This is a genomic window from Streptomyces uncialis, from assembly GCF_036250755.1.
Classification (GTDB): domain Bacteria; phylum Actinomycetota; class Actinomycetes; order Streptomycetales; family Streptomycetaceae; genus Streptomyces; species Streptomyces uncialis.
Map to the genome: position 1 here is coordinate 7,130,422 of NZ_CP109583.1, position 57,671 is coordinate 7,188,092.

General features: G+C 71.3%; 48 protein-coding genes (2 of these 48 only partly in view). 35 read left to right on the forward strand and 13 right to left on the reverse strand.

What is annotated here, in order from left to right; translation table 11 throughout:
• The 7 genes from OG711_RS29830 to aroQ form a co-directional block, all read left to right on the forward strand.
• Positions 1–319, forward strand: the end of a protein-coding gene (locus tag OG711_RS29830; protein ID WP_079184816.1) for an MHYT domain-containing protein. The gene continues 524 nt to the left of window position 1, outside the view; 319 of the gene's 843 nt are visible here — the last part of the coding sequence; the start codon falls outside the window, past its left edge; its stop codon occupies positions 317–319.
• Positions 320–391: 72 nt separating this feature from the next.
• Positions 392–2,521 (forward strand): excinuclease ABC subunit UvrB, encoded by a 2,130-nt coding sequence (uvrB, locus tag OG711_RS29835; RefSeq protein ID WP_073790862.1) that lies wholly within the window; start codon positions 392–394, stop codon positions 2,519–2,521.
• 215 nt (positions 2,522–2,736) lie between these two features.
• Positions 2,737–3,366, forward strand: coding sequence for a TerD family protein (locus tag OG711_RS29840; protein WP_073790859.1), 630 nt, complete (start codon positions 2,737–2,739; stop codon positions 3,364–3,366).
• A gap of 115 nt (positions 3,367–3,481) precedes the next feature.
• Positions 3,482–5,578, forward strand: a complete 2,097-nt coding sequence (locus tag OG711_RS29845; RefSeq protein ID WP_329561586.1) for a TerD family protein — start codon at positions 3,482–3,484, stop codon at positions 5,576–5,578.
• Between the two features lie 310 nt (positions 5,579–5,888).
• On the forward strand, positions 5,889–6,875 hold the full coding sequence (locus tag OG711_RS29850) for a TerC family protein (RefSeq protein WP_073790854.1): 987 nt from the start codon (positions 5,889–5,891) through the stop codon (positions 6,873–6,875).
• A gap of 222 nt (positions 6,876–7,097) precedes the next feature.
• Positions 7,098–8,198 carry a calcium:proton antiporter gene (locus OG711_RS29855; RefSeq protein ID WP_329561589.1) on the forward strand — a complete coding sequence of 367 codons (1,101 nt, stop codon included), beginning with the start codon at positions 7,098–7,100 and terminating at the stop codon, positions 8,196–8,198.
• A 154-nt stretch (positions 8,199–8,352) separates the two neighbouring features.
• Positions 8,353–8,820 carry a type II 3-dehydroquinate dehydratase gene (gene aroQ, locus OG711_RS29860; RefSeq protein ID WP_266514106.1) on the forward strand — a complete coding sequence of 156 codons (468 nt, stop codon included), beginning with the start codon at positions 8,353–8,355 and terminating at the stop codon, positions 8,818–8,820.
• A gap of 7 nt (positions 8,821–8,827) precedes the next feature.
• Here aroQ and OG711_RS29865 read toward each other — a convergent pair whose 3' ends face one another.
• Together OG711_RS29865 and OG711_RS29870 are read right to left on the reverse strand one after the other, a co-directional pair.
• Entirely contained in the window at positions 8,828–9,484 is a 657-nt protein-coding gene (locus tag OG711_RS29865; RefSeq protein WP_073790848.1) for an MBL fold metallo-hydrolase, read from the reverse strand.
• 110 nt (positions 9,485–9,594) lie between these two features.
• Positions 9,595–10,281 (reverse strand): maleylpyruvate isomerase family mycothiol-dependent enzyme, encoded by a 687-nt coding sequence (locus OG711_RS29870; protein ID WP_073790846.1) that lies wholly within the window; start codon positions 10,279–10,281, stop codon positions 9,595–9,597.
• Positions 10,282–10,521: 240 nt separating this feature from the next.
• On the opposite strand from OG711_RS29870, the gene uvrA reads away from it, so the two are divergent.
• Complete coding sequence (gene uvrA / locus OG711_RS29875; protein ID WP_329561592.1) at positions 10,522–13,656, forward strand: excinuclease ABC subunit UvrA; 3,135 nt, start codon at positions 10,522–10,524, stop codon at positions 13,654–13,656.
• Between the two features lie 60 nt (positions 13,657–13,716).
• On the opposite strand, the gene OG711_RS29880 is transcribed toward uvrA, so the two are convergent.
• Entirely contained in the window at positions 13,717–14,646 is a 930-nt protein-coding gene (locus OG711_RS29880; protein ID WP_266514095.1) for a carbohydrate kinase family protein, read from the reverse strand.
• Positions 14,647–14,871: 225 nt separating this feature from the next.
• Between OG711_RS29880 and OG711_RS29885 the strand changes: the two genes are divergently transcribed.
• Positions 14,872–15,303 carry a Rieske (2Fe-2S) protein gene (locus OG711_RS29885; protein ID WP_073790842.1) on the forward strand — a complete coding sequence of 144 codons (432 nt, stop codon included), beginning with the start codon at positions 14,872–14,874 and terminating at the stop codon, positions 15,301–15,303.
• Between the two features lie 44 nt (positions 15,304–15,347).
• Here OG711_RS29885 and OG711_RS29890 read toward each other — a convergent pair whose 3' ends face one another.
• Positions 15,348–16,301, reverse strand: a complete 954-nt coding sequence (locus OG711_RS29890; protein ID WP_073790840.1) for a hypothetical protein — start codon at positions 16,299–16,301, stop codon at positions 15,348–15,350.
• 227 nt (positions 16,302–16,528) lie between these two features.
• On the opposite strand from OG711_RS29890, the gene OG711_RS29895 reads away from it, so the two are divergent.
• The 14 genes from OG711_RS29895 (at position 16,529) to pgi (ending at position 34,590) form a co-directional block, all read left to right on the forward strand.
• A complete protein-coding gene (locus OG711_RS29895; RefSeq protein WP_329561595.1) occupies positions 16,529–17,287 on the forward strand; it encodes a papain-like cysteine protease family protein in 759 nt (252 codons plus the stop codon).
• 5 nt (positions 17,288–17,292) lie between these two features.
• Positions 17,293–18,147: a hypothetical protein gene (locus OG711_RS29900; protein ID WP_329564140.1), complete on the forward strand. Its 855-nt coding sequence runs from the start codon at positions 17,293–17,295 to the stop codon at positions 18,145–18,147.
• 238 nt (positions 18,148–18,385) lie between these two features.
• Positions 18,386–20,671 (forward strand): excinuclease ABC subunit UvrC, encoded by a 2,286-nt coding sequence (gene uvrC / locus OG711_RS29905; protein WP_329561597.1) that lies wholly within the window; start codon positions 18,386–18,388, stop codon positions 20,669–20,671.
• Complete coding sequence (rapZ, locus tag OG711_RS29910) at positions 20,668–21,741, forward strand: RNase adapter RapZ (protein WP_079184815.1); 1,074 nt, start codon at positions 20,668–20,670, stop codon at positions 21,739–21,741. The genes uvrC and rapZ overlap by 4 nt, the downstream gene beginning before the upstream one ends.
• Positions 21,738–22,790, forward strand: a complete 1,053-nt coding sequence (locus OG711_RS29915) for a gluconeogenesis factor YvcK family protein (protein WP_073790832.1) — start codon at positions 21,738–21,740, stop codon at positions 22,788–22,790. The genes rapZ and OG711_RS29915 overlap by 4 nt, the downstream gene beginning before the upstream one ends.
• The gene (gene whiA, locus OG711_RS29920; RefSeq protein WP_073790830.1) at positions 22,781–23,770 is read left to right on the forward strand and encodes a DNA-binding protein WhiA; all 990 of its coding nucleotides are present in this window, start codon (positions 22,781–22,783) and stop codon (positions 23,768–23,770) included. The genes OG711_RS29915 and whiA overlap by 10 nt, the downstream gene beginning before the upstream one ends.
• A 187-nt stretch (positions 23,771–23,957) precedes the next feature.
• On the forward strand, positions 23,958–26,918 hold the full coding sequence (locus tag OG711_RS29925) for a M14 family metallopeptidase (protein WP_266514083.1): 2,961 nt from the start codon (positions 23,958–23,960) through the stop codon (positions 26,916–26,918).
• 290 nt (positions 26,919–27,208) lie between these two features.
• Positions 27,209–28,219 (forward strand): type I glyceraldehyde-3-phosphate dehydrogenase, encoded by a 1,011-nt coding sequence (gene gap, locus OG711_RS29930; RefSeq protein ID WP_073790826.1) that lies wholly within the window; start codon positions 27,209–27,211, stop codon positions 28,217–28,219.
• 183 nt (positions 28,220–28,402) lie between these two features.
• Positions 28,403–29,614 (forward strand): phosphoglycerate kinase, encoded by a 1,212-nt coding sequence (locus tag OG711_RS29935; RefSeq protein ID WP_073790824.1) that lies wholly within the window; start codon positions 28,403–28,405, stop codon positions 29,612–29,614.
• Positions 29,615–29,621: 7 nt separating this feature from the next.
• The gene (gene tpiA, locus OG711_RS29940; protein ID WP_073790822.1) at positions 29,622–30,404 is read left to right on the forward strand and encodes a triose-phosphate isomerase; all 783 of its coding nucleotides are present in this window, start codon (positions 29,622–29,624) and stop codon (positions 30,402–30,404) included.
• A gap of 185 nt (positions 30,405–30,589) precedes the next feature.
• A complete protein-coding gene (gene secG, locus OG711_RS29945; protein WP_178391092.1) occupies positions 30,590–30,826 on the forward strand; it encodes a preprotein translocase subunit SecG in 237 nt (78 codons plus the stop codon).
• Positions 30,827–31,031: 205 nt separating this feature from the next.
• Positions 31,032–31,367, forward strand: a complete 336-nt coding sequence (locus OG711_RS29950; protein WP_073790820.1) for an RNA polymerase-binding protein RbpA — start codon at positions 31,032–31,034, stop codon at positions 31,365–31,367.
• 203 nt (positions 31,368–31,570) lie between these two features.
• Positions 31,571–32,833 carry an MFS transporter gene (locus OG711_RS29955; protein ID WP_329561603.1) on the forward strand — a complete coding sequence of 421 codons (1,263 nt, stop codon included), beginning with the start codon at positions 31,571–31,573 and terminating at the stop codon, positions 32,831–32,833.
• 104 nt (positions 32,834–32,937) lie between these two features.
• Positions 32,938–34,590, forward strand: a complete 1,653-nt coding sequence (gene pgi, locus OG711_RS29960) for a glucose-6-phosphate isomerase (protein ID WP_073790816.1) — start codon at positions 32,938–32,940, stop codon at positions 34,588–34,590.
• A gap of 91 nt (positions 34,591–34,681) precedes the next feature.
• Here pgi and pgl read toward each other — a convergent pair whose 3' ends face one another.
• Genes pgl through tkt form a run of 5 tightly spaced genes read right to left on the reverse strand, consistent with a single transcriptional unit; the run spans position 34,682 to position 41,355 of the window.
• Positions 34,682–35,467 carry a 6-phosphogluconolactonase gene (pgl, locus tag OG711_RS29965; protein ID WP_329561605.1) on the reverse strand — a complete coding sequence of 262 codons (786 nt, stop codon included), beginning with the start codon at positions 35,465–35,467 and terminating at the stop codon, positions 34,682–34,684.
• A complete protein-coding gene (opcA, locus tag OG711_RS29970; protein WP_329561607.1) occupies positions 35,464–36,570 on the reverse strand; it encodes a glucose-6-phosphate dehydrogenase assembly protein OpcA in 1,107 nt (368 codons plus the stop codon). The genes pgl and opcA overlap by 4 nt, the downstream gene beginning before the upstream one ends.
• Positions 36,567–38,099, reverse strand: coding sequence for a glucose-6-phosphate dehydrogenase (gene zwf, locus OG711_RS29975; protein ID WP_073790809.1), 1,533 nt, complete (start codon positions 38,097–38,099; stop codon positions 36,567–36,569). Before zwf ends, opcA begins: the two co-directional genes overlap by 4 nt.
• Positions 38,100–38,103: 4 nt before the next feature.
• Positions 38,104–39,222 carry a transaldolase gene (gene tal / locus OG711_RS29980; RefSeq protein WP_073790807.1) on the reverse strand — a complete coding sequence of 373 codons (1,119 nt, stop codon included), beginning with the start codon at positions 39,220–39,222 and terminating at the stop codon, positions 38,104–38,106.
• 42 nt (positions 39,223–39,264) lie between these two features.
• Entirely contained in the window at positions 39,265–41,355 is a 2,091-nt protein-coding gene (gene tkt, locus OG711_RS29985) for a transketolase (protein ID WP_329561609.1), read from the reverse strand.
• Between the two features lie 634 nt (positions 41,356–41,989).
• Here tkt and OG711_RS29990 point away from each other — a divergent pair.
• The 4 genes from OG711_RS29990 (at position 41,990) to OG711_RS30005 (ending at position 47,429) form a co-directional block, all read left to right on the forward strand.
• A complete protein-coding gene (locus tag OG711_RS29990) occupies positions 41,990–42,931 on the forward strand; it encodes a heme o synthase (RefSeq protein WP_073791633.1) in 942 nt (313 codons plus the stop codon).
• A 1,556-nt stretch (positions 42,932–44,487) separates the two neighbouring features.
• Positions 44,488–44,859 carry a hypothetical protein gene (locus OG711_RS29995; RefSeq protein ID WP_329561611.1) on the forward strand — a complete coding sequence of 124 codons (372 nt, stop codon included), beginning with the start codon at positions 44,488–44,490 and terminating at the stop codon, positions 44,857–44,859.
• Positions 44,860–44,994: 135 nt separating this feature from the next.
• On the forward strand, positions 44,995–46,326 hold the full coding sequence (locus OG711_RS30000; protein ID WP_329561613.1) for a glutamine synthetase family protein: 1,332 nt from the start codon (positions 44,995–44,997) through the stop codon (positions 46,324–46,326).
• The gene (locus tag OG711_RS30005; protein ID WP_073791631.1) at positions 46,326–47,429 is read left to right on the forward strand and encodes an amidohydrolase family protein; all 1,104 of its coding nucleotides are present in this window, start codon (positions 46,326–46,328) and stop codon (positions 47,427–47,429) included. Before OG711_RS30000 ends, OG711_RS30005 begins: the two co-directional genes overlap by 1 nt.
• Positions 47,430–47,438: 9 nt before the next feature.
• Here the strand turns inward: OG711_RS30005 and OG711_RS30010 are convergent, their stop codons facing one another.
• The 3 genes from OG711_RS30010 to OG711_RS30020 form a co-directional block, all read right to left on the reverse strand.
• Entirely contained in the window at positions 47,439–48,443 is a 1,005-nt protein-coding gene (locus OG711_RS30010; RefSeq protein ID WP_329561615.1) for a COX15/CtaA family protein, read from the reverse strand.
• 78 nt (positions 48,444–48,521) lie between these two features.
• Positions 48,522–49,337, reverse strand: coding sequence for an ABC transporter permease (locus tag OG711_RS30015; protein WP_329561617.1), 816 nt, complete (start codon positions 49,335–49,337; stop codon positions 48,522–48,524).
• Positions 49,334–50,266, reverse strand: a complete 933-nt coding sequence (locus OG711_RS30020) for an ABC transporter ATP-binding protein (protein WP_266514055.1) — start codon at positions 50,264–50,266, stop codon at positions 49,334–49,336. The genes OG711_RS30015 and OG711_RS30020 overlap by 4 nt, the downstream gene beginning before the upstream one ends.
• Before the next feature lie 261 nt (positions 50,267–50,527).
• On the opposite strand from OG711_RS30020, the gene OG711_RS30025 reads away from it, so the two are divergent.
• The 8 genes from OG711_RS30025 (at position 50,528) to OG711_RS30060 (ending at position 57,216) form a co-directional block, all read left to right on the forward strand.
• Entirely contained in the window at positions 50,528–51,373 is an 846-nt protein-coding gene (locus tag OG711_RS30025; protein ID WP_073790795.1) for a helix-turn-helix transcriptional regulator, read from the forward strand.
• Positions 51,370–52,791 (forward strand): Fe-S cluster assembly protein SufB, encoded by a 1,422-nt coding sequence (gene sufB / locus OG711_RS30030; protein WP_073790793.1) that lies wholly within the window; start codon positions 51,370–51,372, stop codon positions 52,789–52,791. The genes OG711_RS30025 and sufB overlap by 4 nt, the downstream gene beginning before the upstream one ends.
• An 87-nt stretch (positions 52,792–52,878) precedes the next feature.
• On the forward strand, positions 52,879–54,060 hold the full coding sequence (sufD, locus tag OG711_RS30035; protein ID WP_073790791.1) for a Fe-S cluster assembly protein SufD: 1,182 nt from the start codon (positions 52,879–52,881) through the stop codon (positions 54,058–54,060).
• Positions 54,057–54,374 (forward strand): non-heme iron oxygenase ferredoxin subunit, encoded by a 318-nt coding sequence (locus tag OG711_RS30040; protein ID WP_073790789.1) that lies wholly within the window; start codon positions 54,057–54,059, stop codon positions 54,372–54,374. The genes sufD and OG711_RS30040 overlap by 4 nt, the downstream gene beginning before the upstream one ends.
• Before the next feature lie 7 nt (positions 54,375–54,381).
• Entirely contained in the window at positions 54,382–55,146 is a 765-nt protein-coding gene (gene sufC, locus OG711_RS30045) for a Fe-S cluster assembly ATPase SufC (RefSeq protein ID WP_073790786.1), read from the forward strand.
• The gene (locus tag OG711_RS30050) at positions 55,143–56,411 is read left to right on the forward strand and encodes a cysteine desulfurase (protein ID WP_446749966.1); all 1,269 of its coding nucleotides are present in this window, start codon (positions 55,143–55,145) and stop codon (positions 56,409–56,411) included. The genes sufC and OG711_RS30050 overlap by 4 nt, the downstream gene beginning before the upstream one ends.
• Positions 56,412–56,425: 14 nt before the next feature.
• Positions 56,426–56,884 carry a Fe-S cluster assembly sulfur transfer protein SufU gene (sufU, locus tag OG711_RS30055; RefSeq protein ID WP_329561622.1) on the forward strand — a complete coding sequence of 153 codons (459 nt, stop codon included), beginning with the start codon at positions 56,426–56,428 and terminating at the stop codon, positions 56,882–56,884.
• Complete coding sequence (locus tag OG711_RS30060; RefSeq protein WP_073790780.1) at positions 56,881–57,216, forward strand: metal-sulfur cluster assembly factor; 336 nt, start codon at positions 56,881–56,883, stop codon at positions 57,214–57,216. The genes sufU and OG711_RS30060 overlap by 4 nt, the downstream gene beginning before the upstream one ends.
• Positions 57,217–57,455: 239 nt before the next feature.
• On the opposite strand, the gene OG711_RS30065 is transcribed toward OG711_RS30060, so the two are convergent.
• A protein-coding gene (locus OG711_RS30065; protein WP_329561624.1) for an MFS transporter crosses the window boundary here: on the reverse strand, positions 57,456–57,671 show its 3' portion. The gene runs 1,482 nt beyond the window's last position; only the last 216 of its 1,698 coding nucleotides appear in the window; the start codon falls outside the window, past its right edge — the gene reads right to left on this strand; its stop codon occupies positions 57,456–57,458.

The following is a 57,671-nucleotide window of genomic DNA, read 5'->3' on the forward strand; positions in this document are numbered from 1 at the left end:
CGGCGCCAGTCTGGTGATGGGCGTCGCGGTCACCGGCATGCACTACACCGGGATGGCCGCGCTCAGCGTCGACCTGCACGACTCCACCGGCACGCCCACCGGTGTGTCCTCCGCGGAACTGCTGGCCCCCATGCTGATCGGCCCGCTGGTCTTCCTGATCCTTGCCGGGGTCGTCGTCATGTTCGACCCGCTGCTGGTCATGGGCCGCACCGAGGACGACACCGACCGGCGTTCCGCACCCGTCCAGCCCTCCCTCTTCGGCACCCCCGGCGGCACCCCGCCCGGCCACCACCCCCGGCAGACCCCGCCCGACTGGTGACCCCACCCGCCGCGACAGGGCCCGGACCTGCGAGAACGCCGGTTGTCAGTGGGGGGTCGTACGGTGGATGCCATGCGGCCCGTATCCCAGATCGAACGTTCGGTGGCACCCTTCGAGGTCGTCAGCCCCTTCCAGCCCAGTGGCGACCAGCCCGCGGCCATCGCGGAGCTGGAGCGGCGCGTCGGCGGCGGTGAGAAGGACGTCGTCCTGCTCGGCGCGACCGGCACCGGCAAGTCCGCCACCACGGCGTGGATGATCGAGAAGCTCCAGCGCCCCACCCTGGTGATGGCGCCGAACAAGACCCTGGCCGCCCAGCTGGCGAACGAGTTCCGTGAGCTCCTGCCGAACAACGCCGTCGAGTACTTCGTCTCGTACTACGACTACTACCAGCCCGAGGCGTACGTCCCCCAGTCGGACACGTACATCGAGAAGGACTCCTCGATCAACGAGGAGGTCGAGCGGCTGCGGCACTCCGCGACGAACTCCCTGCTGACGCGTCGCGATGTCGTCGTCGTCGCCTCCGTGTCCTGCATCTACGGCCTGGGCACGCCCCAGGAGTACGTCGACCGGATGGTCTCCCTGAAGGTCGGCGACGAGATCGACAGGGACGAGCTGCTGCGCCGCTTCGTCGACATCCAGTACACCCGCAACGACCTCGCGTTCACCCGTGGCACCTTCCGGGTGCGGGGCGACACCATCGAGATCTTCCCGGTCTACGAGGAGCTCGCCGTCCGGATCGAGATGTTCGGCGACGAGATCGAGGCGCTCTCCACGCTCCACCCGCTCACCGGCGAGATCATCAGCGACGACCAGCGGCTCCATGTCTTCCCCGCCTCGCACTACGTGGCCGGTCCCGAGCGGCTGGAGCGCGCGGTGAACGACATCGAGAAGGAGCTGATCGACCGGCTGGCCGAGCTGGAGAAGCAGGGCAAGCTGCTGGAGGCCCAGCGGCTGCGGATGCGCACCACCTACGACATCGAGATGCTCCGCCAGATCGGCTCGTGCTCCGGCGTGGAGAACTACTCGATGCACTTCGACGGACGCGACCCCGGCTCCCCGCCGAACACCCTGCTGGACTACTTCCCCGACGACTTCCTGCTCGTCATCGACGAATCGCATGTCACCGTCCCCCAGATCGGCGCCATGTACGAGGGCGACGCGTCCCGCAAGCGCACCCTGGTGGACCACGGCTTCCGGCTGCCGTCCGCGCTCGACAACCGCCCGCTGAAGTGGGAGGAGTTCCAGAAGCGCATCGGCCAGACCGTCTATCTGTCCGCCACCCCCGGCGCCTACGAGCTGTCGCGCGGCGACGGCTTCGTCGAGCAGATCATCCGCCCGACCGGCCTGATCGACCCCGAGGTCGTCGTCAAGCCCACCGAGGGCCAGATCGACGACCTGGTGCACGAGATCCGCAAGCGCACCGAGAAGGACGAGCGGGTCCTCGTCACCACCCTCACCAAGAAGATGGCCGAGGACCTCACCGACTACTTCCTCGAACTGGGCATCCAGGTCCGCTATCTGCACAGCGACGTCGACACCCTGCGCCGGGTGGAGCTGCTGCGTGAACTGCGCGCCGGGGAGTACGACGTCCTGGTCGGCATCAACCTCCTGCGGGAAGGGCTCGACCTGCCCGAGGTCTCCCTCGTCGCGATCCTCGACGCCGACAAGGAGGGCTTCCTGCGCTCCGGCACCTCACTGATCCAGACCATCGGCCGTGCCGCCCGTAACGTCTCCGGCCAGGTCCATATGTACGCGGACAGGATCACCCCGGCGATGGAGAAGGCCATCGACGAGACCAACCGCCGCCGGGAGAAGCAGGTCGCGTACAACACGGAACGGGGCATCGACCCGCAGCCGCTGCGCAAGAAGATCAACGACATCGTGGCGACCATCGCGCGCGAGGAGATCGACACCGAGCAGCTGCTCGGCTCCGGCTACCGCCAGTCGAAGGACGGCAAGTCCGCCAAGGCACCCGTCCCGGCGCTGGGCACCGCCGCCAAGGCCAAGGCCAAGGGGAAGTCCAAGGCCGTCGTCCCCACCGACCAGCCGGCCGCCGAACTCGCCCAGCAGATCGAGGAGATGACCGCGCGGATGCGCGCCGCCGCGGCCGATCTCCAGTTCGAGATCGCGGCACGGCTGCGCGACGAGGTGTCGGAGATGAAGAAGGAACTGCGGCAGATGAAGGAGGCCGGACAGGTCTGAGGCGACCGGCCGATCGGCTGCGACCGGCGGTACGCACGGGGCCGCCGCGACGCGTGCGCGGCCCCGTGCGGGGGCTCCTTCCGCCGCCCCCGGACGGTGTGTTGCAAGACCGACACAAACGCGTACCGCGGGACGGCGATGTCGGTGCCCGTGCGTAGGGTGCTGCCACACCGCGTGCACGCGGGAGCAGGGGACAGTCCGAGAGGGGACAGCGCGTGACGGTCAACATGACCAAGGGCCAGGCCATCAGCCTGCACAAGAACGACGGGGGCGCCCTGACCGCGGTGCGTATGGGCCTCGGCTGGCAGGCCGCGCCGCGCCGCGGTCTGTTCGGTACCCGCACCCGTGAGGTCGACCTCGACGCGTCGGCGATCCTCTTCGCCGACAAGCAGCCCGTCGACGTGGTCTTCTTCCGCCATCTCGTCAGCGACGACGGCTCCGTGCGGCACACCGGCGACAACCTCGTCGGCGGCGCCGGACAGGGCGGCGACGACGAGGCCATCGTCGTGGACCTCCAGCGGCTGCCCGTCCATATCGACCAGATCGTGTTCACGGTCAACTCGTTCACCGGCCAGACCTTCTCCGAGGTGCAGAACGCCTTCTGCCGGATCGTCGACGAGACCAACGGCCAGGAGCTCGCCCGCTACTCCCTCGACGGCGGCGAGTCCGGTGGTCCGGTCAAGGTCGACAAGGGCTCGTCGGCCACCACCTGGCAGCGCTCCACCGCGCAGATCATGGCGAAGGTGCACCGCTCGGGCTCCGGCTGGCAGATGACCGCCATCGGGCAGCCCGCCAGCGGCCGCACCTTCCAGGACCTCATCCCGGCGGTCCTGCCGCATCTGTGACCCACCGGGCGGGCACCGCCACCGGCGCCCGCCCCTCGTACACACCCCGGGCGACCGCCCGGTGGCACCAGCCGCCGCGACCCTGTCCGGCGGCCCGACCAGGGGGACAAGGGCGATGACGGCCGAACTGGTCCGGGGGCAGAACCACCCCCTCAACCGGACCCGTCTGGAGATCCGGGTATCGGTCGGCGGACCGGTCGTGGCCGGAGCGACGCTCTGCGACGACGAGGGCGGGGTGCTCGGCACCGAGTGGGTCGCCCACCCCGGCGCCCCCTGTCTGCCCGGTCTGGAGGTCCCCCGGCAGGCCGCCCCCGACCACCGGCTGGCCCTGGACCTGGCGGCGCTGCCCGACCCCGTCGGCCGGGTCCACGTCCTCCTCGCGCTGCCCCCGGGCGCCGACGGACCCGTGCACTTCGGAGCGCTGCCCGCCCCCTTCCTCGCACTCAGCGGCCCGGACGGCACCGAGCTCGCCAGCTACACCGTGACCGGCCTCGACGCCGAGTCCGCCGTCGTCGCGCTGGAGCTGTACCGACGGCAGGGCGTCTGGAAGGTCCGCGCGGTCGGCCAGGGCTACGCGGGCGGCCTCGTCGCCCTCCTCGCCGACCAGGGCCTGCCCCAGGCCGCACAGCTCGCCGCCGCCATCCACGAGGCCGTCGCCCGCCCGGCCGCCCCGGTCCCGCCACACACCTCCGGCGCGGCACGGCTGCGGACCGGGGCCACGGACAACGCCACCGCGCCGCCCGGCCCGGGAGCCGGTCCCGCCGACACACGGCCCGCCACCCCGCGCCCGGGAGCCGGGGCACCCCAGCCACCGGCCGACCCCTCGCCGCCCCCGCCCGTCCGCCGGTCCCGGCCCGAGGCGTCCCGTCCGGAGCCCGCCCGCCCGGAGCCCGCGCCGTCGGAGCAGGTCCGGACCGCCGGACCCACCGACCCGGCGCCCGCCGGTGAACCGCCGCACCCGGCCGCCCGGACGGAGCCACCGGGCGGCGGACCCATCGACTACACCCATCGCGGCCGCACCACCGACATACCCCCGCCCCCCGCGCCGACCGGGCCCCCGGCCCGCCCGGGGGAGCCCGCCGGGCCTGTCGCGGGCGACGCGACCGGCTGGTCCCTGGAGGAGCGGCTCTACAACCAGGTCTGGGGCATGTTCGAGGATCTGGCGCGCAGCGCGTCGGCCTACCGCAGCGCCGTCGACTTCGCCGACTCCCGCCGCGAACAGGAACTCGACAAGGCGCTCTCCGATCCGCGCAGCCGTATCGGCGGCGCGGGCGACAAGGCCCGGGAAGCGGCCCGCGCCAAGTACACGGACCTGGTCGGCCGGGCGCGAGCCGTCCTCGACCGCGATCTCGACCAGCTCACCGCCGAGGCCGCCGTGGTGGAGCCCGCGCTCCCGGCGGCGTGCGCGAGCTGGGACAACCCGGTGTGGCACGCCTACCGCGTCCCCCTGGAGGCCCCGATGGCGCTGCGCCTGGGCGACCTCCATCTGCCCGAGGGCGACCCCCTGCGCATCCCCATGCTCGTCCGGCTCCCGCTGGAACGCGGCCTGTGGATCGACAGCGGGCGCGGCTCCGACGGCGCGGCCACCGTCCCCGACGGCGAGCGGCTGAAGCGGCTCGCCCTGGACTCGGCGGTCGGCCACACCGCCCGGCTGCTCGCCGTCCACCCGCCCGGCGACTTCGCCGTGCACCTCATCGACGCGGCGGGCGCCGGTGCTGCCGCGCTCGCCCCGCTGGCCGACGCCGGGGTCCTCGCCGCACCCGTCGCCCGCGGCGGCACCGGGGTCGCCCGGACCCTCGGCCATCTCACCCGGCGGGTGGACCTGGTCCAGATGGCGCTGCGCAGCGAGGCCGTGGACTCCCTGCCCTCCGACATCGACACCGCGCAGCATTTGCTGATCGTCAACGACTTCCCGCACGGCTTCGACGACCGCGCGGTGACCCAGTTGCGGTATCTCGCGGACGAGGGGCCCGATGTCGGGGTCCATCTGATGATGGTCGCCGACCGTGACGACGCCACCGCGTACGGTCCGCTGCTGGACCCGCTGTGGCGGTCGCTGCTGCGGCTCACCCCCGTCCCCGACGCGCACCTCGCGGACCCGTGGGTGGGACACACCTGGACGTATGAGCCGCCACGGATTCCAGCCGGCAGCGCGATCCTGTCCGAGGTGCTCGCACAGGTCGCCGCGGGCCGCCGCGCCTGGGACCGCTGAGGGACCCCGGTCGCGGCTCCGACCGGCGGTCGGAACGCCTCCGAAGTTGACCTAAATGCGCATCTGACCAGGTGACTTGGCTCTCACTTTACCCTTTTCTTTACCGTCCTTTGGGGGGTCGGGTACTCTGGTGCACGCGGAGGGGAGTACTCCCTAATCTGCGACGTGCCCGTCAATACGGAACCAACTGGTTCCCGGGGCGTCGGCCCGAGGCGGTACGGGACGCACCACGCCCCGCGTCCTTCGGGTGGAAGAGACCTCCGGCAGCGGACGACGCTGGAACCTGCCGTTACGTACTGCCGGAGGCGCAGTGGATGTTTCCTTGACCCTATGGGTCGTCACGATCGCGGGCCTGTGTGCCCTTATCGCGGCCGATTTCTTCATCGGCCGCAAGCCCCACGACGTATCGATCAAAGAAGCCGGCATCTGGACGATCGTCTGGGTCGTGCTCGCCGTCCTCTTCGGTGTCGGTCTGGCGGTCTTCGGCGGTGGCCAGCCCGCGAGTGAGTTCTTCGCGGGATACATCACCGAGAAGTCGCTGAGCGTCGACAACCTCTTCGTCTTCGTCCTGATCATGGCGAAGTTCGCGGTCCCGACGCAGTACCAGCAGCGGGTCCTGCTCATCGGTGTGCTGATCGCACTCGTGCTCCGCGCGGGCTTCATCGCCGCCGGTGCCGCGATCATCACCAACTTCTCCTGGGTCTTCTACATCTTCGGTGCCTTCCTCATCTACACCGCCTGGAAGCTGATCCAGGAGGCCCGCGCGGGCCAGGAGGACGACGACTTCGAAGAGGACCGCCTGATCAAGGCGCTGGAGAAGCGTTTCGGTGTCGCCGACCGCTACCACGGCACCAAGCTGTGGATCGTGGAGAACGGCAAGAAGGTCATGACGCCGATGCTGGTCGTCATGCTGGCCATCGGCACCACGGACATCCTGTTCGCGCTGGACTCCATCCCCGCGATCTTCGGCCTCACCCAGGACCCGTACATCGTGTTCACGGCGAACGCGTTCGCGCTGATGGGTCTGCGCCAGCTGTACTTCCTCATCGGCGGACTGCTCAAGAAGCTGGTCCACCTGAGCTACGGCCTGTCGGTCATCCTCGGCTTCATCGGCATCAAGCTCGTGCTGCACGCGCTGCACGAGTCGGGTGTCCATGTACCGCAGATCTCCATCCCGGTCTCGCTCGGCGTGATCTGCGGTGTCCTCGTCATCACGACGATCACCAGCCTGATCGCCTCGAAGAAGCAGGCACAGGCCGAGGCCGAGGCCTCGGACCACCAGGGCGTCGACCTCTGATCCCCTGGCCGGTGGGCCCCGCCCACCGGCCGCCGCGGACCAGGACCCCCCGACAGGCCACCGACCCTCCCGGTCGGTGGCCTGTCGGCCGTTCCGGGGCCCGCCACCGGTCCCGCGGAGCGCCGCGCCGACCCCGGACCGGGGCGCCCGCACCCCGCCGGGAAGCGGGCGCGCCCGTCGGCCGGCATGCGCGCCGACGACCCCTCTGGAACCATCGGAGCCATGATCGTTCGGCTCGGGGCCCTCGCAGCACGCTGGACGGCGGTCGTGCCCGTCCTGTCCGTGGTCCTCCTCGCCCTCACCTGGGGACGCGACATGCCCAGCGGCATCGTCGCCCTCGTCACCGTCGTCCTGGCCCTGGCCGTCCTCGCCGCCGTCCACCATGCGGAGGTCGTCGCCCACCGGGTCGGGGAACCCCTCGGCTCCCTCGTCCTGGCCGTCGCCGTCACCATCATCGAGGTCGCGCTGATCGTGACCCTGATGGCCGACGGCGGGGACAAGAGCGCCACGCTCGCCCGGGACACCGTCTTCGCCGCCGTGATGATCACCTGTAACGGCGTCGTGGGCGTCAGCCTGCTCGCCGCCTCGCTGCGCCACCGGGTGGCCGTGTTCAACCCCGAGGGCACCGGCGCGGCCCTGGCCACCGTCGCCACCATCGCCACGCTCAGCCTGGTCCTGCCGACGTTCACCACCAGCAAGCCCGGCCCCGAGTTCTCCACCTCGCAGCTCACCTTCGCCGCCGTGGCCTCGCTGACCCTGTACGGGCTCTTCGTCGCGACGCAGACCGTACGGCACCGGTCCTATTTCCTGCCGATCACCCGCAACGGTGAGGTCATCGACGCCGAGGACGCCATCGACCGCCCCAGCACACGCACCACCCGGATCAGTCTCCTGATGCTCGCCCTGGCCCTGATCGGGGTCGTCGGCCTCGCCAAAGGGGTCTCCCCGACCATCGAGTCGGGCGTCGACGCGGCCGGGCTGCCGCACGCCGTCGTCGGCGTCATCATCGCGCTGCTGGTCCTGCTGCCCGAGACGATCGCCGCGCTGCGCGCCGCCCGCAGGGACCGGGTCCAGATCAGCCTCAACCTCGCCCTCGGCTCCGCGATGGCCAGCATCGGACTCACGATCCCCGCCGTGGCCGTCGCCTCCCTGTGGCTGTCCGGGCCCCTGGTCCTCGGGCTGAGCGCGACCCATATGGTGCTGCTCGCGCTGACCGTCGCGGTCGGCACCCTCACGGTGGTGCCGGGCCGCGCGACCCCGTTGCAGGGCGGCGTCCATCTGGTGCTGTTCGCCGCGTACCTCGTACTCGCGATCAATCCCTAGCGGACAGCGGCGGGCCGGATCTGTCCGCTAGGGCCGGGCGCGCCGCAGGCAGGACCGGGAGAGCGTCCCAGGGTGGTGGCAACCGCCTCCGCCGCGCCCCGGGGCACCGTGATAGACCTCCCCTGACGCGCCCGTACCGACCGGAGGCCCCGCCATGACCAGCCCCGCCCGTTCCCTCGCCACCGCGCCGATCATGGTCCTGAACGGGCCCAATCTGAACCTGCTCGGTCAGCGTCAGCCGGAGATCTACGGCAGCGCCACCCTGGCCGATGTCGAGGCCCTGTGCGCGCGGACGGCGGCGGCCCACGGGGGCACCGTCGACTTCCGGCAGTCCAACCACGAGGGGGAACTGGTGGACTGGATCCACGAGGCCCGGCAGCGGCACACCGGCATCGTGATCAACCCGGCCGCGTACTCCCACACCTCCGTCGCCCTGCTGGACGCGCTGAACACCTGTGACGGTCTGCCCGTGGTGGAGGTGCACATCTCGAACATCCATCAGCGCGAGCAGTTCCGGCACCACTCCTATGTGTCGCTGCGCGCCGACGGGGTCATCGCGGGCTGCGGGGTGCAGGGGTACGCCTTCGCGGTCGAACGGGTCGTGACCCTGGCCGCCGGATAGCCGGTCCCTACCAGCCGCGCGCCCGCCACTGGGGCAGCTGCGGACGCTCGGCGCCCAGGGTGGTGTCCTTGCCGTGCCCCGGGTAGACCCAGGTCTCGTCGGGCAGGGTGTCGAAGATCTTGGTCTCGACGTCGTGCAGGAGGCTCGCGAACGCCTCCGGGTCCTTGCGGGTGTTGCCGACACCGCCGGGGAAGAGGCAGTCGCCGGTGAACACGTGCGGGTGCCCGTGCGGGTCGTCGTACACCAGGGCGATCGAGCCGGGTGTGTGGCCCTTCAGATGCGCGGCACGCAGTTCCACCTGTCCCACGCGCAGGGTGTCACCGTCCGCCACAGGGACATCGGTGGGCACCGGGATGCCCTCGGTGTCGTAGCGGCCCGCGTAGGTGCGCGCGCCGGTCGCGGCGACGACCTCGGCGAGCGCCTGCCAGTGGTCGGCGTGCCGGTGCGTGGTCACCACGGCGGTGATCCCGTCCGCGCCGATCAGTGTCAGCAGGGTTCGGGCGTCGGCGGCGGCGTCGATCAGCAACTGCTCGTCCGTCGCGCGGCAGCGCAGCAGATACGCGTTGTTCTCCATGGGTCCTACCGCGACCTTGGAGATCATCAGGTTCCGCAGTTCGTGCACATCCGCAGGTCCGCCGACCTTGACCACTCCGCTGTACGTCATGGGGGCCAGCCTACTCAGCGGCCCCCGGCTCCGGGAGGGCGCCGGAGCTGCTGTGGAGCGGCCGGGACCGGGTGGTCGGCGCTCCGGGTGCCCGGCGCCCTCGGAGCGTGTCAGAGGGGCGGCAGAAGCGGCAGAGGGCCGCCCGTGACGGTCAGGGCGGCGCCGTCGCGGCGGCCCGCGAGCCAGCCGACCAGGTCGGCCTGCCGGCCGGTCACGGTGAGCGGGGTGCCGCCCTGGTGCCCGGTGCGGACCAGCCGTCCGTCGTCCTGCCGGATCAGGACCGCCGGTACGGATTCGAGGCCCCGGAAGCGTTCCGCGAGGAAGTTGATCTCCTGCTGGACGAATCCGGCGGGCAGGTCCTCCAGCTCGTAGCCGATACCGAGGTCCACATGGTGCAGTTCCACCTCCACCAGACGCCGGAAGGGGAGGCGGGAGGCGCTGTCCGTGACGCCGTTGCGCAGTTCCACCGTGCGGGACCAGTCCGCCGGGATCTGGGCCGCCACCGCCAGACGGGTGGAGCTCTCCCGGACGTCCTTGAGGTGGGTCCCCAGGTCGCGGTCGGCGTCCCGCTCGATGTCGGAGTCCCTGGCCCCGGCGCTCGGGTACATCGGATGGCCCCCGAGGACGTTCACCAGTGCGTCGGCGTTGCGGGCCAGGTGGGCGAGGACGTGGCCCCTGCTCCAGCCCGGCAACCGTGACGGCTCGGCCAGCGACGCGTTGTCCAGACCGTTGGCCGCGCTGAGCAGCCGTTCGGTCGCTTCACGTACAGCTGCCAGGTCGCGTACATGATCATTCATGGTCGTCACGATATCCCCGCCACTCGATCGGGTGAAGGTGGCACACCTGGGCCGTAAATCGAATGCACGTGCTATAAGCTCGGTTCAGGCATCGGGCATGCTTGGTAGTCGGGGACCACGGCGCAGCCGGTCCCGCCCAGCAGAAGCAGAACCCGCCCATCGCTGACGGCGGCCCTCATGAGTCCGGGAAGGACGGGGGCGCCGCTCCTGTCGCTTCACTCTAGAAAGGTGCGGACCGGCGTGGCCGACCGTCTCATCGTCCGTGGTGCCCGCGAGCACAATCTGAGGAATGTCTCGCTCGATCTGCCACGCGACTCGCTCATCGTCTTCACGGGTCTGTCGGGCTCGGGCAAGTCCTCGCTCGCCTTCGACACGATCTTCGCCGAGGGCCAGCGGCGCTACGTCGAGTCGCTGTCCTCGTACGCCCGGCAGTTCCTCGGCCAGATGGACAAGCCCGACGTCGACTTCATCGAGGGCCTGTCCCCGGCGGTCTCGATCGACCAGAAGTCCACCTCGCGCAACCCGCGCTCCACGGTCGGCACGATCACCGAGGTGTACGACTACCTCCGGCTGCTCTTCGCGCGGATCGGCAAGCCGCACTGCCCCGAGTGCGGGCGGCCGATCTCCCGGCAGTCCCCGCAGGCGATCGTGGACAGGGTCCTGGAGCTGCCCGAGGGCAGCCGCTTCCAGGTGCTGTCGCCGCTCGTGCGGGAGCGCAAGGGCGAGTTCGTGGAGCTGTTCGCGGACCTCCAGACCAAGGGCTACAGCCGCGCGCGGGTCGACGGCGCGACGATCCAGCTCTCGGAGCCGCCCACCCTGAAGAAGCAGGAGAAGCACACCATCGAGGTGGTCGTCGACCGCCTCACCGTCAAGGACAGCGCCAAGCGGCGGCTCACGGACTCCGTGGAGACCGCGCTGGGGCTCTCCGGCGGCATGGTCGTGCTGGACTTCGTGGATCTCCCCGAGGACGACCCCGAGCGCGAGCGCATGTACTCGGAGCACCTCTACTGCGCCTACGACGACCTGTCGTTCGAGGAGATGGAGCCCCGTTCCTTCTCGTTCAACTCGCCCTTCGGCGCCTGCCCCGATTGCAGCGGCATCGGCACCCGTATGGAGGTCGACCCGGAGCTGATCGTCCCCGACGAGGACAAGTCGCTCGACGAGGGCGCGATCCACCCCTGGTCGCACGGCCACACCAAGGACTACTTCGCGCGGCTGGTCAACGCCCTGGCGGACGCCCTGGGCTTCCGTACGGACATCCCCTTCGCGGGGCTGCCGCAGCGCGCCAGGAAGGCCCTGCTCAACGGCCACCGCACCCAGATCGAGGTCCGCTACCGCAACCGCTACGGCCGTGAGCGGGCCTATACGACCGCCTTCGAGGGCGCCGTGCCGTTCGTGAAGCGGCGGCACAGCGAGGCGGAGAGCGACACCAGCAGGGAGCGCTTCGAGGGCTATATGCGCGAGGTGCCCTGCCCGACCTGCGAGGGCACCCGTCTCAAGCCGATCGTGCTGGCCGTCACCGTCATGGACAAGTCGATCGCCGACGTGGCCGCGATGTCGATCAGCGACTGCGCGGAGTTCCTCGGCGGGATGAAGCTCAACGCCCGGGACAAGCAGATCGCCGAGCGTGTCCTCAAGGAGGTCAACGAACGGCTCCGGTTCCTGGTCGACGTCGGGCTGGACTATCTGTCGCTGAACCGCGCGGCGGGCACCCTGTCCGGCGGTGAGGCCCAGCGCATCCGGCTGGCGACCCAGATCGGCTCCGGCCTGGTGGGTGTGCTGTACGTGCTGGACGAGCCGTCCATCGGGCTGCACCAGCGTGACAACCACCGGCTGATCGAGACACTGGTGCGGCTGCGGGACATGGGCAACACCCTGATCGTGGTGGAGCACGACGAGGACACCATCAAGGTCGCGGACTGGGTGGTGGACATCGGCCCCGGCGCGGGTGAGCACGGTGGCAATGTCGTGCACAGCGGCCCCCTGGCCGATCTGCTCACCAACAGCGAGTCGATCACGGGCACGTATCTGTCCGGGAAGAAGTCCATCCCGCTGCCCGATGTGCGCCGCCCGGTGGACCCCACCCGCCGGCTCACGGTCCACGGCGCCCGTGAGAACAACCTGCGCGACATCGACGTGTCGTTCCCGCTGGGTGTGCTCACCGCTGTCACCGGTGTGTCGGGCTCGGGCAAGTCGACCCTGGTCAACGACATCCTGTACACGCATCTGGCGCGCGAGCTGAACGGCGCCCGAAGCGTCCCCGGGCGGCACACGCGCGTGGAGGGCGACGACCTGGTCGACAAGGTCGTGCATGTCGACCAGTCCCCGATCGGCCGTACCCCTCGCTCCAACCCGGCCACGTACACCGGTGTCTTCGACCATGTGCGCAGACTCTTCGCGGAGACCACGGAGGCGAAGGTGCGCGGCTACCAGCCGGGCCGCTTCTCCTTCAACGTCAAGGGCGGTCGCTGCGAGAACTGCTCCGGCGACGGCACCATCAAGATCGAGATGAACTTCCTGCCCGATGTGTACGTCCCGTGCGAGGTCTGCCACGGAGCGCGTTACAACCGGGAGACGCTGGACGTCCACTACAAGGGCAAGTCCATCGCCGAGGTGCTGGACATGCCCATCGAGGAGGCCCTCGGCTTCTTCGAGGCCGTTCCCGGTATCGCCCGCCACCTGCGGACGCTGTTCGAGGTCGGCCTCGGGTACGTCCGTCTCGGTCAGCCCGCGCCGACCCTGTCCGGTGGTGAGGCGCAGCGGGTGAAGCTCGCCAGCGAGCTCCAGAAGCGGTCGACGGGCCGTACGGTGTACGTCCTCGACGAGCCGACCACAGGTCTGCACTTCGAGGACATCAGCAAGCTGATCACCGTACTGTCCGGGCTGGTCGACAAGGGCAACACGGTCATCGTCATCGAGCACAACCTCGATGTCATCAAGACGGCCGACTGGGTCGTGGACATGGGCCCCGAGGGCGGCAACGGCGGCGGACTCGTCGTCGCCGAGGGCACCCCCGAGGAGGTCGCCGGGGTACCGGCCAGCCACACGGGCAAGTTCCTCCAGGGTGTCCTCGTCCCGCAGGAGCTCACGCCCCCGGCCCGCAAGCGCACGGCGAAGACCCCGGCGGCGAAGACCCCGGCCGTGAAGGCGTCCGCGGCGAAGCGGACGGCCACGAAGCAGACCGCGGCGAAGACGACCGCCAAGGCGACCGCCAAGGCCACCGCCACCAGGACGACCGCCGCGAAGACGACGGCGGCGAAGCCGGCCACCGCCAAGAAGGCCCCGGCGGCGAAGAGCACGGCCGCCAAGAAGGCGACGGCCGTCAAGAAGGCCCCCGCGAAGCGGGGTTCGACCGCGGCGGCCCGTAAGAGCTGACCCGGTACGACGCCCGGGTGGTGACACCCGTGAAGCCCCGCATCGCACCGGTGCGGGGCTTCACGCGGTCCCGGAGCCGGGCCCGTCGTCCAGTTCCCGGGCCCACGGGGGCTGCGCGCCCGGCCGGGAGCAGGTGATCGCGGCGGCCCGCGCCGTACGCGTGAGGACATCCCGCCACCGCCGCGCCGACAACGCCGCGACACCGGCGGCGGACAGCGCGTCATGGGCCGCCAGCAGATGCAGCAGGGCGGCACCCGCGGTGTCCCCCGCGCCGATCGTGTCGACCACGTCCACCGGGTGGGACGGCACACTCAGCTCACCACCGTCCCGGGTGTGCACCGTCAGCCCCGCCGCGCCCCGGGTCAGGACCACCGCGCGGGGCCCCGCCGCGAGCCATTCCCGTGGAGTGCCCCCCAGCCAGTCGGCGTCCTCCACGGACAGCTTGAGCACCGTCACGGACGGCAGCCAGGACCGGAAACGCGCGCGGTACGCGTCGGCGTCCGGGACGAGGGCCGCCCGGATGTTGGGGTCCAGCAGCGTGAGGAGCCCGCGCGCGTGAGCCCGCCGCAGCAGCGCCTCGTACGCGCTCGCGCCCGGCTCCAGCACCAGGGAGCAGGTGCCGAAGGCCACCGCTCGCGTCCCGTCCGGCAGCGCCTCGGGCGCCGTGAACAGCCGGTCGGCCGTGCCGTCCACGTAGAAGGTGTACGAGGCGGAGCCGTCCTCACCCACGGACGCGAGCGCCAGGGGTGTCGGCTCCGGGCCCCGCTGGACGGACGACACGTCCACGCCCGCCTCCCGCAGCCCCTTGAGCAGCGCTTCGCCGTAGCCGTCCGTGGCGACCCGCGACAGGAACGCGGTGGGGGAGCCGAGCCGTCCCAGCGCCACGGCGGTGTTGTACGGCCCGCCGCCGGGCCGGGGCAGCAGCGGCGCCAGCGCGTCGGGCCGCTCCGGTACGAGGTCGATGAGGGCTTCTCCGGCGACGACGATCACTGTGGTCCCTTCCGCCGCTCCCGGGTGACGGGTCCCCCTCCCGTCCGGACGGCACGATGTGTGCGGGGTGGCGACCCCGACCGCAGGGTACGTGGGCCCGCCGGCCGCCGGGTTCCCTCCCCGTCACCCCCGCCGGACGGGCCGGGTCGGGGCCGGTAGGGTCGTCCCCGATATCGTCCGGCCGGGTGGAATCCGGCCTGACCAGCACGAACCCATGGAGACGCCATGTCAGCGCACCCGACGCCGAGCCGCCGCGCCCTGCTCCAGGGAGCCGCGGCCATCCCGGTGGTCGGACTCGGTCTCGCCGCCTGCTCCACCGAGGGGAGCGGCCGCGCGGCCACGGCCACCCCGACGGCGCCCGTCGACCTGGGCCCCGAAGGGCAGGTCGCGAAGGGCACGACCAGGCTGTTCAAGGACCAGAAGGTGGTCGTCACGCGCGCGCGTGACGGTGCCCTCACCGCGTACGGCAGTGTGTGCACGCACGCCGCGTGCCCGATCAACAAGATGGAGGGCACCACCTTGATCTGCCCGTGCCACGGCAGCCGTTTCGACGCCACCTCGGGTGAGGTGCTGAAGAGCCCGGCCACGGTGCCGCTGCCCCAGGTGCCGGTCCGGGTCGAGAACGGACGACTGGTCGCCGGGCCCACCGAGGCCTGACGGCGACGGCGGCGACAACGGCCGACCGGGGCCCGACCGACCGGTCAGTCCCAGTCCCAGTCGATGCCCAGCAACCCGGCCCGTACCTGCGGCTCCACGAAGTGCACACAGCGGTGGCGGCCGTTCAGGTCCAGCTCGTGGCGGGCCTGGCGCGGGGCCGCCGCCGAGTGCTGGACGAACCGGTGGGAGCGCACCGGCAGCGCCTCCTCCGCGAACCGCACCTGGAGCAGGTACTGGCCGCCCGCGAAGCTGAAACCCCGCACGTACTCCTGGGAGGCGCCCGCGGTGCCGTCCTCGAAGGCGTAGCGGAACACATGGGTGTCACCCGCGCGCAGCCGGGTGTCGAACAGGAACTCGGCCACCAGGACGCCGGTGGCGCCGTGCCAGCGGACCCGGCCCGTACGGCAGTTCTCCAGCGCGCCGACCGTCACCCGCTCCGGCGCGCAGCCCGGGTCGCCGTGATGGATGGCGACATAGCGGTCGACGCCGTCCTTGTGCGCGCGCACCACATGGTGGGACTCCCGGCCGAGGAGTTCGCGCCGGGCGCCGATGCTGACCCGCTCGTGGTGCCCGATCGTGTGCAGCCCCCCGTCGAGCGGGGACCCCAGCTCGCCGAGCAGCCGCTCCAGCACGCCCGACGCCTCCACCAGGGACCGGTAGGTGCGGGCCGCCGGGCGCCGCGGTCCGCCGACGCCCCCGGGCTGCGCCAGCAGCCGGATCAGGGACTCCTCGGGCAGTTCGAGGATCTCCTCCAGGGCGCGGACCGCGCGCAGCGACTCCGGGCGCTGCGGGCGGCGGGCGCCCTGCTGCCAGTAACTCAGGCTCGTCACCCCGACCTTGACGCCCTGGCGCGCGAGATGGTGCTGGACCCGCTGGAGCGACAGGCTGCGCGCGGCGATCGCGGCCCGCAGGGCGGCGTGGAAGGGCCCCGCCCGCAGCGCGGCGTCCAGTTCCTGTTCCTCGGCGGGAGCGTTCGACGGGGGTGTGCCGTGCCGCATCAGGAGGGCCTCTCTGTGAATGTCCACAACGGCTCCACGGGCCGTTGACGCTGGTGCCGGGGGTGGCCTGGTCGCCGTCCCTGGCTTGTTCACATCGGTGTGCCCCCGTTCACGGACTCACGTCATCCCGCATTGAATCGTGTTGACCTGCACCGGACAACACTTGATGCTCATCCCAGCGTCCGGACGCGCTCCTCCAGTCACCCCACCCCCACGGGAGGATCGCGATGCGCCACAGACATCCCCGTACCCACCGAACCCGACGGCCCGCGCTGCTCGCGGCGACGGCCGCCGCGGCGGCCCTGGCCGCCCTCACCGCGCCCATGGCCTCCGCGGCACCCGTCCCGGGCCCGTCCGCGGTCTCCTGGCAGCAGGCGGGCCCCACGGCCCCGCTCGGCACCGCCGGGACCCCCATGGCCCCCTCCCATGCCCTGACGGCCCCGTCCGAGGTCGGCGTCCCCGGCACCCGGCCGGGACCGGCCGGCCCCGGTGACGTCTCCGCACTCGCCACCAAGCGGCTGAACATCACCATGCAGGCCCAGCAGAAGACCAACTGGTGCTGGGCGGCGGCGGGCAACACCATCGCCGCCTGGTACGGCCGCACCTACTCGCAGAACCAGTTCTGCAACGCCGCCTTCGGCCGGTCGCAGAACAGCACGTGCCCCAACTCGCAGGCCACCCTGGGTGATGTCCAGACCGGACTGCGCTGGACCGGCGTCAGTCCCGGCTCCTATGTGAACGGCTGGCTCCGCTACCCGGCCCTCCAGACCGAGATCAACGCCGACCGGCCCGTCGAGACCCGCATCCAGTGGTCCGCCGGCGGCGGCCATATGCACGTCCTGTACGGCTACGACGACTCGGGCAGCTGGGTGTACTGGGGCGACCCGTGGCCCAGCAGCAACCGCTACAGCTGGGCGTCGCACTCCTGGTACGTCAACAACAACACCTTCAGCTGGACCCACTCCCTCTACCGGATCGGGGCGTGAGAAGCGTGCGACCCACGACACGACACCTGACCCCGGCCCGCACCCTGTCGCGCGCCGCCCTCACCGTCACCGCCGCCGCCCTGCTCACGGGGCTCGCGGCGCCCACGGCAGGCGCCGACCCCGACCCCTCGGCGGCGAGCCGGGCGGCCGCGGACAAGGCGGCCACCGCACCGGCCGCCATGGAGACCCTCACCCGCTTCTTCGACCGGGACGGCACCCGCGCGCGGGTGGCCGGTGAACCGCGTGTCGACGGACAGGCGGTACCCGTGTACCACCTGTCCCGGGACTTCGCCGCGGGCAAGCGGGGCGCGCCGATCGCGGTACCCGTCCACCACGCGAGCCGCGCGGTGTCCGCCGACGGCCGTACGGCGTCCCTGTGGACGGCCCGTCACGAGGGCGTGTGGCAGGTGGTGAACATCGCCACCGGTGACGACGAGACGCGCTACACGGCTCTGGGCGAACGGAGGCTGCCCGGGGGGACCGTGTTCCAGGAGCCGCAGATAGGCGCCTGGTTCGTGCAGCGCGACGCGCGCGTGGTGCCTCTCGACAAGGAGGCGCGCACCGCGGTGGGCACCGACGGCACCAGTCTGAACGCCTACCGTGACCGGGTGCGGCGTGCGTACGGCGACAAGCTGCCGGGCTCCGCCTACGCCAAGTCCGGCAAGGCGGGCGGCTACGGACCGGTCCAGCAGGACACCCGCCCGGACGCCGGTGCCGGGGCACCCGCGCGGGCGGCGGCCCCGGACGACCCGCTGAACGTCTCCGTCGCGGTGGCCTCGGGCGCGGCGGGCGTGGGTCTGCTCGCCACGCTGCTGTGGGCGGGTGCCGCGCTGCGGCGGCGCGTGCCGCCCGGCCGCTGACCGGCGTCCCGGGGCGTGGATGAGGCCCGCCCCCTCCACGCCCCGGGACGGCACGCTGCCGGGGCCCCCGTGGGAACCACACACCGCCCGCGGGGGCCCCGGCCGGGCGCCACGGGCCCCGGGCGGGCCGGTGCGGCACCGGAGGACCCCGGTGCCGCACCGGCCCGTACCCGTGCCCGCACCCCGGGGCAGGGCCGTCGGGGCACGGCTGTCGGTGGCCGCAAGTAGGGTGTGAGACATGGCCGACCCCTCCAGCTATCGCCCCAAGCCGGGACAGATCCCCGACTCGCCGGGGGTCTACAAGTTCCGTGACGAGCACCGCCGGGTGATCTACGTCGGCAAGGCGAAGAGCCTGCGCCAGCGGCTCGCGAGCTACTTCCAGGACCTCGCGGGTCTGCATCCGCGTACCCGCACGATGGTCACCACGGCCGCGTCCGTGGAGTGGACGGTGGTGTCCACCGAGGTCGAGGCCCTCCAGCTCGAATACTCCTGGATCAAGGAGTTCGACCCCCGGTTCAACGTCAAGTACCGCGACGACAAGAGCTACCCCTACCTCGCGGTGACGATGAACGAGGAGTTCCCCCGCGTCCAGGTGATGCGCGGTCAGAAACGCAAGGGCGTACGGTACTTCGGGCCGTACGGGCACGCCTGGGCGATCCGGGACACGGTCGATCTGCTGCTGCGGGTCTTCCCGGTACGGACCTGCTCGGCGGGCGTCTTCAAGAACGCCGCGCGCACCGGCCGCCCCTGTCTCCTCGGCTACATCGGCAAGTGTTCCGCGCCCTGTGTCGGCCGGATCAGCCCCGAGGACCACCGCGAACTGGCCGACGAGTTCAGCGACTTCATGGCCGGACGCACCGGCACGTACATCCGCCGCCTCGAACAGAGCATGACCGACGCCGCCGAGGAGATGGAGTACGAGCGGGCCGCCCGGCTGCGCGACGACATCGGGGCGCTGCGCAAGGCGATGGAGAAGAGCGCGGTCGTCCTCGCGGACGCCACCGACGCGGATCTGATCGCCCTCGCGGAGGACGAGCTGGAAGCGGCCGTGCAGATCTTCCATGTGCGCGGCGGCCGGGTGCGCGGCCAGCGTGGCTGGGTCACCGACAAGGTCGAGGCGGTCACCACGGGTGACCTGGTGGAGCACGCCATCCAGCAGCTCTACGGCGAGGAGAGCGGTGACGCCGTGCCCCGCGAGGTCCTCGTCCCCGCGCTGCCCGACCCGGCGGAGCCCGTCCAGGAGTGGCTGACCGGCCGCCGCGGGGCGAACGTCTCGCTGCGGGTGCCGCAGCGCGGCGACAAGAAGGCCCTCATGGAGACCGTCGCGCGCAACGCCCAGCAGTCCCTCGTGCTGCACAAGACCAAGCGCGCCTCCGACCTCACCACCCGCTCGCGCGCGCTGGAGGAGATCGCCGTCGCCCTGGAGCTGGACAGCGCCCCGCTGCGTATCGAGTGCTACGACATCTCGCACTTCCAGGGTGACGACGTGGTCGCCTCGATGGTCGTCTTCGAGGACGGTCTCGCCCGCAAGAGCGAGTACCGGCGGTTCCAGATCAAGGGCCGCGCGGGGGACACCCAGCTCTGGCACGGCGAGGGCCAGGACGACGTCCGCTCCATGCACGAGGTGATCACCCGACGTTTCCGGCGCTATCTCCAGGAGAAGGAGCGCACGGGGGAGTGGACCCAGCCGCCCGACCCCGCCGACACGGAAGCCCCCGTGCCCGCCGACCCGACCGCGCCCGGCGGCCTCCCTGTGTCCGACGGCCCGGCCGCGCCCGGTGACCTCACCGCGCCGACCCCGTCCGCCGACCTGACCAAGCCCGCCGTGCCCACGGCCCCTGCCGAGGCCACCATCCCCACGACCCCCGCCGCCCCGACGGCCCCCGCCCCCGCCGAGGACGCCCCGCCCGTCGTCCTGCGGGCCGACGGCACGCCCGAGGCGCCCCTCGGCCCCACCGACGACGACGGGCGGCCCAAGCGCTTCGCGTACCCGCCCCAGCTCGTGGTGGTCGACGGCGGACAGCCGCAGGTCGCCGCCGCCCGGCGCGCGCTGGACGAGCTGGGCATCGACGACATCGCCGTCTGCGGGCTCGCCAAGCGCCTCGAAGAGGTGTGGGTGCCCGGCGAGGACGACCCCGTGATCCTGCCCCGCACCAGTGAGGGCCTGTATCTGCTCCAGCGGGTGCGGGACGAGGCCCACCGCTTCGCGATCACCTATCAGCGGGCCAAGCGCGCCAAACGCTTCCGCGCGGGCCCGCTGGACGACGTCCCCGGCCTGGGGGATGCCCGCAAGCAGGCCCTGATCAAGCATTTCGGTTCGGTGAAGAGGCTCCGGTCGGCCACAATCGACGAGATCTGCGAGGTGCCCGGCATAGGCCGCAAGACGGCCCTGACGATCGCCGCGGCCCTCGCGGAAGCGGCTCCGGCCGCGCCCGCCGTGAACACGGCGACCGGAGAGATCATCGAAGACGAGGAACCCGTGTCCGCGGGCACCTCGGACAACCGACGGGGGCAGGAGCCATGACCGATCGACACGCACACGACGCCACGGGTGACACGGACGCCACAGGTGACGGGGCGGACACCACGTCCGCCCCGGGTGACGGCGGCGAGCGGGGCACCACCGACGGCCCCGCGGCCCAGGGCGAGCACGGCGAGCACACAGAACCGGACAAAGACGGAGCACAGGTGAGTACGGGCGCGACGATCGACACTCCCGGGGTCCCCGAGGCGGCCATTCCCGAGCTGGTGATCATCTCGGGGATGTCCGGCGCGGGCCGCTCCACCGCGGCGAAGTGTCTGGAGGACCTCGGCTGGTTCGTGGTCGACAACCTCCCGCCCGCGCTGATCCCCACCATGGTGGAGCTCGGCGCCCGCTCCCAGGGCAACGTCGCCCGGATCGCCGTCGTCGTGGACGTCCGCGGCCGGCGCTTCTTCGACAACCTCCGCGAGTCCCTCGCCGACCTGGAGTCCAAGCACGTCACCCGGCGCATCGTCTTCCTGGAGTCCTCCGACGACGCCCTGGTCCGCCGCTTCGAGGGCGTGCGCCGCCCGCACCCCCTCCAGGGCGACGGCCGGATCGTCGACGGCATCGCCGCCGAACGCGAACTCCTGCGCGAGCTGCGCGGTGACGCCGACCTGGTGATCGACACCTCCAGCCTGAACGTCCACGAGCTGCGCGCCAAGATGGACGCCCAGTTCGCGGGCGAGGAGGAGCCCGAGCTGCGGGCCACCGTGATGTCGTTCGGCTTCAAGTACGGGCTGCCCGTCGACGCGGACCTCGTCGTCGACATGCGCTTCCTGCCCAATCCGCACTGGGTCCCCGAGCTGCGTCCCTTCACCGGGCTCAACGAGGAGGTCTCGGCCTACATCTTCAACCAGCCCGGTGCCAAGGAGTTCCTGGACCGCTACGCCGAGCTGCTGCGGCTCATCGCCGCCGGGTACCGCCGCGAGGGCAAGCGCTATGTGACCATCGCCGTCGGCTGCACCGGCGGCAAGCACCGCTCCGTCGCCATGTCGGAGAAGCTCGCCGCACGGCTGGCCGCCGAGGGCGTCGAGACCGTCGTCGTCCACCGGGACATGGGACGCGAATGACCGGGCGCACACTCCGGTTGCGCCGCTTGGGCCGCACCACCCCCCTCCGTCCGGGTGAAAAGCCCGAGCGGGTCCGCCGCCGCGGCGCACAGCCCAAGGTCGTCGCCCTCGGCGGCGGCATGGGCCTGTCCGCGTCCCTCGCCGGACTGCGCCGGATCACCGGCGATCTCACCGCCGTCGTCACCGTCGCGGACGACGGCGGCTCCAGCGGCCGTCTCCGCGATGAGCTGGGCGTTCTTCCCCCTGGGGACCTCCGCAAGGCGCTCGCCGCGCTGTGCGGGGACGACGACTGGGGGCAGACCTGGGCCCGGGTGATCCAGCACCGTTTCCAGTCCGGTGGCGAGATGCACGGACACGCCGTCGGCAATCTGCTGATCGTCGCCCTGTGGGAGCAGCTCGGCGATCATGTGCTCGCGCTGGACCTGGTGGGCAAGCTGCTGGGCGCGCAGGGCCGTGTTCTGCCCATGTCGGCGGTGCCGCTGGAGCTGGAAGCCCTGGTCAGAGGGCATGACCCGGATCGTCCCGATGACGTGGACACGGTCCGTGGACAGGCCACCGTGGCGCTCACCCCCGGTGAGGTGCAGTCGGTGCACCTGGTGCCCAACGATCCGCCCGCCGTACCGGAGGCCGTGGGGGCCGTCCTGGACGCCGACTGGGTGGTCCTGGGGCCCGGTTCATGGTTCTCGTCGGTGATCCCGCACCTCCTGGTGCCGGAGCTGAGGGACGCCCTGACCGAGACGAAGGCGCGCCGGGTGCTCGCGCTGAACCTCGCCCCCCAACCCGGAGAAACCGAGGGGTTCTCCCCGCAGCGTCATTTGGAGGTTTTGGGACGACACGCCCCTAAACTCGCCCTGGACGTGGTGCTCGCCGACGAGGCCGCCGTGCCGGACCGTGATTCGCTCGCCGAAGCCGCCCAGGGCTTCGGGGCCACGGTCGAACTGGCCCCGGTCGCCCGGACCGACGGCAGCCCCAGGCACGATCCGGAGCTGTTGGCCGCCGCGTACGACCGTATTTTTCGGATGCATGGAAGGATCGGCCCATGGCGATGACGGCAGCGGTGAAGGATGAGATTTCCCGGCTTCCCGTCACCCGGACCTGCTGCAGAAAGGCGGAGGTCTCGTCGATCCTGCGGTTCGCGGGCGGGCTGCACCTGGTCAGCGGACGCATCGTGATCGAGGCGGAGCTGGACACCGCGATGGCGGCCCGCCGGCTCAAGCGGGACATCCTGGAGATCTTCGGGCACAGCTCGGAGCTGATCGTGATGGCGCCCGGCGGGCTGCGCCGCGGCTCGCGGTTCGTGGTCCGCGTCGTCGCGGGCGGTGACCAGCTCGCCCGGCAGACGGGCCTCGTGGACGGCCGCGGCCGTCCCATCCGGGGGCTGCCGCCGCAGGTGGTCTCCGGGGCCACCTGTGACGCCGAGGCGGCCTGGCGCGGGGCGTTCCTGGCGCACGGCTCGCTCACCGAGCCCGGCCGCTCCTCGTCGCTGGAGGTGACCTGCCCCGGACCGGAGGCGGCGCTGGCGCTGGTCGGGGCGGCCCGCCGGCTCCAGATCGGCGCGAAGGCCCGTGAGGTGCGCGGGGTGGACCGGGTCGTCGTCCGGGACGGGGACGCGATCGGCGCCCTGCTGACCCGTCTCGGTGCCCATGAGTCGGTCCTGGCGTGGGAGGAGCGGCGGATGCGGCGCGAGGTGCGCGCCACCGCGAACCGCCTCGCCAACTTCGACGACGCCAATCTGCGGCGGTCCGCGCGGGCCGCGGTGGCGGCGGGCGCGCGGGTGCAGCGGGCGCTGGAGATCCTCGCGGACGAGGTGCCCGAGCATCTGGCGGCGGCCGGCCGGCTGCGGATGGAGCACAAGCAGGCGTCGCTGGAGGAGCTGGGCGCGCTCGCCGACCCGCCGCTGACCAAGGACGCGGTGGCCGGGCGTATCCGGCGGCTGCTGGCGATGGCCGACAAGCGCGCGTCCGACCTGGGCATCCCGGGGACGGAGTCCAATCTCACCGAGGACATGGCCGACAACCTGGTCGGCTGAGCAGCCGTTTCTCTTCCCTGAGCCCGGCGGGGTGCCGGGGAGCCGCGTGACCGTACGTGGCTCCCGTGCCCCCGCCGGGCTCTCGCTTGCCGTGAGAAAGGCTGAAAACACTCCATTGACATGATCATGAAGGGCGGTGAGCCTGGCACGCGCCCACAAAAGTGCAGGACCACCACCAGGGGTACAGATGAGACGAAGAGCGAGAGCGATCCTCGCGACGGGCGCGTTGTTCCTCGGCGGACTCACCGCCGCACCTCTCGGCCAGGCCGGGGCGCTGGAGCGGACCGCGCCGGCCGTGACGGACGACGCGGAGGCCGTCAAGGTCTTCGAGGCGGACGTCACCCGCGAGCAGATACCGCTCCTCCTGAAGGCCGGCCAGGACGCCCACGAGCTCTCCGAACGGGCACCCGAGCGCGGCACCGCGCGCGTCGAGCTGTACCTCACCGACCGCCAGGCCCGGAATCTGGAGGGCCAGGGCGTCGACGTCACCGAGCGCCAGGTCTCCGCCGCCGCGGAGCGACGCGTCGCCGCGGCGGGCGACGGGGTGTACCGCCCGTACAGCGGACCGGGCGGGCTCAAGGAGGAGATCGTCCGCACCGGGCAGGCCCACCCGGGGCTCACCAAGGTCGTGTCCATCGGGAAGTCCCAGGGCGGCCAGGACATCCTCGCGGTGAAGGTCAGCAAGGGCGCCCGCACCACCAAGGACGGCGCCCGGCCCGCGACCCTGTACATGTCGAACCAGCACGCCCGGGAATGGATCACCCCGGAGATGACCCGGCGGCTGCTGCACCACTACCTCGACAACTACCGCAGCGACAAGCGGATCAAGAAGCTGGTGGACACCACCGAACTGTGGTTCGTGCTGTCCGCCAACCCCGACGGCTACGACTTCACCCACGCCGCCGACGGTGAGCGCCAGTGGCGCAAGAACCTGCGCGACATCGACGGCGACGGCCGGATCACCGCGGGCGACGGCGTCGACCTCAACCGCAACTTCCCCTACAAGTGGGGCTACGACGACGAGGGCTCGTCCCCCGCGCCCTCCTCGGAGACCTACCGCGGCGCGAGCCCCGGCTCCGAGCCCGAGACCCGGGCCATCGACCGCTTCCAGAAGCGCATCGGCTTCGAGTACGGCGTCAACTACCACTCCGCCGCCGAACTGATCCTCTACGGCGTCGGCTGGCAGGTGGCCACCAACACCCCCGACGACGTGTTGTACAAGGCCCTCGCCGGCACCCCCGAGAAGCCCGCGATACCCGGCTACCGCCCCCAGGTCTCCTCCGAGCTGTACACGACCAACGGCGAGGCCGACGGCCACGCGGGCAACGTGAACGGCATCGCGATGTTCACCCCCGAGATGTCGACCTGCCAGACCATCTCGCAGCGCTACCCCGACGACGCCTGGAACGCCCAGGACTGCGCCTCCGTCTTCACCTTCCCGGACGACGAGAAGCTGATCCAGGAGGAGTTCACCGCCAACCTGCCCTTCGCGCTCGCCGTGGCGGAGACCGCGTCCCGCCCCGACCGTCCCGTGTCCGTCACCGGGATCGACGCCCCCGACTTCACCCCGCACCCCTTCACCACGTCCTACGCGCGCGGGGCCGACCAGGAGGTCGCCGTCACCGCCCGCAAGTCCGTGCGGGACAAGGAGCTCAACTACCGGATCAACGGCGGCCGGACGCACGACGAGGACCTGCGCGGCTGGAAGGGCGGCGAGACCTTCGGCGGCGAGGACAACCTGTACTTCGACGAGTACCGCGCGCGGATCGAGGACGCCCGCCCCGGTGACCGGGTCGAGGTCTGGTTCACCGGCCGCACCCGTTCCGGCAAGGTCGCGAGCGAACCCTTCACGTACACGGTCGCCGAGCGCCCCAGGGCCTCGGTCCTCGTGGTCGCCGAGGAAGGCGCCGCCGCCACCCAGACGGCCTCCTACGTCGCCGCGCTCCAGGCCAACGGCCGATCCGCCGCCGTCTGGGACGTCGCCACCCAGGGCGTCCCGCACGCCCTCGGTGTGCTGGCGCACTTCCCGTCCGTCGTGCACTACACCGGCGCCGTCACCCCCGGCGCGCCCACCCAGCTCGCGCTGCGCGCCTACCTCAACGAGGGCGGCAAGCTGATCGAGTCCGGCGAACGCGCGGGCGGCAACGTCAACCTGGGACGCGCCTCCTCCAACGACTTCGCCCAGTACTACCTCGGGGCGTACGAGCGGCTGACGGCGCCCGGGGTCACCTCGTTCACCGGTGAGGGCGCGCTCAGCGGCACCGGGACCCCGCTCGCCGGGGCCGCGGGCAACCCGCTGGACGCCCCCAGCCGCTATCTCGTCACGTCCGACTCGCTGCCCGCGGCGCAGTTCCCGCAGTTCCGCAGCGCTCCGGCGGGCGGCTACCCGGGGCTCGTCAACCCGTACGCGCCGCAGACCGGCCAGGGCATGGCCTCGGCCGTCCACGACGACCGGGACTGGAAGCGGCTGACCCGCACCGTCGACCTCACCGGGGTCTCCGCCGCCGACGCCCCCGAACTGCGGACGGCGCTCAACTGGAACGTCGAGAACCGCTACGACCATGTGCTGCTGGAGGCGCACACCGAGGGCGCCGACGACTGGACGACGCTCCCCGACAGGAACGGCGCCAGTTCCACGGACGCGCCCGTCGAGTGCGAGGCCGGGTACTTCGTCAACGGGCATCCGTTCCTGCGGCACTACCTGACCCTGGGGGCCGGTGCCTGCGCGAACACCGGCACCACGGGCTCGTGGAACAGCTTCACCGGCTCGTCCGGCGGCTGGAAGCAGGTCGCGTTCGACCTCAGCGCCTACGCGGGCAAGAAGGTCGAGCTGTCGCTGAGCTATGTCACCGACCCGGGCAGCGGTGAGCGCGGCGTCTTCGCCGACCAGGCGCAGCTCGTCGTCGGCGGCATCGCGCGGGACACCGAGGGCTTCGAGACGTCGCTCGGCACCTGGAGCGTCGCCCCGGCCCCGGCCGGCAGCCCCACGGTGACCGGCGACTGGGCCCGCACCGGTGAGCTGTACCGCTCGTACGCGGCCGTCACCGCGCGTGACAGCGTGCTGCTGGGCTTCGGCTTCGAGCATGTGCCCGGCGCGGCCGAGCGGGCCGCCCTGATGGGCAAGGCGCTGGCCTCCCTGCGGCGCTGACCGCCCCCGGGAGACCCGGGGCCGACCGTCGGCCTCCCGGGCCGCCCGGAACGCCTCCCAGGCCCCTCACGGACCCGTCACGGGCCCGTGAGGGGCCTTCGTGTGCGCCGCGGGCCCCGGCGGCCCACGGCGGACCGTCCCGCTACCCGCCGGTACGGCCCGCCGCGCCGCGAACCGGTAGCTCGATGTCACCCCGGGGAGCGGGGAGAGGTAGGGTCGGAGTTGGTCGGGGACATCCCATACAACTGCCGGGCGTCGAACCCCGGCGCACCTAACGAGGAGATCGGTTCGTGACGATCCGCGTAGGCATCAACGGCTTTGGCCGCATCGGTCGTAACTACTTCCGCGCGCTGCTGGAGCAGGGTGCAGACATCGAGATCGTGGCTGTCAACGACCTGGGTGACACCGCGACCACCGCTCACCTGCTGAAGTACGACACCATTCTCGGCCGTCTCAAGGCCGACGTGTCGCACACCGCCGACACCATCACCGTCGACGGCCGCACCGTCAAGGTTCTCTCCGAGCGCAACCCGGCCGACATCCCCTGGGGTGAGCTGGGCGTCGACGTCGTCATCGAGTCGACCGGCATCTTCACCAAGAAGGCCGACGCCGCGAAGCACATCGCCGGTGGCGCGAAGAAGGTCCTCATCTCGGCTCCGGCCAGCGACGAGGACATCACCATCGTGATGGGCGTCAACCAGGACAAGTACGACCCGGCGGCGCACCACGTCATCTCGAACGCGTCCTGCACCACCAACTGTGTGGCGCCGATGGCCAAGGTTCTCGACGAGAACTTCGGCATCGTCAAGGGCCTGATGACCACGGTCCACGCGTACACCAACGACCAGCGCATCCTGGACTTCCCGCACAAGGACCTGCGCCGCGCCCGCGCCGCCGCCGAGAACATCATCCCGACGACGACCGGCGCCGCCAAGGCCACCGCCCTGGTGCTCCCGCAGCTCAAGGGCAAGCTGGACGGCATCGCGATGCGCGTTCCGGTCCCCACCGGCTCCGCCACGGACCTGGTCGTCACGCTCCAGCGCGAGACCACCAAGGACGAGGTCAACGCCGCGTTCAAGAAGGCCTCCGAGGACGGCGCCCTCAAGGGCTTCCTGGCCTACACCGAGGACGCGATCGTGTCCTCGGACATCGTCGGCGACCCGGCGTCCTGCATCTTCGACTCCTCCCTGACCATGGTCCAGGAGGGCAACACGGTGAAGATCCTCGGCTGGTACGACAACGAGTGGGGCTACTCCAACCGTCTCGTCGACCTCACGGTCTTCGTCGGCGAACAGCTCTGAACCCGTTCCCGCCACGGCAGGCACCCCGATGTGAGTGACAGGGCTCGGGCGGCGCGAGGAAGCGCCGCCCGAGCCCTGTCACGTCCACACGCCCCGAGCGGAGCCGGTACGGGCTCCGCAGCGACTCCCGGGGCCGCGCAGAGCCCCGAGAGCCTTGAGAGCCCTTTTTCTAGGAGTCCACTCATGAAGACGATCGACGAACTCCTCGCCGAAGGCGTCGACAACAAGCGTGTCTTCGTCCGCGCCGATCTGAACGTGCCGCTCGCCGAAGGTGTCATCACCGACGACGGCCGCATCCGCGCCGTCCTGCCGACGATCCAGGCCCTCGTCGGAGCCGGTGCCAAGGTCGTCGTCGCGTCCCACCTGGGCCGCCCCAAGGGCGCCCCGGACCCCGCCTTCTCGCTGCTGCCCGCCGCCGAACGCCTCGGGGAGCTGCTCGGCGCGCCCGTCGCCTTCGCGCAGGACACCGTCGGCCCCGCCGCGCACGGCGCCGTGGACGGCCTCCAGCCCGGCCAGGTCGCCGTCATCGAGAACCTGCGCTTCAACCCCGGCGAGACCAGCAAGGACGACACCGAGCGCGGCGAGTTCGCCGACCGTCTCGCCGCCCTCGCCGATGTCTACGTGGGCGACGGCTTCGGCGCGGTCCACCGCGGCCACGCCTCCGTCCTGGACCTCCCGGCCCGGCTGCCGCATTACGCGGGCTACCTCATCGCCACCGAGGTCGGCGTCCTGAGGAAGCTCACCGACGAGGTCCAGCGGCCCTACGCGGTCGTCCTCGGCGGCGCCAAGGTCTCCGACAAGCTCGGGGTGATCGACCACCTCCTGGAGAAGGCCGACCGCATCCTGATCGGCGGCGGCATGGTGTACACCTTCCTCAAGGCCCAGGGCCACGAGGTCGGCACCTCGCTGCTCCAGGAGGACCAGGTCCCGGCCGTCCAGGACTACCTCAAGCGGGCCGAGGCCAACGGCGTGGAGTTCGTGCTCCCCGTCGACGTCGTGGTCGCCCCCGCGTTCCCCGACCTCAAGGCCAAGGCCCCGACCCACCCGGCCACCGTCACCGTGGACGCGATCCCGGCCGACCAGCAGGGCCTGGACATCGGCCCGAGGACGGCCGCGCTCTACGCGGAGAAGCTCGCCGACACGGCCACCGTCTTCTGGAACGGCCCCATGGGTGTCTTCGAGCACCCCGACTACGCCGAGGGCACCAAAGTGGTCGCCCAGGCCCTGCTCGACTCACCGGCCTTCACGGTCGTCGGCGGCGGCGACTCCGCCGCGGCCGTACGCATCCTGGGCTTCGACGAGCAGGCATTCGGACACATCTCGACCGGTGGCGGCGCCTCCCTCGAATACCTTGAGGGCAAGACGCTCCCCGGCCTCGCCGCACTGGAGAACTGAACCTTCCATGACGAACCAGACCCGTACGCCCCTGATGGCGGGCAACTGGAAGATGAACCTCAACCACCTTGAGGCCATCGCCCATGTCCAGAAACTCGCCTTCGCCCTCGCCGACAAGGACTACGACGCGGTGGAGGTCGCGGTCCTGCCGCCCTTCACCGACCTGCGGTCCGTGCAGACCCTCGTCGACGGCGACAAGCTGAAGATCAAGTACGGCGCCCAGGACATCTCGGCGCACGACTCCGGCGCCTACACCGGCGAGATCTCCGGCCTCATGCTGGCCAAGCTGAAGTGCTCGTACGTCACCGTCGGCCACTCCGAGCGCCGCCAGTACCACGCCGAGACCGACGAGGTGTGCAACGCCAAGGTCAAGGCCGCCTACCGGCACGGGCTCACCCCGATCCTCTGCGTCGGTGAGGGCCTCGACATCCGCAAGGCCGGCCAGCAGGTCGAGTACACGCTCGCCCAGCTCGACGGCGGGTTGAAGGACCTCCCGGCCGAGCACGCCGAGTCGATCGTGATCGCCTACGAGCCCGTCTGGGCGATCGGCACCGGCGAGGTCGCCACGCCCGAGGACGCCCAGGAGGTGTGCGGCGCGATCCGCGGCCGGCTCGCCGAGCTGTACTCCCAGGACCTCGCGGACAAGGTGCGCATCCAGTACGGCGGCTCCGTCAAGGGCGGGAACGTCGCCGCGATCATGGCGCAGCCCGATGTCGACGGCGCTCTCGTCGGAGGGGCCGCGCTCGACTCCGACGAGTTCGTCAAGATCGTCCGCTTCCGCGACCAGTGAGTATGCGCTAGCGGCGATCCGTCGTACTCTTGCGGGGGCCGACGGCCTGGAAAGTGAGCATGGCGTCCGGCACCGGGCACCGGGAAACAGCCCGGGAACCGGCCGCGACGGCGCTCACCAGGTACGCTTCGGCCCTCGCGTCGTCCATCAAGATCCGAGGGAAGACCCCGGAAAGGGAGTTCGCTGTGGTTTTGGGGTTCTCGATCGCCCTGATCGTCTTCAGCCTGCTGATGATGCTGCTGGTGCTGATGCACAAGGGCAAGGGCGGCGGTCTGTCGGACATGTTCGGTGGCGGCATGCAGTCGTCGGTCGGCGGCTCCTCGGTCGCCGAGCGCAACCTTGACCGCATCACCGTTGTGGTCGGCCTGCTGTGGTTCGCGTGCATCGTCGCGCTCGGCATCATGATGAAGCTCAACAACTGAGCCTCGTAGCCTTTCGTACACAGCGCACGTCGAGCCCCATGTAGGGTCCGCGTCCTCGGACGCGGCCTATCATGGGGCTTGCGTCTAGGCGTGGGGTGCAACTCCCCTCACTGGACGCGCGTTGGGCCTTACGTAGACTGAGGCGCCCGCGGCGAAGCGTTACGCCGACTCGCTTCGCGGCACCATCACGCAGGGAGTTACGACCGTGGCAAGTGGCAACGCGATCCGAGGAAGCCGGGTCGGTGCGGGGCCGATGGGCGAGGCCGAGCGCGGCGAGTCCGCGCCACGGCTGCGCATCTCCTTCTGGTGCTCGAACGGGCACGAGACGCAGCCGAGCTTCGCCAGTGACGCGCAGGTCCCCGACAACTGGGACTGCCCGCGGTGCGGCTTTCCGGCCGGACAGGACCGGGACAACCCACCGGCTCCACCGCGGACCGAGCCGTACAAGACCCATCTCGCCTATGTCCGTGAGCGACGCAGCGACGCGGACGGCGAGGCGATCCTCGCCGAGGCGCTCGCCAAACTCCGCGGCGAGATCTAGCAGTTGGCGATCCGGCCGGACACCCTCGGGTGTCCGGCCGGACCGCGTTTCCCCAGCCGCGCACCACCGCCGCCCGTCCCCGCCCGCATCAGCGCACCGGCCCCCGTACTCCCGGGGGCCGTTCGCGTTCCCGCAGGTCAAGGGCGTTGTCAGTGGCGGGGGTTAGCGTGGGAAACCGGTGATCGACGTATCGGGGGGCAGGGGTGGCGGCGGTACAGGCGGTGGCGGCGGACGGGAGCGTCGTCGGATGGCGCGGCGGCTTCGGACGGCTGTGGACGGCCGCGGTGCTCTCCAAGTTCGGGGACGCGCTGCGCGCCGCCGCGCTGCCGCTGCTCGCCGCCGGCCTCACCGACGAGCCGCTGCTCGTCGCCGCGGTCACCGCCTGCGGCTATCTGCCGTGGCTGGTGTTCGGGCTGCTCGGCGGCGCCCTCGCCGACCGGGTGGACCAGCGGCGCGCCATGGCGTGGGCCGATGCCCTGCGCGCGCTGCTGATGGCGGCGTTCGCGGTCGCCGTCGCCCTGGGACATGCCTCGATCGGGTTGCTGATCGCCCTCGCCTTCACCCTCACCACCCTCCAGACCCTCTTCGACAACGCGGCGACCGCCCTGCTGCCCTCCCTCGTCGGTCCACGCGGACTCGCCGGCGCCAACGCCCGTCTGATGACCGGTCAGCAGCTCGCGGGCGGCCTCGTCGCCACCCCGCTCGTGCCGCTGCTGCTGACCTTCGGCGCCGCCGCGCCCTACGCCGCCGACGCCGTGACCTACCTGGTGGGCGCGGTACTGCTCGCGACCCTGCGGGTGCCCCGGCCCGCCGCTCCGCCCCGTCCCTCGGGCAGCACCCTGCGCGAGGAGATCGCCGAGGGCCTGCGCACCCTGTGGCGGGACAAGGCGCTGCGCTTCCTGTGCGCGTCGACCGCTTTGAGCAACATCGGTATGGGCGCCCTCGTCGCCACCCTGGTCCTCCACGCGACCGGCTGGCTGGGCACCGGCGAGGGGGGCTACGCGGCGGCGATGACCGGGTACGCGGCGGGCAGCTTCGCCGGCGGGTTCCTCGCCCGCCGGATCGGCGACCGGTTCGGCCGGATACGCGCGGTCCTGCTCGCCGGGACCGCGCAGGTCCTCGCGCTCGTCGTGGCGGGTACGGTGCGCAGCCTCGTCGCGCTGGTCGCCGCCCTCGCGGTGCTCGGCCTGATGGGCATGGTCTGGAACGTCAACCAGGTGACGCTCACCCAGGAGCGGACCCCGCGCGGCGCCCTCGGCCGGGTCAGCGCCGCGTTCCGCACGGTGAGCATCGGCGTGGCCCCGGCCGGTGCGCTGCTCGGCGGGGTGATCGCCTCCGCCTGGGGGCTCAACACCCCCGCCCTGCTGGCGGCGGCGGTGTTCGCGGCGGCCGTCCTGCTGCTCGTCCCGGTCGCCCGGGCCGCGCCCGCCGGGCCTGCCGACACCGCCCCGGCCGGTGGCGGCTGAGCGCCGTCCGCCGGCGTCCCTGATCAATTAGGTTGGAGGAGGCCCGCGCGGCGTCGGCGCGTCACGCACCCCAGGCGATGGCAGAGAGAAGGACGAAGTCCGAGATGAACGCAGAAAGCCGTACCAGGCTCGACCGGACACCCGAGTGGACCGCTCTGGTCAAGCACCGGGAGGAACAGGACGGAGTGGGTCTGCGCGAGCTGTTCGCGGCGGACCCGGAGCGCGCCGCCCGCTACACCCTCCAGGTCGGTGACCTCCATGTCGACCACTCCAAGCACCTGGTCACGGACGAGACCCTGAGACTGCTGCGCGACCTCGCCCGGGCGACGGACGTCGAGGGCCTGCGCGACGCCATGTTCCGCGGCGACAGGATCAACACGACCGAGGACCGCGCCGTGCTGCACACCGCGCTGCGGGCGCCCCGGGGCACGGTCGTCGAGACCGGCGGGGAGGATGTCGTCCCCGGGGTGCACGCCGTCCTCGACCGGATGGCCGCGTTCTCCGCGAAGGTCCGTTCGGGGGAGTGGACCGGGCACACCGGCAAACGCCTCACGAACATCGTCAACATCGGTATCGGAGGCTCCGACCTCGGGCCCGCGATGGCGTACGAGGTGCTGCGCTCGTTCACCGACCGCGAGCTGACCGTCCGGTTCGTCTCCAACGTCGACGGCGCCGATCTGCACGAGGCCGTCCGGGACCTGGACCCGGAGCGGACGCTGTTCATCGTCGCGTCCAAGACGTTCACCACGATCGAGACCATCACCAACGCGACCTCGGCCCGTGACTGGCTCCTCACCGGGCTGAACGCCGGTCAGGAAGCCGTCGCCCGGCACTTCGTGGCGCTGTCGACCAACGCCGGGAAGGTCGAGGACTTCGGTATCGACACGGCGAACATGTTCGAGTTCTGGGACTGGGTCGGCGGGCGCTACTCCTTCGACTCCGCGATCGGGCTGTCCCTGATGATCGCGATCGGCCCGGAGCGCTTCCAGGAGATGCTCGACGGCTTCCACACCGTCGACCGGCACTTCCGTGAGGCCCCGGCCGAGGAGAACGTCCCGCTGCTGCTCGGGCTGCTCGGCGTCTGGTACGGCAACTTCCACGACGCCCAGTCGCACGCGGTGCTGCCGTACTCGCACTATCTGGCGAAGTTCACCGCGTACCTCCAGCAGCTGGACATGGAGTCCAACGGCAAGTCGGTCGACCGGGACGGTGAACCGGTGAGCTGGCAGACCGGTCCGGTGGTGTGGGGCACACCGGGGACGAACGGGCAGCACGCGTACTACCAGTTGATCCACCAGGGCACCAAGCTGATCCCGGCGGACTTCATCGGCTTCGCGGAGCCGGTCGCCGACCTCGCGCCGGGTCTCGCCGCCCAGCACGACCTGCTGATGGCCAACTTCTTCGCCCAGACCCAGGCCCTCGCCTTCGGCAGGACGCCCGACGAGGTCCGTGCCGAGGGCGTGCCGGAGGAGCTGGTCCCGCACAAGACGTTCCGGGGCGACCACCCGACCACGACGATCCTCGCGAAGGAGCTCACGCCGTCGGTGCTCGGCCAGCTCATCGCGCTGTACGAGCACAAGGTGTTCGTCCAGGGCGCCGTGTGGAACATCGACTCGTTCGACCAGTGGGGTGTCGAGCTGGGCAAGGTGCTCGCCAAGCGGGTCGAGCCCGCGCTCACCGACGGCGCCGAGGTCCCCGGGCTGGACGCCTCCAGCAAGGCGCTGGTCGCCAAGTACCGCGAGCTGCGCGGACGTTGACACGGCTGTGCCGGGCGCCCGTGGGACGGGCGCCCGGCACAGAAGCGTGACCCGGGTACGGGGCGAGGCGCCCCGTACCCGGTCCGCCGGCCTACGGGGAGGCGGGCGGGTACAGCTCGCGGGGCAGTCGCGAGGCGGCGGCCGAGTCCAGCAGCCACAGCGTCCGCGCCCGGCCCCGGGCCCCGGCGGCCGGGGCCTGGATCTCCCCCGCGCCGGACAGGGCGATGGCCGCGGCCTCCGCCTTGTCCTCGCCCGCCGCCAGCAGCCACACCTCACGGGCGGCCCGGATCGCGGGCAGGGTCAGGGAGATCCGGGTGGGCGGCGGCTTGGGCGCCCCGTGCACCCCGACCACGGTCCGTGTCGTCTCCCGTACCCCGGGCAGCTCCGGGAAGAGCGAGGCCACATGGGTGTCCGGTCCGACGCCCAGCATCAGCACATCGAAGGCCGGCACCGGACCGTGGTCCTCGGGTCCCGCCGCGGCGGCCAGTTCGGCGGCGTACTCGGCCGCCGCCGCGTCCGCCCCGTCGGCGCCATGGGGGCCGTCCGACGCGGGCATCGGGTGCACCCGCTTCGGGTCGAGCGGCACCGCGTCCAGCAGGGCCGCCCGGGCCTGGGTGGCATTGCGCTCGGGGTCGCCCTCGGGCAGATAGCGTTCGTCGCCCCACCACAGGTCCAGCCGGGACCAGTCGACGGCGTCCCGGGCGGGCGCGGCGGCCAGCGCGGCCAGCACGCCGTTGCCGTTGCGTCCGCCGGTCAGCACGACCGACGCGGAGCCGCGCGCGGACTGGGCGTCCACGATCCGCGTGATCAGCCGGGCCGCGGCGGCCTGCGCCATCAGCCCCTTGTCGCGGTGGACGACGAGCTGGGGTGTGCTCATGTGTCCGTCGCCTTCTTGGCCGGGGCCGCCTTCTTCGTGGCGGAGCCCGGGGCCTTCGCGGACGGCTGACGACCGCTCGCGGCCTTCTTCGCGGAGCCGCCCTCACCGGCCGGTCCCCCGGAGGCCGCCTTGGCGGGGCCCGCGGCGGACCCGGAGGCACGCTCACCGGCCACGCCTGAGTCCGCGAGCCGGTCGACCCCGAACCGCAGCGCGGACTCGTAGGTGTCGTCCGGGTCGAGCCGCCGCAGTTCCTCCGCGATCAGCTCGGCCGTCTCCCGCCGCTTCAGCGCCACCGCGCGGTCCGGCTGCCCGTCGATGGACAGCGTGGCGAGCGAGCCGTCCGGACGGTCCAGCCCGATCGGCCCGCGATCGGTCATCAGCCGTACGGCGGTCAGCCCCGGGCCGTTGGAGTGGGAGCGGGTCACGGGCGCGTCCAGCCGGTCCGCGAGCCACATCGCCAGCAGCTCCACGCTCGGGTTGAACTCCTCGCCCTCGACCTCGGCGCCCGTCACATCGCAGGCGACCTGGTCGAGCGCGGCGGCCAGCATCGACCGCCACGGGGTGATCCGGGTCCAGGACAGGTCCGTGTCCCCGGGGGCGTAGGTCTCGGCGCGGGCCGCGAGCTCCTGGATCGGGCGCTCGGTGGCGTACGCGTCGGTGATCCGGCGCTGGGCCAGCGAGCCCAGCGGATCGCGCGCCGGGTCGGAGGGCGCGTTGATCGGCCACCACACCACGACGGGCGCGTCCGGCAGCAGCAGCGGCAGGACGACCGACTGGGCGTGTCCGACCACCTCGCCGTACAGCCGCAGGACCACCGTCTCGGCGGTGGCCGCCTCCGCGCCCACCCGGACCTCGGCGTCCAGCCGGGAGGTGGTGCGGTCCCGCGGGGACCGCGACACCCGGCGGATGACCACCAGGGTGCGCGAGGGGTGCTCGCGGGACGCCTCGCTGGCCGACCGCAGCGCGTCGTAGGCGTTCTCCTCGTCGGTGACGATGACGAGGGTGAGCACCATGCCGACGGCGGGGGAGCCGATCGCGCGGCGTCCCTCGATCAGGGCCTTGTTGATCTGGCTGGCCGTGGTGTCCGTGAGATCGATTTTCATGGCCGACGCCAGCTCCGTCCGTCTCGTGCGAGCATTTCGTCCGCCTCGGCGGGCCCCCAGGTACCGGAGAGGTACTGCGCGGGAGTGCCGTGCGCGTCCCAGTACTGCTCGATCGGGTCGAGGATGCGCCAGGACAGCTCGACCTCCTCCGTACGGGGGAAGAGGTTCGAGTCGCCGAGCAGGACGTCGAGGATCAGCCGCTCGTACGCCTCCGGGCTCGACTCCGTGAACGACTCGCCGTAGGCGAAGTCCATGGAGACGTCCCGGACCTCCATCGAGGTACCCGGCACCTTGGAGCCGAAGCGCATGGTGACGCCCTCGTCCGGCTGGACGCGGATGACCAGCGCGTTGTGGCCCAGCTCCTCCGTCGCGGTCTGGTCGAAGGGGGAGTGCGGGGCGCGCTGGAAGACCACGGCGATCTCCGTGACCCGGCGGCCGAGCCGCTTGCCGGTGCGCAGATAGAAGGGGACCCCCGCCCAGCGGCGGTTGTCGATCTCCAGCTTCACCGCGGCGAAGGTGTCGGTCTTCGACCTGGGGTCGATCCCGTCCTCCTGGAGATAGCCGATCACCTTCTCCCCGCCCTGCCAGCCCGCCGCGTACTGTCCGCGGACCGTGTCGGCGCCGAGGTCCTGGGGCAGCTTCACCGCGCTGAGGACCTTGGTCTTCTCGGCGGCGAGCGCGTCCGCGTCGAAGGAGGAGGGCTCCTCCATCGCGGTGAGCGCCAGCAGCTGGAGCAGATGGTTCTGGATGACGTCCCGCGCGGCGCCGATGCCGTCGTAGTACCCGGCCCGGCCGCCGATCCCGATGTCCTCGGCCATGGTGATCTGTACATGGTCGACGTACGACCGGTTCCAGACGGGCTCGAAGAGGGTGTTGGCGAAGCGGAGCGCCAGGATGTTCTGGACGGTCTCCTTGCCGAGGTAGTGGTCGATCCGGAAGACCTGCTCCGGGTCGAAGACCTCGTGGACGAGCGCGTTGAGTTCCTTCGCGGACGTCAGGTCGTGACCGAACGGCTTCTCGATCACCGCCCGCCGCCAGGACCCCTCCTGCGGATCGGCCAGCCCGTGCTTCTTGAGCTGCTTGACGACCTTGGGGAAGAACTTGGGCGGCACCGACAGATAGAAGGCGAAGTTGCCTCCGGTGCCCTGCTCCTTGTCCAGCTCCGCGATGGTGGCGCGCAGCTGGTCGAAGGCGTCGTCGTCGTCGAAGTTTCCCTGCACGAAGCGCATCCCCTGGATGAGCTGCTGCCAGACCTCCTCACGGAAGGGGGTGCGGGCGTGCTGCTTGACGGCGTCGTGGACCTCCTGGGCGAAGTCCTCGTCCTGCCACTCGCGGCGGGCGAACCCGACCAGCGAGAAGCCCGGTGGCAGCAGCCCCCGGTTGGCGAGGTCATAGACGGCAGGCATCAGCTTTTTCCGGGACAAATCGCCCGTAACGCCGAAGATCACCAGGCCCGACGGCCCCGCGATACGCGGGAGCCGTCGGTCCGCGGCGTCACGAAGCGGATTGGCTCCGTGTGCGGGTGTCAAGGTTTCAGCCCTCCGAAGGGGCGAGGCGCTTGAGCTCTGCCTCGGTCGACTTGAGCAGATCGTTCCAGGACGCCTCGAACTTCTCGACGCCCTCTTCCTCCAGCAGGTTCACCACGTCGTCGTACGCGATCCCGAGCTTCTCGACCGCGTCGATCTCGGCGCGCGACTGCTCGTAGGTCCCGGCGATGGTGTTCCCGGTGATGGAACCATGGTCGGCGGTGGCCTCCAGGGTCGCCTCCGGCATGGTGTTCACGGTCCCCGGGGCGACCAGGTCGTCGACGTACAGGGTGTCCTTGTACGCCGGGTCCTTGACGCCCGTCGAGGCCCACAGCGGACGCTGCTTGTGCGCGCCCGCCCTGTCCAGGGCCTGCCAGCGGTCCGAGGAGAAGACCTCCTCGTACGCCTCGTAGGCCAGCCGCGCGTTGGCCAGGCCCGCCTTGCCGCGGGCCGCCTTCGCCTCGGGGGTGCCCAGCGCGTCCAGCCGCTTGTCGATCTCGGTGTCCACCCGGGACACGAAGAACGACGCCACCGAACGGATCTTGCTCAGGTCCAGGCCCGCGGCCTTCGCCTTCTCCAGACCCGCCAGGTACGCGTCCATCACCTCGCGGTAGCGCTCCAGCGAGAAGATCAGCGTGACATTGACGCTGATCCCGAGGCCGATGACCTCGGTGATCGCGGGCAGGCCCGCCTTCGTCGCCGGGATCTTGATCAGCGTGTTCGGCCGGTCCACCAGCCACGCGAGCTGCTTCGCCTCGGCGATCGTCGCGCGGGTGTGGTGCGCGAGACGCGGGTCGACCTCGATCGACACCCGGCCGTCCTGGCCGCCCGTCGCGTCGAACACCGGACGCAGCACATCGGCCGCGTTCCGGACATCCGCCGTGGTGATCATCCGTACGGCCTCGTCCACGGTCAGCTTGCGCGCCGCGAGATCGCTGAGCTGCGCCTCGTAGCCGTCGCCGCCCGAAATGGCCTTCTGGAAGATCGACGGGTTGGTCGTGACGCCCACGACGTGCTGCTGGTCGAGCAGCTCGGCGAGGTTGCCGGACGTGATCCGCTTGCGCGACAGGTCGTCCAGCCAGATCGCGACGCCTTCGTCGGAGAGGCGCTTGAGTGCGTCCGTCATGGAAATTGCATCTCCTACTTGATCATTGTTCGTCTGTGTGCGTCAGCGCTGGGCGTCGGCCAGGGATTCCCGCGCCGCGGCCTCGATCGCCTCGGGGGTGAAACCGAACTCGCGGAAGAGGACCTTGCCGTCCGCCGAGGCACCGAAGTGCTCCAGCGAGACGATCCGGCCCGCGTCACCGACGAAGCGGTGCCAGGTCAGCCCGATACCCGCCTCGACCGCGACCCGCGCCTTCACGGACGGCGGCAGCACCGCGTCCCGGTACGACCGGTCCTGCTCCTCGAACCACTCCACGCACGGCATCGACACCACACGGGTCGGCACCCCGGCGGCCTGGAGCCGCGTCCGCGCCTCCACCGCCAGATGCACCTCGGAGCCCGTACCGATCAGCACGACCTCCGGGGCGCCGCCCTCGGCGTCGAAGAGGACATAGCCGCCCTTGGCGGTGTCCTCGTTCGACTCGTACGTCGGCACGCCCTGGCGGGTGAGCGCCAGACCGTGCGGGGCGCCCACACCGAACTCCTTGGTGTACCGGCGCAGGATCTCCCGCCACGCGAGCGCGGTCTCGTTGGCGTCGGCCGGCCGGACCACGTTCAGTCCGGGGATCGCCCGCAGCGAGGCCAGGTGCTCGACCGGCTGGTGCGTCGGGCCGTCCTCGCCGAGACCGACGGAGTCGTGCGTCCACACATAGGTCACCGGCAGATGCATCAGCGCGGACAGCCGCACCGCGTTGCGCATGTAGTCGGAGAACACCAGGAACGTCCCGGCGTAGATCCGGGTGTTGCCGTGCAGCGCGATGCCGTTCATCTCCGCGGCCATGGAGTGCTCACGGATACCGAAGTGGATCGTCCGGCCGTACGGGTGCGCCTCGGGGAGCGGGTTGCCCTCCGGGAGGAACGACGAGTTCTTGTCGATCGTCGTGTTGTTCGACCCGGCCAGGTCGGCGGAGCCGCCCCACAGCTCGGGGATCACCGCGCCGAGCGACTGGAGCACCTTGCCGGACGCGGCGCGGGTGGCGACACCCTTGCCCGTCTCGAACACCGGGAGTTTGTCCTCCCAGCCCGCGGGCAGCTCACCGGCGGCGATCCGGTCGAAGTCGGCGGCCCGCTCGGGGGAGGCGGTGCGCCAGGCGGCGAAGCCCTTCTCCCACTCGGCCTTGGCCTCGCGGCCCCGGTCCAGGGCGCCACGGGTGTGCGCGAGGACCTCGTCGGCGACCTCGAAGGTCTGCTCCGGGTCGAAGCCGAGCACCCGCTTGGTCGCGGCGATCTCCTCGTCACCGAGCGCCGAGCCGTGAGCCGCCTCGGTGTTCTGCGCGTTCGGCGCGGGCCACGCGATGATCGAGCGCATCGCGATGAACGACGGACGCTCCGTCTCCGCCTTCGCGGCCTGGATCGCCGTGTACAGCGCCCGCGGGTCGAGGTCGCCGTCCGCCTTCGGCTCGACGCGCTGGACATGCCAGCCGTACGCCTCGTAACGCCCGAGGGTGTCCTCGGAGACCGCGGTCTCCGTGTCGCCCTCGATCGAGATGTGGTTGTCGTCCCACAGCATGACCAGGTTGCCGAGCTTCTGGTGCCCGGCCAGCGAGGACGCCTCGGCGGAGATGCCCTCCTGGAGGCAGCCGTCACCGGCGATCACGAAGATGTGGTGATCGAAGGGCGAGGCGCCCGGGGCGGCCTCGGGGTCGAACAGGCCACGCTCGTAGCGGGCGGCCATCGCCATGCCCACGGCGTTGGCGACACCCTGGCCGAGCGGCCCGGTCGTCGTCTCCACGCCGACCGTGTGGCCGTACTCCGGGTGCCCCGGGGTCTTCGAGCCCCAGGTGCGGAACGCCTTGAGGTCATCCAGCTCCAGACCGAAACCGGCCAGGTACAGCTGGGTGTAAAGGGTCAGGGACGAGTGCCCCGCGGAGAGGACGAACCGGTCGCGGCCGGTCCAGTCGGCGTCGGCCGGGTCGTGCCGCATCACCTTCTGGAAGAGGGTGTACGCGGCCGGGGCAAGGCTCATCGCCGTACCCGGATGGCCGTTGCCGACCTTCTGTACGGCGTCGGCGGCCAGGACACGGGCGGTGTCCACCGCACGCTGGTCCAGTTCGGTCCAGTCCAGTTCGGTGGTGGTGGTCGGCTTGGTGCTCACCCTGGGTCAGGGCTCCTTCCGAGAATTCAGGAACATGAAGACATGTCTGGCATTTCTTGCGTATCGCGGATATCTGGATACCCGCGACGACGCTGATGCCGGTGTGTCCGAGCGCTCACCGGCCGCTGTCGAGCCTACCGCTGTAGATGACGTGCACTTATTCGAGTCATTTCCAGACTGCCGGGGCCCGACGCGCTTCGCCTGTCGGGGCGCCCCCCGAGTGCACCCGGCCGATCGGCGGGGGGCGGCGGTCCGCCCGCGAGCCCCCCGTCCGGAGCGCGCGCGGACGGGCGCCGCTCTGCTCGGGTGAGCGCCCCCGCGCCTCCCCGGACAGCACCCGATCCGGCCGTCCGGCGCGGGACCGGCATGACGCGACGGACGATCCTCGCCCCTTCCCGCGACCGTCCCCGAAAGGCCGCGCCGGGCGCTCCCACGGCTGTCCCCCGGTCGGCCCCGGACGCCCTTGCGAAGGGTGAACCCCGAGGTCGGAGAGGTCCTCCGGAGCACTCCCCAACACGGCCCACCCCCGCGAAGGGCGAGGTAAGGCCAACGTCTACAGTGGCGTGGTACGCGTGAGCCTTTACCGGGACTTCACACCCGGTGGCTTGCTTTGATGTCTCTGTCAGGGGTGTACGTGACGGCCGTTGAATCCCGTCCGGCGGGACTGCTCGGTACGAGCCGGGGTCACCGGCCGCTGCGAGCCCGGGTCATGGCTTTCGTGGCGCTGACCAAGCCGCGGATCATCGAACTGCTGCTGATCACCACGATCCCCGTGATGTTCCTGGCCCAGCAGGGTGTGCCCGATCTGAAGCTCGTACTGCTGACGACGCTCGGCGGCTATCTCTCCGCGGGCGGCGCCAACGCGCTCAACATGTACATCGACCGTGACATCGACGCCCTCATGGAGCGGACGGCCCAGCGGCCCCTGGTCACCGGAATGGTCTCGCCCCGCGAGACGCTCGTCTTCGGCCTCACCCTCACCGTCGTCTCGACCCTGTGGTTCGGCTTCTTCGTCAACTGGCTCTCCGCGTGGCTCGCCCTCGGAGCCCTGCTCTTCTACGTCGTCGTCTACACGATGATCCTCAAGCGGCGTACCTCCCAGAACATCGTCTGGGGCGGGATCGCCGGATGCATGCCGGTCCTGATCGGCTGGTCCGCCGTCACCAACTCGCTGTCCTGGGCCTCCGTCGTCCTGTTCCTGGTCATCTTCTTCTGGACGCCGCCGCACTACTGGCCGCTGTCGATGAAGGTCAAGGACGACTACGCGCGCGTCGGTGTGCCGATGCTGCCCGTGATCGCGTCCAACAGGGTCGTCGCCCGGCAGATCGTGCTCTACAGCTGGGTGATGGTCGGGGTCTCGCTGCTGCTCACCCCTCTCGGGTACACCGGGTGGTTCTACACCTCGGTCGCGCTCGCCGCGGGCGGATGGTGGCTGTGGGAGGCCCACGCGTTGTTCGCCCGGGCGAAGAGCGGGGTCACCGGCGGGAAGCTCAAGGAGATGCGGCTGTTCCACTGGTCGATCACCTATGTGTCCCTGCTCTTCGTCGCGGTCGCGGTGGACCCCTTCCTCCGCTGAACCCTTTCCGGGTGGGCCGCAGCAAAACCCCCCGGAGCCCCCCTCGTACGCGCCGCCTCCGGCCGCGCCCCGGGGTCCCCTGTGCTGGACGTACTTGTTCCCGTGCGGGCCGTTCGTGGGGTGCGCAGTTCCCCCGCGGGTCGCCTTCGCTCGCGCTTCCCAGGTCCGTCCGGCGGGGCGCACTTCGTTCCTGTGCCGTCGCTCGGTGGGTGCGCAGTTCCCCGCAGGTCGCCTTCGCTCGCGCCGCCGAGGTCTCCTGTGCCGGGCGCATTTGTCCCTGTGCCGTCGCTCGGTGGGTGCGCAGTTCCCCGCGCCCCTGGATGCTGCCCTCTTGCGGTCGCTCTTCGGGTGCGGGCCCGCCCTCGTCTGTGCGCAGTTCCCCGCGGGTCGCCTTCGCTTGCGCTTCCCAGGTCCGTCCGGCTGGGCGCATTTGTCCCTGTGCCGTCGCTCGGTGGGTGCGCAGTTCCCCGCGCCCCTGGATGCTGCCCTCTTGCGGTCGCTGTTCGGGTGCGGGCCCGCCCTCGTCTGTGCGCAGTTCCCCGCGGGTCGCCTTCGCTCGCGCCGCCGAGGTCTCCTGTGCCGGGCGCATTTGTTCCTGTGCCGTCGCTCGGTGGGTGCGCAGTTCCCCGCGCCCCTGGATGCCGCCCTCTTGCGGTCGCTGTTCGGGTGCGGGTCCGCCCTCGTCTGTGCGCAGTTCCCCGCGGGTCGCCTTCGCTTGCGCCGCCGAGGTCTGTCCGGCGGGGCGTACTTCGTTCCTGTGCCGTCGCTCGTGGGTTTCGCGCAGTTCCCCGCGCCCCTGGATGCTGCCCCCTTGCGGTCGCTCTTCGGGTGCGGGTCCGCCCTCGTCTGTGCGCAGTTCCCCGCGGGTCGCCTTCGCTCGCGCTTCCGAGGTCTGTCCGGCGGGGCGCACTTCGTTCCTGTGCCGTCGCTCGGTGGGTGCGCAGTTCCCCGCGCCCCTGGGGTCGCGCCACTTGCGGTAGCCGTTCGGGTGCGGCTGGCCCTTGGTTGCTCGCGCAGTTCCCCGCGCCCCTTTGGGGGCGCCACCTGGGGCTGTTCTCCGTCTGCGGGGACGGGGTTGAACCATCCTCCTCGTGCAGGCGCTCGGCTGCGGGAGGGGGTGGGCGGGAATCTCTGCTCGCAGACTCCGATGCTCTTCAGTAGGACCACACGTACGTCGTACCGAGCGTGTCGGATCGAGGACGGAGAATCCCGACCGGCCCCGACCCGAAGAACAAGCAGAACGCGCCCCAAAGGGGCGCGGGGAACTGCGCGAAGACGAGAACCGGCCCGCACCCGACGAGCGACAGCAAGAGGCAGCATCCAGGGGCGCGGGGAACTGCGCACCCACCGAGCGACGGGCGAGGAACGAAGTGCGTCCCGCCGGACAGACCCGGGAAGCGCAAGCGAAGGCGACCCGCGGGGAACTGCGCGAAACCCACGGGCGACGGCACAGGAACGAAGGGCGTCCCGTCGGACGGACCTGGGAGGCGCAAGCGAAGGCGGCCCGTGGGGAAGGCCACGTTCCCCCCGCCCCTACCCGTCGGTAGGCTCGGCTCATGGCAGAGACGCAGCCCACCCCGGCCCCCGCCCCCGCGGCACCGTCCCCCTCCGGTCCGGCCGACAGGCCACCCCGGCGGACGGCACGCCTCGTCAAGGAGATCCGTGCCTTCGCCGAGGCGCACGGCGGAGCCGGGGCCCAGATCGCCTACCTCGGCCGCAAGGGCGCCCGTATCGTCCTCGTCGGTGACGACGGCCGATGGGGCGATCTCGTCGCCCCGTCCATGACGGTCGCGGAGGATGCCGTACGCCGGTCGGGTGTCACCGTCCACGAATCCTTCGACGGCGACTTCGCCGCCAAGGTCCGCACCGGCCCCTACGAGTGGTCCCGCATGGCCGGAATCCAGCTGGGCGGCCCGCGGAACACATGACTCCCGGCCACCCGGCCCCGCACTCCCGGCCAACCCCGCCCCGCCGGCCCACCGGCCCCGCACAACTCCCTCGCGTCGCCCGCGTTAAGTGGGAGAAGGTGGCAGAGGTCAACGCGTGAGGCGAGGAGTCGGGTCATGGGTGCCAGCGACAGGCGGACGGCGGCGGACGGGGAAGCGGAGGCCAGGGCGGCGCAACTCGCGGCCCGCGGTGTCGAGATGGTCGCCATGACCATCGTCGACAACGCGGGGATCTGCCGGGCCAAGACCTTCCCGCTGGCCCGGCTCCCCCAGGTGGCCGAACGGGGCGTCGGCATGGCCCCCTGCTTCGATGTGTACACCTCCGCCGACCGGATGGTCACCTCGCCGCATCTGGGCGGCCCGGACGGCGACCTGCGGCTCTTCCCCGACCTGGACCGGCTCGTCCCGCTCACCGCGCAGCCCGGCTGGGCCTGGTCGCCCGCCGACCGCTACGAGCAGGACGGCCGGGTCTACGCCTCCTGCCAGCGGCTGTTCGCCCGCCGGATGGCGGACCGCGCCGCCGCCCTCGGACTGCGGCTGTCGATGGGCTACGAGACGGAGTGGACCCTGCGGCGGCCCGACGGCAGCTGCCCCACCACCGGCCCCGCGTACGGGATGAGCCGGGTCGTGGAGCTGTCCGACTACGGCCGTGACCTCGTCCGCGCCCTCGACGAACAGGGCGTGCGCGTCCTCCAGTTCCACCCCGAGTACTCGCCCGGGCAGTTCGAGGTCTCCACCGCCCCCGCCGACGGCCCGGTCGCGGCGGCCGACGACGTGGTCCTCGTCCGGGAGACGATCCGCGGGGTCAGCGCACGGCACGGACTGCGCGCCTCCTTCGCCCCCACGTTCCTCGCGGGCGGCGTCGGCAACGGGTGCCATCTGCACCTCAGCCTGCACCGCGGCACCACCGCGCTGCACCGCGACCCCACCGCCCCGTACGGGCTCGCCCCCGACGCGGCGGCGTTCCTCGCCGGCGTCCTGGAGCGGCTGCCCGCGCTGGTCGCCGTCGGCGCGGGCACCCCGGCGAGCGGGCTGCGTCTCGAACCCTCGCGCTGGGCGGGCGCCTACCGCTGCTGGGGCGTCGAGAACCGCGAGGCCGCGCTGCGGCTCGTGCCCGGCGACGGACACGCCGAGCTGAAGTGCTTCGACGCCACCGCCAACCCGTACCTCCTCGCCGGGAGCGTCATCGCCGCCGGACTCGCGGGCGTCGCGGAGGACGCGAAGCTCCCCGAACCGGTCGTCGGCGACCCGGCCACGCTCACCGGCGTACCCCGGCTCCCGCTCTCGCCGGACGAGGCGATCGGGCAGCTGGAGGCGTCCGATGTGCTGCGCGAGGCCATGGGGGAGGTGCTGTACGAGGCGGTGCTCGCCGTGCGCCGCGCCGAGTCGGAGGACTTCGCGGGCCGCGCCCCGGACGAGATCGCCGCCGGGACCCGGTGGCGGTACTGATGCTGGAGCTGCCGCCGCTGGTCGACCACCACTGCCACGGGGTGCTGCGCGGCGACCTCGGCATCGGCTCGTTCGAGGCGTTCCTGTCCGAGTCCGACGCGCCCGCCGCGCCCGGCACCAGCTTCTTCGACACCCAGACCGGCTTCGCCGTCCGCCGCTGGTGCCCCCCGCTGCTCGGCCTCGACCCGCACGCGCCGCCCGCCCGCTATCTCGCCCGGCGCCGTGAACTCGGCGCGTACGAGGCGGGCCGCAGACTCCTCGGGGACACCGGCATCGGGATGTTCCTCGTCGACACCGGGCTGCCCGGCGATCTCACCGGACCCGAGGAACTCGCCCGTACCGCGGGCGGCCGGTCCCGGGAGATCGTCCGGCTGGAACATCTCGCCGAGCGGGTGGCGGACACCTCCGGCGGCGCGGCGTCGTTCGTCACCGATCTCGCACAGGCGCTGCACGGTGCCGCGCGGACCGCCGCCGGGTTCAAGTCGGTCGCCGCCTACCGGTACGGCCTCGGGCTGGCCCCCGAACCGCCGACCGCCCCCGAGGTGCTGCGGGCCGCCGGACAGTGGCTCACCGGCCGCCGCCCGGCCGGCCGGCTCACCCACCCCGTGCTGCTGCGGCATCTGCTGTGGAGCGCGGTCACCACCGGACTGCCCCTGCAACTGCACACCGGCTTCGGCGACCCCGATCTGCGGCTGGACCGCGCGGACCCGCTGCTGCTCACCGACTTCGTGAAGGCCACCGCCGGACGCGGCTGCGACCTGGTGCTGCTGCACGGCTACCCGTACCACCGGGGCGCGGGATATCTCGCGGCCGTGTTCCCGCACGTCTACGCGGACATGGGCCTCGCCCTCACCCACACCGGCGCCCGCGCGCGGGACGTCCTCGCGGAGATGCTGGAGCTCACCCCGTTCGGCAAGCTCCTCTTCTCCACCGACGGCTACGGTCTGCCGGAGCTGTACGTCGTGGGGACCCGGCTCTTCCGCACGGCGCTCGGCGAACTGCTGGGCGCCTGGGTGCGTGAGGGTGCCTGGTCCCGCGCCGACGCGCGGCGGGTCGCGGGACTGATCGCCGCCGGGAACGCCCGGCGCGTGTACGACCTGTGAGTCCTGGCGTCAGACGGCCGTGAACTCGGGATCGGCCTGGGCGGGCACCCGTACCGTCTCCTCGGGCCGCTCCCGCAGGGCCAGCAGCACCCGCAGGGTGGCGATCCACACCAGGCACGAGCCGAGCATATGGGCGCCGACCAGCACCTCGGGCAGATCGGTGAAGTACTGGACGTACCCGATGGCGCCCTGGGCCATCAGCACCACGAACAGCTCCCGGGTGCGCGCCAGCGGGCCCTTCGGCGCGTCGACCGCCTTCAGCACGAACCACAGCGCGAACGTCAGCGACACCACGACCCACGCGAGGACCGCGTGCAGCGTGGTGACCATCTCCCAGTCGACGTCCATCCGGGGCACATCGCTGGAGTCGCCCGCGTGCGGTCCCGCACCGGTCACCACCGTGCCGACGGCGATCAGCAGTCCGGTCACCACGACCATCACCCAGACGAGCTGCTGGACGGCCTTGCCGACCAGCGGACGCGGGACGCCGTCGCCCTCATGGGTGCGCTGCCACATCACCGTGGCCACCGCGATCAGCGCGGTCGACAACAGGAAGTGCGCGGCGACGGTGTACGGGTTGAGGCCGACGAGGACAACGATGCCACCGAGCACGGCGTTGCCCATGACCAGCCAGAACTGCGCCCAGCCCAGCCGGGTGAGGCTGCGGCGCCACGGCTTCTGCGAGCGGGCGGCGACGATCGCCCAGCCGACCGCCGCGCACAGCACGTACGTGAGCAGCCGGTTGCCGAACTCGATGTATCCGTGCAGACCCATCTCGCTGGTCGCGGTCAGGGAGTCGTCGGTGCACTTGGGCCAGGTCGGGCAGCCGAGGCCGGAGCCCGTGAGCCGGACGGCACCGCCCGTGACCACGATCACGACCATCATCACCAGCGACGAGAGGGCGGCGCGCCGGACCGTCGCGGTGGTGGGGGTCCAGCGTGCGGCGATGTAGGCCAGCGGGTTGCGCGCGGCTTGAGCGAGCTCGGCTCGGGTCACTTTTGGCACGCGCACCATCGTAAGCGGCAGCTTGTGCACGGCTTCACGAGGGGGACGGTCCGGCCTGGCGGGTCTTGTTCCCGGCCTGTTCCCGGCTCATTCCCAGCGGAAGAACCGTGCCGCCGCCCCGAGTCCGAGGACGGCCCAGACGGTGAGTGTCCCGAGATCGGCCCAGGGCATCCCGGCCCCGTCCCGCAGGACGTCCCGCAGCCCGTCGGACAGTGCCGCGATCGGCAGCAGTTCCAGCACCGCGCGGGAGGCCTCCGGGAAGCGGTCCAGCGGGACCACCACCCCGCCGCCGACCAGCAGCAGCAGGAACACCAGGTTCGCGGCGGCCAGCGTCGCCTCCGCCTTGAGGGTGCCGGCCATCAGCAGTCCGAGGCCCGAGAACGCGGCGGTGCCGAGCACGAGCAGCAGCAGCACGGTCAGCGGACTGCCCTCGGGCGACCAGCCGAGGCCGAACGCGATGGCGGTGAGCAGCGCCACCTGGAGCACCTCGACCACCAGGACGGACAGCGTCTTCGCGGTCATCAGGCCCCAGCGCGGCAGCGGGGACACGGCCAGCCGCTTGAGCACCCCGTAGCGCCGTTCGAAGCCGGTGGCGATGGCCTGGCCGGTGAACGCCGTCGACATCACCGCGAGTGCCAGTACCCCGGGCGCGAGGAAGTCGACGGGTTCGCCCGCGCCGGTGTCCACGATGTCGACCGAGCTGAACAGGGCGAGCAGCAGCGCCGGGATGATCACCGTGAGCAGCAGCTGTTCGCCGTTGCGCAGCAGCATCCTGGTCTCCAGGGCGGCCTGCGAGGCGATCATGCGGGCCAGCGGGGCGCTGCCCGGACGGGGGGTGTGGGTGCCGCGGCCGACCGGGGCGCCGACGGGCACCCCGGGGGTGGTGTTGGTCCGGGCGGTCATGAGCGCAGCTCCCTGCCGGTCAGTTCCAGGAAGACGTCTTCCAGGGTGTGCCGCTCCACCGAGATCCGGTCGGGCATCACCCCGTGCTGGGCGCACCACGAGGTGACGGTGGCGAGCAGATGCGGGTCGATGTCGCCGGTCACGCGGTACGCCCCCGGGCTCAGCTCGTCGGCCCGGCTCCCGACGGGGAGCGCCTTCAGCAGGGAGACGAGGTCGAGTCCGGCGCGTCCGGAGAAGCGCAGGGTGTTCTCGGCGCCGCCCCGGCACAGCTCGTCGGGCGAGCCGTGGGCGATGACCTTGCCCGCGTCGATGACCGCGACATCGTCGGCGAGCTGCTCGGCCTCGTCCATGTGGTGGGTGGTGAGGACGACGGAGACCCCGTCGGCGCGCAGTTCGCGCACCAGGTCCCAGGTCGCGCGGCGGGCCTGCGGGTCGAGTCCGGCGGTGGGCTCGTCGAGGAAGACCAGCTCCGGGCGGCCCACGACGGCCATGGCGAGGGCGAGGCGCTGCTGCTGGCCGCCGGACAGCCGCCGGTAGGTGGTCCGGCCGCAGCCGCCGAGGCCGAGCCGGTCGATCAGGGCGGGGACGTCGAGGGGGTGCGCGTGGAGCCCCGCGACATGCCGCAGCATCTCTTCGGCGCGGGCGCCGGAGTACACACCACCCGACTGGAGCATCACCCCGATCCGGGTCCGCAGGTCCGCGGCCTGGCGGACCGGGTCGAGCCCGAGGACCCGTACGGTTCCCGCGTCCGGGCGGCGGTAGCCCTCGCAGATCTCCACGGTGGTGGTCTTCCCGGCGCCGTTGGGTCCGAGCACGGCGGTGATCCCGGCCTCGGCGACCAGGTCGAGCCCGTCGACGGCGGCCCTGGGGGATTTCTTTCCGTACCGTTTCACCAGTCCGTGGACCTGGAGGACGGGCTCGCTTCGCATGGGTCGGAAGTCTAGGGAGCGGCCAGGGGTGCCGGGGCCACCGGGGTGACCCGCCGGGGCCGGTACGCCGCGCCCGGCCCGGTTCCGGACCCGGGCGGCGGGGGGCGGCGGGGGAGCGGGGGCCGGGGAGCGCGGGGCCGGTGGCGTGGCGGGTCCTTTAGCAGACCGACCCCGGTTAGGTAACCCTTAGTGACCAAGGCCACCGTGCCCGCTGACCTGGGTTGCTTGTCCGGGCTCGGGGATTTACGCAACAATGGCGTTGTGAAATACGTCGGCGAGGCCCGGGTGACTCCGCAGGGAGGCCCTCAGGAGGAGTCCGCGACCGGTGAGCGTTCCACACGCAACCGGGTCGCGCGCTCCATCCTGGACCACGGCCCGTCGACCGTGGCCGACCTCGCGGGCCGCCTCGGCCTCACCCAGGCCGCCGTCCGCCGCCACCTCGACGCACTCGTCACCGACGATGTCGTCGCGGCGCGCGACCAGCGGGTCTACGGGGCCCGTACCCGGGGCCGGCCCGCCAAGGTGTTCGCCCTGACCGAATGCGGCCGGGACGCCTTCGACCAGTCGTACGACGAGCTCGCCTCCGAGGCGCTGCGCTGGATCGCGCGGGCCGCCGGTGGCGGAGCCGCCGGTGAGGCCGCGGTCGCCGCGTTCGCGCGGGACCGGATCGAGTCCCTCGCCGAGACGTACCGGGCCGCGGTCGAGGCCGCGCCCCCGGACAAGCGTACGGAGGCCCTGGCGAAGGCCCTGACCGCCGACGGGTACGCTGCTACGGCGCGAAGCGCGCCCGGTCGGCAGCGCGGCGAGCAGTTGTGCCAGCACCACTGCCCGGTCGTCCATGTCGCGGAACAGTTCCCGCAGCTCTGCGAGGCCGAGACCGAGATCTTCTCGCGGCTGCTCGGGACCCATGTCCAGCGACTGGCGACCATCGCCCACGGCGACGGCGTCTGCACCACGTACATCCCGAACGTGCCGGCCGCCCCCGAGGGGCCGGACGGGACGGAACCGCGGGAACCACCGCGGGCGCCGCACCAGGCATCACCCAAGACAGCGCCCCGAACAGCGCGAGACCCATCAGCAAGCACGGCCGGGAGGAACCCCGCATGACTCTCCCCACGGAGACCGCCCACCCCGAACTCGATGGCCTTGGCACGTACGAATACGGCTGGGCCGACTCCGACGAGGCCGGTGCCGCGGCGAAGCGCGGTCTCAACGAGGACGTCGTCCTGGACATCTCCGGCAAGAAGAGCGAGCCGGAGTGGATGACCAAGCTCCGCCTCAAGGGGCTGCGGCTGTTCGAGAAGAAGCCCATGCCCAGCTGGGGCTCGGACCTGTCCGGGATCGACTTCGACAACATCAAGTACTTCGTGCGTTCCACGGAGAAGCAGGCGGAGTCCTGGGAGGACCTGCCCGAGGACATCAAGAACACGTACGACAGGCTCGGCATCCCCGAGGCGGAGAAGCAGCGCCTGGTCGCCGGTGTCGCCGCGCAGTACGAGTCCGAGGTCGTCTACCACCAGATCCGTGAGGACCTGGAGGAGCAGGGCGTCATCTTCCTCGACACCGACACCGCCCTCAAGCAGCACCCGGAGCTCTTCAAGGAGTACTTCGGCACGGTCATCCCCGTAGGCGACAACAAGTTCGCGTCGCTGAACACGGCCGTGTGGTCCGGCGGCTCGTTCATCTACGTCCCCAAGGGCGTGCATGTCGAGATCCCGCTCCAGGCCTACTTCCGGATCAACACCGAGAACATGGGCCAGTTCGAGCGGACGCTGATCATCGTCGACGAGGACGCCTACGTCCACTACGTCGAGGGCTGTACCGCGCCGATCTACAAGTCGGACTCCCTGCACTCCGCGGTGGTCGAGATCATCGTGAAGAAGGGCGCCCGCTGCCGTTACACGACCATCCAGAACTGGTCGAACAACGTCTACAACCTGGTCACCAAGCGCGCCGTGGCCTACGAGGGCGCGACCATGGAGTGGGTCGACGGCAACATCGGCTCCAAGGTCACCATGAAGTACCCGGCCGTCTACCTGATGGGCGAGCACGCCAAGGGCGAGACGCTGTCCATCGCCTTCGCGGGCGAGGGCCAGCACCAGGACGCGGGCGCCAAGATGGTCCACATGGCCCCCAACACCTCCTCGAACATCGTCTCCAAGTCGGTGGCCCGGGGCGGTGGCCGCACCTCCTACCGCGGTCTGATCGAGATCGGTGAGGGCGCGCCCGGCTCCAAGTCGAACGTCCTGTGCGACGCGCTGCTCGTCGACACGATCTCCCGTTCCGACACCTACCCCTACGTCGACGTCCGCGAGGACGACGTCTCCATGGGGCACGAGGCGACCGTCTCCAAGGTCTCCGAGGACCAGCTCTTCTATCTGATGAGCCGCGGCCTCACCGAGTTCGAGGCCATGGCGATGATCGTGCGCGGCTTCGTGGAGCCGATCGCCAAGGAGCTCCCCATGGAGTACGCCCTTGAGCTGAACCGGCTGATCGAGCTCCAGATGGAGGGCGCGGTCGGCTGACCCCGGCCGCCCCGCCGTCCCGGGGGTCCGGCCCCCGGACCCCCGCAGCGTCACGTCTTATCCCAGAAAGCGAGCACTACGACAGCCATGGCTGAGGCTCAGAATCTCCCGGTGGGGTCCACCACCGCCGGCGCCATCGCGGTGGCGGCCGAGTCGACCGTCGCCACCCGCATGAGCGCGCCCCCGTCCTTCGACGTGGCGGACTTCCCCGTGCCCCACGGCCGTGAGGAGGAGTGGCGGTTCACGCCGCTCGACCGGCTGCGCGGACTGCACGACGGCACCGCCGTCGCGACCGGCTCCGTCAAGGTCACCGTCGAGGCCCCCGAGGGTGTCGTCGTCGAGACCGTCGGCCGTGACGACGCGCGCCTCGGCCGGGCCGGCACGCCCGTCGACCGGGTCGCCGCGCAGGCGTACTCGTCCTTCGAGACGGCGTCCGTGATCACCGTCCCCAAGGACACCGTCCTCACCGAGCCGGTGCGGATCGCGGTCCACGGCGAGAGCGGTACCGCGTTCGGCCACCAGGTCGTCGAGCTGGGCGCCTTCGCCGAGGCCGTGGTCGTCGTCGACCACACCGGTGACGCCGTCCTCGCCACGAACGTCGACTACGTCCTCGGTGACGGGGCCAAGCTCACCGTCGTCTCCGTGCAGGACTGGGACGACGAGGCCGTCCACGTCGCCCAGCACAACGCGCTGATCGGCCGGGACGCCCTGTTCAAGTCGGTCGTCGTCACCTTCGGCGGGGACCTCGTACGTCTCCACCCCCGGGTCGCCTACGCGGGCACCGGTGGTGAGGCCGAGCTGTTCGGTCTGTACTTCACCGACCGGGGCCAGCACCAGGAGCACCGTCTCCTGGTCGACCACAACACCCCGCACTGCAAGTCCAACGTCGTCTACAAGGGCGCGCTCCAGGGCGACGGCGCGCACGCGGTGTGGATCGGTGACGTGCTGATCGAGGCCAGGGCCGAGGGCACCGACACCTACGAGATGAACCGGAACCTCGTCCTCACCGACGGTGCCCGGGTCGACTCCGTGCCGAACCTGGAGATCGAGACCGGTGAGATCGTCGGCGCCGGACACGCCTCCGCCACCGGCCGCTTCGACGACGAGCAGCTCTTCTACCTGATGGCCCGCGGCATCCCCCAGCAGGAGGCCCGCCGTCTCGTGGTGCGCGGCTTCTTCGCCGAGCTGGTCCAGCAGATCGGCCTGCCCGACGTCGAGGAGCGGCTGATCACCCGGATCGAAGAGGAGCTGGAGGCGTCGGTCGCATGACGTTCGTACGCGCCTGCGGAGTGAGCGAGCTGGAGGACGACACCCCGAAGAGGGTGGAGCTCGACGGCACGCCGGTCTCGGTCGTCCGTACCGAGGGCGAGGTGTTCGCCATCCACGACATCTGTTCGCACGCGAACGTCTCCCTCTCCGAGGGCGAGGTGGAGGACTGTCAGATCGAGTGCTGGCTGCACGGCTCCAGCTTCGACCTCCGCACCGGCAAGCCGTCCGGCCTTCCCGCGACGCGCCCTGTTCCCGTATACCCCGTAAAGATCGAAGGGGACGACGTGCTCGTCTCCCTTTCCCAGGAGTCCTGAGGCACCCATGGCAACGCTTGAAATCCGAGACCTGCACGTCACCGTCGAGGCCGACAACGCCACGAAGGAGATCCTCAAGGGCGTCGACCTGACCGTGAAGCAGGGCGAGACGCACGCCATCATGGGCCCCAACGGCTCCGGCAAGTCGACCCTCGCCTACTCGCTGGCCGGTCACCCCAAGTACCAGATCACCGGGGGCACCGTCACCCTCGACGGCGAGGACGTCCTGGAGATGTCCGTCGACGAGCGGGCCCGCGCCGGCCTGTTCCTCGCGATGCAGTACCCCGTCGAGATCCCCGGCGTCTCCGTCTCCAACTTCCTGCGCACCTCCGCCACCGCCATCCGCGGTGAGGCCCCCAAGCTGCGGACGTGGGTCAAGGAGGTCAAGGAGACCATGCAGCGGCTCCACATGGACCCGGCCTTCGCCGAGCGCAACGTCAACGAGGGCTTCTCCGGCGGCGAGAAGAAGCGCCACGAGATCCTTCAGCTGGAACTGCTCAAGCCGAAGATCGCGATCCTCGACGAGACCGACTCCGGCCTCGACGTGGACGCCCTGCGGGTCGTCTCCGAGGGCGTCAACCGCGTCCGCGGCACCGGCGAGGTGGGCACCCTCCTCATCACGCACTACACCCGCATCCTGCGGTACATCAAGCCCGACCAGGTCCACGTCTTCTCGGGCGGCCGCATCGTCGAGTCCGGCGGCGCCGAGCTCGCCGACAAGCTGGAGAACGAGGGCTACGAGGCTTACGTGAAGGGTGGCGCATCCGCGTGACTGTGGCCCGACAGGGGCTCTCCGGCCTCCTCGACACCGAGGCGATCCGCAAGGACTTCCCGATCCTGGACCGGGTGATCCACGGCGACAAGAAGCTGGTGTACCTGGACAACGCGGCCACGTCCCAGACGCCGCGCCAGGTCCTCGACGTGATCTCCGAGTACTACGAGCAGCACAACGCGAATGTGCACCGCGGTGTCCATGTGCTGGCCGAGGAGGCCACCGCGCTGTACGAGGGCGCGCGTGACAAGGTCGCCGCGTTCATCAACGCGCCCAGCCGCGACGAGGTGATCTTCACCAAGAACGCCTCCGAGTCGCTGAACCTCGTGGCCAACATGCTGGGCTGGGCCGACGAGCCCTACCGGGTGGACCACGAGACCGAGATCGTCATCACGGAGATGGAGCACCACTCCAACATCGTCCCGTGGCAGCTGCTCTCGCAGCGCACCGGCGCGAAGCTGAAGTGGTTCGGCCTCACCGACGACGGCCGTCTCGACCTGTCGAACATCGAGGAGGTCATCACGGAGAAGACGAAGATCGTCTCCTTCGTGCTGGTCTCCAACATCCTCGGCACGGTCAACCCGGTCGAGGCGATCGTGCGCCGTGCCCAGCAGGTCGGCGCGCTCGTCCTCATCGACGCCTCGCAGGCCGCTCCGCACATGCCGATGGACGTCCAGGCGCTCCAGGCGGACTTCGTGGCCTTCACCGGCCACAAGATGTGCGGTCCGACCGGTATCGGGGTGCTGTGGGGCCGCCAGGAGCTCCTGGAGGACCTGCCCCCGTTCCTCGGCGGCGGCGAGATGATCGAGACGGTGTCCATGCACTCCTCGACCTACGCGCCCGCCCCGCACAAGTTCGAGGCGGGCACCCCGCCCATCGCGCAGGCGGTGGCGCTGGGCGCGGCCGTCGACTATCTCGACGCCATCGGGATGGACCGGATCGCACAGCACGAGCACGCGCTCACGGAGTACGCCGTCAAGCGGCTCCTGGACGTGCCCGACCTGCGGATCATCGGCCCCACCACGGCCGAGGACCGCGGCGCCGCGATCTCGTTCACACTCGGTGACATCCATCCGCACGACGTGGGCCAGGTCCTCGACGAGCAGGGCATCGCCGTCCGCGTCGGTCACCACTGCGCGCGGCCGGTCTGTCTGCGCTACGGAATTCCTGCGACCACGCGGGCGTCGTTCTATCTGTACTCCACGCCGGGCGAGATCGACGCTCTGATCGACGGCCTGGAGCACGTACGGAACTTCTTCGGCTGAGGGGCTCTGGGATCGTGAAGTTGGACTCGATGTACCAGGACGTCATCCTGGACCACTACAAGCACCCGCACGGGCGTGGTCTGCGGGACGGTGACGCCGAGGTGCACCACGTCAACCCGACGTGCGGTGACGAGATCACGCTCCGGGTGAAGTACGAGGGACGGCGGATCGCCGACATCTCGTACGAGGGGCAGGGGTGCTCGATCAGTCAGGCGAGCGCCTCGGTGCTGAACGACCTGCTCGTCGGCAAGGAGCTCGACGAGGCCCAGAAGATCCAGGGCGTCTTCCTGGAGCTGATGCAGTCCAAGGGCCGCATCGAACCGGACGACGCCATGGAGGAGGTCCTGGAGGACGCGGTCGCGTTCGCCGGGGTCTCCAAGTACCCGGCACGGGTGAAATGCGCCCTGCTGAGCTGGATGGCCTGGAAGGACGCGACGGCCCAGGCTTTCGCGAAGGAGGCGAGGAGCGCATGAGCGACAACGAGACACTGATGAAGCCCGCGTCGGAGGAAGAGGTCCGCGAGGCACTCCTCGACGTGGTCGACCCCGAGCTGGGGATCGACGTGGTCAACCTGGGGCTGATCTACGGCGTCCATGTGGACGACGCGAACATCGCCACCATCGACATGACGCTCACCTCGGCGGCCTGTCCGCTGACCGACGTCATCGAGGACCAGGCGAAGTCGGCCACCGAGGGCATCGTCAACGAGCTGCGCATCAACTGGGTGTGGATGCCGCCGTGGGGCCCCGACAAGATCACGGACGACGGCCGTGAGCAGCTTCGGGCGCTGGGCTTCAACGTCTGACCGCTGCTCGAACACCGTTCGATCGCCCTTCGGGTGCCGCTCGGACACCGCCGAGCACCCCCGGCCACCCGTACCGGGCCTCGGCACACGCGCTTCACCCGGCCCCACCGGACACCTCCGGTGGGGCCGCGTGCTGTCCCACGGGTACCGGGACGGTGCCCCTGTCCTTCACGGGACCGGGACGGTGTCAGACGGGGGTACCGGGACGGTGTCCCTGTCCCCACGGGTGCCGGACGGTGTCAGACGCCCCGGCCGGCGGGGGTGGCCGGGGTCTCGGGCGCCGGGTCCTGATCCGCCGCCGCCGTCCCCGCCGCCGCCGGGCGCGCCCCGGCCCTGGCCTTCGCCCTCGCCCCGGCCGTGGCGGCGCGGGCGGTGAAGGTGCCCGCCGCGCAGATCACCGCGAAGCCGAGCAGGGTCCAGCGGGCCTGGCCCAGCGGTGCCGGTCCGCCCACCGC

Coding starts and splice junctions, on each gene's coding strand:
- rapZ (WP_079184815.1), top strand. CDS start 20,668: ATGACCGATCGACACGCACACGACGCCACGGGTGACACGGACGCCACA.
- aroQ (WP_266514106.1), top strand. CDS start 8,353: ATGACCAGCCCCGCCCGTTCCCTCGCCACCGCGCCGATCATGGTCCTG.
- OG711_RS29855 (WP_329561589.1), top strand. CDS start 7,098: ATGATCGTTCGGCTCGGGGCCCTCGCAGCACGCTGGACGGCGGTCGTG.
- OG711_RS29845 (WP_329561586.1), top strand. CDS start 3,482: ATGACGGCCGAACTGGTCCGGGGGCAGAACCACCCCCTCAACCGGACC.
- sufB (WP_073790793.1), top strand. CDS start 51,370: ATGACTCTCCCCACGGAGACCGCCCACCCCGAACTCGATGGCCTTGGC.
- OG711_RS29895 (WP_329561595.1), top strand. CDS start 16,529: ATGCGCCACAGACATCCCCGTACCCACCGAACCCGACGGCCCGCGCTG.
- OG711_RS30005 (WP_073791631.1), top strand. CDS start 46,326: ATGCTGGAGCTGCCGCCGCTGGTCGACCACCACTGCCACGGGGTGCTG.
- opcA (WP_329561607.1), bottom strand. CDS start 36,570: ATGAAAATCGATCTCACGGACACCACGGCCAGCCAGATCAACAAGGCC.
- OG711_RS30040 (WP_073790789.1), top strand. CDS start 54,057: ATGACGTTCGTACGCGCCTGCGGAGTGAGCGAGCTGGAGGACGACACC.
- tal (WP_073790807.1), bottom strand. CDS start 39,222: ATGACGGACGCACTCAAGCGCCTCTCCGACGAAGGCGTCGCGATCTGG.
- sufC (WP_073790786.1), top strand. CDS start 54,382: ATGGCAACGCTTGAAATCCGAGACCTGCACGTCACCGTCGAGGCCGAC.
- sufD (WP_073790791.1), top strand. CDS start 52,879: ATGGCTGAGGCTCAGAATCTCCCGGTGGGGTCCACCACCGCCGGCGCC.
- uvrB (WP_073790862.1), top strand. CDS start 392: ATGCGGCCCGTATCCCAGATCGAACGTTCGGTGGCACCCTTCGAGGTC.
- pgl (WP_329561605.1), bottom strand. CDS start 35,467: ATGAGCACACCCCAGCTCGTCGTCCACCGCGACAAGGGGCTGATGGCG.
- pgi (WP_073790816.1), top strand. CDS start 32,938: ATGAACGCAGAAAGCCGTACCAGGCTCGACCGGACACCCGAGTGGACC.
- OG711_RS29890 (WP_073790840.1), bottom strand. CDS start 16,301: ATGCGGCACGGCACACCCCCGTCGAACGCTCCCGCCGAGGAACAGGAA.
- OG711_RS30020 (WP_266514055.1), bottom strand. CDS start 50,266: ATGCGAAGCGAGCCCGTCCTCCAGGTCCACGGACTGGTGAAACGGTAC.
- OG711_RS29925 (WP_266514083.1), top strand. CDS start 23,958: ATGAGACGAAGAGCGAGAGCGATCCTCGCGACGGGCGCGTTGTTCCTC.
- OG711_RS29995 (WP_329561611.1), top strand. CDS start 44,488: ATGGCAGAGACGCAGCCCACCCCGGCCCCCGCCCCCGCGGCACCGTCC.
- tpiA (WP_073790822.1), top strand. CDS start 29,622: ATGACGAACCAGACCCGTACGCCCCTGATGGCGGGCAACTGGAAGATG.
- OG711_RS30010 (WP_329561615.1), bottom strand. CDS start 48,443: ATGGTGCGCGTGCCAAAAGTGACCCGAGCCGAGCTCGCTCAAGCCGCG.
- OG711_RS30015 (WP_329561617.1), bottom strand. CDS start 49,337: ATGACCGCCCGGACCAACACCACCCCCGGGGTGCCCGTCGGCGCCCCG.
- OG711_RS29935 (WP_073790824.1), top strand. CDS start 28,403: ATGAAGACGATCGACGAACTCCTCGCCGAAGGCGTCGACAACAAGCGT.
- OG711_RS30000 (WP_329561613.1), top strand. CDS start 44,995: ATGGGTGCCAGCGACAGGCGGACGGCGGCGGACGGGGAAGCGGAGGCC.
- whiA (WP_073790830.1), top strand. CDS start 22,781: ATGGCGATGACGGCAGCGGTGAAGGATGAGATTTCCCGGCTTCCCGTC.
- OG711_RS29865 (WP_073790848.1), bottom strand. CDS start 9,484: ATGACGTACAGCGGAGTGGTCAAGGTCGGCGGACCTGCGGATGTGCAC.
- uvrC (WP_329561597.1), top strand. CDS start 18,386: ATGGCCGACCCCTCCAGCTATCGCCCCAAGCCGGGACAGATCCCCGAC.
- OG711_RS29870 (WP_073790846.1), bottom strand. CDS start 10,281: ATGAATGATCATGTACGCGACCTGGCAGCTGTACGTGAAGCGACCGAA.
- OG711_RS29915 (WP_073790832.1), top strand. CDS start 21,738: ATGACCGGGCGCACACTCCGGTTGCGCCGCTTGGGCCGCACCACCCCC.
- OG711_RS29885 (WP_073790842.1), top strand. CDS start 14,872: ATGTCAGCGCACCCGACGCCGAGCCGCCGCGCCCTGCTCCAGGGAGCC.
- OG711_RS30060 (WP_073790780.1), top strand. CDS start 56,881: ATGAGCGACAACGAGACACTGATGAAGCCCGCGTCGGAGGAAGAGGTC.